The organism is Spectribacter acetivorans, from assembly GCF_031846305.1.
Classification (GTDB): domain Bacteria; phylum Pseudomonadota; class Gammaproteobacteria; order Nevskiales; family Salinisphaeraceae; genus Spectribacter; species Spectribacter acetivorans.
Genome location: NZ_JAVRHY010000014.1, coordinates 1 through 56,581, shown reverse-complemented (window position 1 = coordinate 56,581; position 56,581 = coordinate 1). Strand labels below are relative to the sequence as shown.

56 protein-coding genes and 2 tRNA genes (1 of these 58 cut by a window edge) are annotated in these 56,581 nt (G+C 67.0%); 26 read left to right on the top strand and 32 right to left on the bottom strand.

What is annotated here, in order from left to right:
* Positions 1-1,110 carry the 3' portion of an aldehyde dehydrogenase family protein gene (locus RM531_RS13230; RefSeq protein ID WP_311659866.1) on the top strand. 402 nt of this gene lie to the left of the window's left edge, so only the last 1,110 of its 1,512 coding nucleotides appear in the window; its start codon lies beyond the left edge, outside the window; the stop codon is at positions 1,108-1,110.
* A gap of 109 nt (positions 1,111-1,219) precedes the next feature.
* Here RM531_RS13230 and RM531_RS13225 read toward each other — a convergent pair whose 3' ends face one another.
* The 15 genes from RM531_RS13225 to RM531_RS13155 form a co-directional block, all read right to left on the bottom strand.
* Positions 1,220-1,453 carry a DUF2970 domain-containing protein gene (locus RM531_RS13225; RefSeq protein ID WP_311652747.1) on the bottom strand — a complete coding sequence of 78 codons (234 nt, stop codon included), beginning with the start codon at positions 1,451-1,453 and terminating at the stop codon, positions 1,220-1,222.
* Positions 1,450-1,941, bottom strand: coding sequence for a DUF2505 domain-containing protein (locus RM531_RS13220; RefSeq protein ID WP_311652746.1), 492 nt, complete (start codon positions 1,939-1,941; stop codon positions 1,450-1,452). The genes RM531_RS13225 and RM531_RS13220 overlap by 4 nt, the downstream gene beginning before the upstream one ends.
* 125 nt (positions 1,942-2,066) lie before the next feature.
* On the bottom strand, positions 2,067-3,437 hold the full coding sequence (locus tag RM531_RS13215) for an ABC1 kinase family protein (RefSeq protein ID WP_311659865.1): 1,371 nt from the start codon (positions 3,435-3,437) through the stop codon (positions 2,067-2,069).
* A gap of 36 nt (positions 3,438-3,473) precedes the next feature.
* Positions 3,474-3,794: a chaperone modulator CbpM gene (locus tag RM531_RS13210; protein ID WP_311659863.1), complete on the bottom strand. Its 321-nt coding sequence runs from the start codon at positions 3,792-3,794 to the stop codon at positions 3,474-3,476.
* Between the two features lies 1 nt (position 3,795).
* Complete coding sequence (locus RM531_RS13205) at positions 3,796-4,725, bottom strand: DnaJ C-terminal domain-containing protein (protein ID WP_311659862.1); 930 nt, start codon at positions 4,723-4,725, stop codon at positions 3,796-3,798.
* 38 nt (positions 4,726-4,763) lie between these two features.
* Complete coding sequence (locus RM531_RS13200; protein WP_311659860.1) at positions 4,764-5,507, bottom strand: glycerophosphodiester phosphodiesterase; 744 nt, start codon at positions 5,505-5,507, stop codon at positions 4,764-4,766.
* Positions 5,507-8,056, bottom strand: coding sequence for a DUF1329 domain-containing protein (locus tag RM531_RS13195; RefSeq protein WP_311659859.1), 2,550 nt, complete (start codon positions 8,054-8,056; stop codon positions 5,507-5,509). Before RM531_RS13195 ends, RM531_RS13200 begins: the two co-directional genes overlap by 1 nt.
* Before the next feature lie 251 nt (positions 8,057-8,307).
* Positions 8,308-9,015: a TonB family protein gene (locus RM531_RS13190; RefSeq protein WP_311659858.1), complete on the bottom strand. Its 708-nt coding sequence runs from the start codon at positions 9,013-9,015 to the stop codon at positions 8,308-8,310.
* An 8-nt stretch (positions 9,016-9,023) separates the two neighbouring features.
* On the bottom strand, positions 9,024-9,434 hold the full coding sequence (locus RM531_RS13185) for an ExbD/TolR family protein (protein WP_311659857.1): 411 nt from the start codon (positions 9,432-9,434) through the stop codon (positions 9,024-9,026).
* Positions 9,421-9,969, bottom strand: a complete 549-nt coding sequence (locus RM531_RS13180; RefSeq protein WP_432280514.1) for a MotA/TolQ/ExbB proton channel family protein — start codon at positions 9,967-9,969, stop codon at positions 9,421-9,423. Before RM531_RS13180 ends, RM531_RS13185 begins: the two co-directional genes overlap by 14 nt.
* 7 nt (positions 9,970-9,976) lie before the next feature.
* A complete protein-coding gene (locus RM531_RS13175; protein ID WP_311659854.1) occupies positions 9,977-11,326 on the bottom strand; it encodes a DUF3450 family protein in 1,350 nt (449 codons plus the stop codon).
* On the bottom strand, positions 11,323-12,234 hold the full coding sequence (locus RM531_RS13170) for a DUF3450 domain-containing protein (protein ID WP_311659852.1): 912 nt from the start codon (positions 12,232-12,234) through the stop codon (positions 11,323-11,325). The genes RM531_RS13175 and RM531_RS13170 overlap by 4 nt, the downstream gene beginning before the upstream one ends.
* 123 nt (positions 12,235-12,357) lie before the next feature.
* Entirely contained in the window at positions 12,358-15,054 is a 2,697-nt protein-coding gene (locus RM531_RS13165) for an MMPL family transporter (RefSeq protein ID WP_311659850.1), read from the bottom strand.
* 18 nt (positions 15,055-15,072) lie between these two features.
* Positions 15,073-15,891, bottom strand: a complete 819-nt coding sequence (locus tag RM531_RS13160) for an outer membrane lipoprotein-sorting protein (protein ID WP_311659849.1) — start codon at positions 15,889-15,891, stop codon at positions 15,073-15,075.
* 4 nt (positions 15,892-15,895) lie between these two features.
* On the bottom strand, positions 15,896-19,138 hold the full coding sequence (locus tag RM531_RS13155) for an adenylate/guanylate cyclase domain-containing protein (protein WP_311659848.1): 3,243 nt from the start codon (positions 19,136-19,138) through the stop codon (positions 15,896-15,898).
* Positions 19,139-19,230: 92 nt separating this feature from the next.
* Between RM531_RS13155 and RM531_RS13150 the strand changes: the two genes are divergently transcribed.
* Entirely contained in the window at positions 19,231-19,590 is a 360-nt protein-coding gene (locus RM531_RS13150; RefSeq protein ID WP_311659847.1) for a DUF3307 domain-containing protein, read from the top strand.
* Positions 19,587-20,870, top strand: a complete 1,284-nt coding sequence (locus RM531_RS13145) for an adenylate/guanylate cyclase domain-containing protein (RefSeq protein ID WP_311659845.1) — start codon at positions 19,587-19,589, stop codon at positions 20,868-20,870. The genes RM531_RS13150 and RM531_RS13145 overlap by 4 nt, the downstream gene beginning before the upstream one ends.
* On the opposite strand, the gene RM531_RS13140 is transcribed toward RM531_RS13145, so the two are convergent.
* The 11 genes from RM531_RS13140 to RM531_RS13090 all read right to left on the bottom strand — a co-directional run bounded on the left by RM531_RS13140 (position 20,867) and on the right by RM531_RS13090 (position 29,519).
* Entirely contained in the window at positions 20,867-21,424 is a 558-nt protein-coding gene (locus RM531_RS13140; protein ID WP_311659843.1) for a SprT family zinc-dependent metalloprotease, read from the bottom strand. The genes RM531_RS13145 and RM531_RS13140 overlap by 4 nt on opposite strands.
* Before the next feature lie 165 nt (positions 21,425-21,589).
* Positions 21,590-21,898, bottom strand: a complete 309-nt coding sequence (locus RM531_RS13135) for an addiction module antidote protein (protein ID WP_311659842.1) — start codon at positions 21,896-21,898, stop codon at positions 21,590-21,592.
* Positions 21,895-22,194 carry a type II toxin-antitoxin system RelE/ParE family toxin gene (locus RM531_RS13130; protein WP_311659840.1) on the bottom strand — a complete coding sequence of 100 codons (300 nt, stop codon included), beginning with the start codon at positions 22,192-22,194 and terminating at the stop codon, positions 21,895-21,897. Before RM531_RS13130 ends, RM531_RS13135 begins: the two co-directional genes overlap by 4 nt.
* A 795-nt stretch (positions 22,195-22,989) precedes the next feature.
* Positions 22,990-23,065 (bottom strand) — tRNA-Met (locus tag RM531_RS13125).
* A gap of 55 nt (positions 23,066-23,120) precedes the next feature.
* A complete protein-coding gene (gene ychF / locus RM531_RS13120; RefSeq protein ID WP_311659838.1) occupies positions 23,121-24,212 on the bottom strand; it encodes a redox-regulated ATPase YchF in 1,092 nt (363 codons plus the stop codon).
* 2 nt (positions 24,213-24,214) lie between these two features.
* Positions 24,215-24,799: an aminoacyl-tRNA hydrolase gene (gene pth, locus RM531_RS13115; RefSeq protein WP_311659836.1), complete on the bottom strand. Its 585-nt coding sequence runs from the start codon at positions 24,797-24,799 to the stop codon at positions 24,215-24,217.
* 21 nt (positions 24,800-24,820) lie between these two features.
* Positions 24,821-25,540, bottom strand: coding sequence for a 50S ribosomal protein L25/general stress protein Ctc (locus tag RM531_RS13110; protein ID WP_311659834.1), 720 nt, complete (start codon positions 25,538-25,540; stop codon positions 24,821-24,823).
* 175 nt (positions 25,541-25,715) lie between these two features.
* Positions 25,716-26,669: a ribose-phosphate diphosphokinase gene (locus RM531_RS13105; RefSeq protein ID WP_311659832.1), complete on the bottom strand. Its 954-nt coding sequence runs from the start codon at positions 26,667-26,669 to the stop codon at positions 25,716-25,718.
* A 52-nt stretch (positions 26,670-26,721) separates the two neighbouring features.
* Positions 26,722-26,796, bottom strand: a tRNA-Gln gene (locus RM531_RS13100).
* A gap of 375 nt (positions 26,797-27,171) precedes the next feature.
* Positions 27,172-27,819: a lipoprotein insertase outer membrane protein LolB gene (gene lolB, locus RM531_RS13095; protein ID WP_311659831.1), complete on the bottom strand. Its 648-nt coding sequence runs from the start codon at positions 27,817-27,819 to the stop codon at positions 27,172-27,174.
* Positions 27,816-29,519: a tetratricopeptide repeat protein gene (locus RM531_RS13090; RefSeq protein WP_311659829.1), complete on the bottom strand. Its 1,704-nt coding sequence runs from the start codon at positions 29,517-29,519 to the stop codon at positions 27,816-27,818. Before RM531_RS13090 ends, lolB begins: the two co-directional genes overlap by 4 nt.
* A gap of 102 nt (positions 29,520-29,621) precedes the next feature.
* Here RM531_RS13090 and hemA point away from each other — a divergent pair, with 102 nt between their 5' ends.
* The 3 genes from hemA to prmC are packed head-to-tail and all read left to right on the top strand — an operon-like array spanning position 29,622 to position 32,858.
* A complete protein-coding gene (gene hemA, locus RM531_RS13085) occupies positions 29,622-30,881 on the top strand; it encodes a glutamyl-tRNA reductase (RefSeq protein WP_311659827.1) in 1,260 nt (419 codons plus the stop codon).
* Complete coding sequence (prfA, locus tag RM531_RS13080) at positions 30,881-31,966, top strand: peptide chain release factor 1 (protein ID WP_311659826.1); 1,086 nt, start codon at positions 30,881-30,883, stop codon at positions 31,964-31,966. Before hemA ends, prfA begins: the two co-directional genes overlap by 1 nt.
* Before the next feature lie 19 nt (positions 31,967-31,985).
* Positions 31,986-32,858, top strand: a complete 873-nt coding sequence (prmC, locus tag RM531_RS13075) for a peptide chain release factor N(5)-glutamine methyltransferase (RefSeq protein WP_311659825.1) — start codon at positions 31,986-31,988, stop codon at positions 32,856-32,858.
* Here the strand turns inward: prmC and RM531_RS13070 are convergent, their stop codons facing one another.
* Positions 32,859-33,884, bottom strand: a complete 1,026-nt coding sequence (locus RM531_RS13070) for an isocitrate dehydrogenase (protein WP_311659823.1) — start codon at positions 33,882-33,884, stop codon at positions 32,859-32,861.
* 85 nt (positions 33,885-33,969) lie between these two features.
* On the opposite strand from RM531_RS13070, the gene RM531_RS13065 reads away from it, so the two are divergent.
* From RM531_RS13065 to RM531_RS13055, 3 genes are all read left to right on the top strand, one after another.
* Positions 33,970-34,245 carry a YrhK family protein gene (locus RM531_RS13065; RefSeq protein ID WP_311659821.1) on the top strand — a complete coding sequence of 92 codons (276 nt, stop codon included), beginning with the start codon at positions 33,970-33,972 and terminating at the stop codon, positions 34,243-34,245.
* Positions 34,246-34,249: 4 nt separating this feature from the next.
* Positions 34,250-34,741 (top strand): L,D-transpeptidase family protein, encoded by a 492-nt coding sequence (locus tag RM531_RS13060; RefSeq protein WP_311659818.1) that lies wholly within the window; start codon positions 34,250-34,252, stop codon positions 34,739-34,741.
* 77 nt (positions 34,742-34,818) lie between these two features.
* Positions 34,819-35,235 carry a M67 family metallopeptidase gene (locus tag RM531_RS13055; RefSeq protein ID WP_311659816.1) on the top strand — a complete coding sequence of 139 codons (417 nt, stop codon included), beginning with the start codon at positions 34,819-34,821 and terminating at the stop codon, positions 35,233-35,235.
* Between the two features lie 23 nt (positions 35,236-35,258).
* Here the strand turns inward: RM531_RS13055 and RM531_RS13050 are convergent, their stop codons facing one another.
* Complete coding sequence (locus RM531_RS13050; protein WP_311659814.1) at positions 35,259-36,146, bottom strand: alpha/beta fold hydrolase; 888 nt, start codon at positions 36,144-36,146, stop codon at positions 35,259-35,261.
* A 97-nt stretch (positions 36,147-36,243) separates the two neighbouring features.
* Between RM531_RS13050 and RM531_RS13045 the strand changes: the two genes are divergently transcribed.
* The 5 genes from RM531_RS13045 (at position 36,244) to RM531_RS13025 (ending at position 40,458) form a co-directional block, all read left to right on the top strand.
* The gene (locus RM531_RS13045) at positions 36,244-37,956 is read left to right on the top strand and encodes a proline--tRNA ligase (RefSeq protein WP_311659813.1); all 1,713 of its coding nucleotides are present in this window, start codon (positions 36,244-36,246) and stop codon (positions 37,954-37,956) included.
* Positions 37,953-38,522, top strand: coding sequence for a transglycosylase SLT domain-containing protein (locus tag RM531_RS13040; protein WP_311659812.1), 570 nt, complete (start codon positions 37,953-37,955; stop codon positions 38,520-38,522). Before RM531_RS13045 ends, RM531_RS13040 begins: the two co-directional genes overlap by 4 nt.
* Positions 38,523-39,188: 666 nt before the next feature.
* Positions 39,189-39,551, top strand: a complete 363-nt coding sequence (arsC, locus tag RM531_RS13035; protein WP_311659811.1) for an arsenate reductase (glutaredoxin) — start codon at positions 39,189-39,191, stop codon at positions 39,549-39,551.
* Entirely contained in the window at positions 39,536-40,135 is a 600-nt protein-coding gene (gene wrbA / locus RM531_RS13030) for an NAD(P)H:quinone oxidoreductase (RefSeq protein WP_311659810.1), read from the top strand. The genes arsC and wrbA overlap by 16 nt, the downstream gene beginning before the upstream one ends.
* The gene (locus tag RM531_RS13025) at positions 40,126-40,458 is read left to right on the top strand and encodes a DUF2069 domain-containing protein (RefSeq protein ID WP_311659809.1); all 333 of its coding nucleotides are present in this window, start codon (positions 40,126-40,128) and stop codon (positions 40,456-40,458) included. The genes wrbA and RM531_RS13025 overlap by 10 nt, the downstream gene beginning before the upstream one ends.
* A gap of 4 nt (positions 40,459-40,462) precedes the next feature.
* Here the strand turns inward: RM531_RS13025 and RM531_RS13020 are convergent, their stop codons facing one another.
* The 4 genes from RM531_RS13020 to RM531_RS13005 are packed head-to-tail and all read right to left on the bottom strand — an operon-like array spanning position 40,463 to position 44,220.
* The gene (locus RM531_RS13020) at positions 40,463-41,329 is read right to left on the bottom strand and encodes a TraB/GumN family protein (protein WP_311659808.1); all 867 of its coding nucleotides are present in this window, start codon (positions 41,327-41,329) and stop codon (positions 40,463-40,465) included.
* The gene (gene hda, locus RM531_RS13015) at positions 41,326-42,036 is read right to left on the bottom strand and encodes a DnaA regulatory inactivator Hda (protein ID WP_311659807.1); all 711 of its coding nucleotides are present in this window, start codon (positions 42,034-42,036) and stop codon (positions 41,326-41,328) included. The genes RM531_RS13020 and hda overlap by 4 nt, the downstream gene beginning before the upstream one ends.
* Complete coding sequence (locus tag RM531_RS13010; RefSeq protein ID WP_311659806.1) at positions 42,026-43,084, bottom strand: AI-2E family transporter; 1,059 nt, start codon at positions 43,082-43,084, stop codon at positions 42,026-42,028. Before RM531_RS13010 ends, hda begins: the two co-directional genes overlap by 11 nt.
* An 8-nt stretch (positions 43,085-43,092) precedes the next feature.
* Complete coding sequence (locus tag RM531_RS13005) at positions 43,093-44,220, bottom strand: DUF2066 domain-containing protein (protein WP_311659805.1); 1,128 nt, start codon at positions 44,218-44,220, stop codon at positions 43,093-43,095.
* A gap of 76 nt (positions 44,221-44,296) precedes the next feature.
* Between RM531_RS13005 and purM the strand changes: the two genes are divergently transcribed.
* The 12 genes from purM to RM531_RS12945 all read left to right on the top strand — a co-directional run bounded on the left by purM (position 44,297) and on the right by RM531_RS12945 (position 56,260).
* On the top strand, positions 44,297-45,337 hold the full coding sequence (purM, locus tag RM531_RS13000) for a phosphoribosylformylglycinamidine cyclo-ligase (RefSeq protein WP_311659804.1): 1,041 nt from the start codon (positions 44,297-44,299) through the stop codon (positions 45,335-45,337).
* Entirely contained in the window at positions 45,338-45,997 is a 660-nt protein-coding gene (gene purN / locus RM531_RS12995) for a phosphoribosylglycinamide formyltransferase (protein WP_311659803.1), read from the top strand.
* The gene (locus RM531_RS12990; RefSeq protein WP_311659802.1) at positions 45,975-46,706 is read left to right on the top strand and encodes a DUF3108 domain-containing protein; all 732 of its coding nucleotides are present in this window, start codon (positions 45,975-45,977) and stop codon (positions 46,704-46,706) included. The genes purN and RM531_RS12990 overlap by 23 nt, the downstream gene beginning before the upstream one ends.
* Before the next feature lie 151 nt (positions 46,707-46,857).
* Positions 46,858-48,171, top strand: a complete 1,314-nt coding sequence (locus RM531_RS12985) for an alpha/beta fold hydrolase family protein (RefSeq protein WP_311659801.1) — start codon at positions 46,858-46,860, stop codon at positions 48,169-48,171.
* A 20-nt stretch (positions 48,172-48,191) separates the two neighbouring features.
* Positions 48,192-48,932, top strand: coding sequence for an MlaA family lipoprotein (locus RM531_RS12980; protein ID WP_311659800.1), 741 nt, complete (start codon positions 48,192-48,194; stop codon positions 48,930-48,932).
* A gap of 65 nt (positions 48,933-48,997) precedes the next feature.
* Positions 48,998-51,013, top strand: a complete 2,016-nt coding sequence (gene metG / locus RM531_RS12975; protein WP_311659799.1) for a methionine--tRNA ligase — start codon at positions 48,998-49,000, stop codon at positions 51,011-51,013.
* 88 nt (positions 51,014-51,101) lie between these two features.
* A complete protein-coding gene (locus RM531_RS12970; RefSeq protein WP_311659798.1) occupies positions 51,102-51,389 on the top strand; it encodes a BrnT family toxin in 288 nt (95 codons plus the stop codon).
* Positions 51,386-51,601, top strand: coding sequence for a BrnA antitoxin family protein (locus tag RM531_RS12965; protein WP_311659796.1), 216 nt, complete (start codon positions 51,386-51,388; stop codon positions 51,599-51,601). Before RM531_RS12970 ends, RM531_RS12965 begins: the two co-directional genes overlap by 4 nt.
* A gap of 25 nt (positions 51,602-51,626) precedes the next feature.
* Positions 51,627-52,271 carry an RnfABCDGE type electron transport complex subunit B gene (locus RM531_RS12960; protein WP_311659794.1) on the top strand — a complete coding sequence of 215 codons (645 nt, stop codon included), beginning with the start codon at positions 51,627-51,629 and terminating at the stop codon, positions 52,269-52,271.
* Positions 52,272-52,470: 199 nt separating this feature from the next.
* On the top strand, positions 52,471-53,106 hold the full coding sequence (nth, locus tag RM531_RS12955) for an endonuclease III (RefSeq protein WP_311659792.1): 636 nt from the start codon (positions 52,471-52,473) through the stop codon (positions 53,104-53,106).
* Positions 53,107-53,306: 200 nt separating this feature from the next.
* Positions 53,307-53,639: a hypothetical protein gene (locus tag RM531_RS12950; RefSeq protein WP_311659791.1), complete on the top strand. Its 333-nt coding sequence runs from the start codon at positions 53,307-53,309 to the stop codon at positions 53,637-53,639.
* 38 nt (positions 53,640-53,677) lie between these two features.
* Positions 53,678-56,260 carry a choice-of-anchor D domain-containing protein gene (locus tag RM531_RS12945; protein ID WP_311659790.1) on the top strand — a complete coding sequence of 861 codons (2,583 nt, stop codon included), beginning with the start codon at positions 53,678-53,680 and terminating at the stop codon, positions 56,258-56,260.
* The last annotated feature ends 321 nt before the right edge of the window (positions 56,261-56,581 follow it).

Genomic DNA, 56,581 nt, shown 5'->3' with positions numbered 1-56,581 from the left:
GCCGGCTGGGCCACCAAGCTCAACGGCGAGACCATCTCCCCGACCATCCCCTACGCCCCGGGCGCCGAGTGGCACAGCTACCTCAAGCGCGAACCGATCGGCGTCTGCGGCCAGATCATTCCGTGGAACTTCCCGCTGCTGATGGCAGCCTGGAAGCTGGCCCCGGCGCTGGCCACCGGCAACACCATCGTGATGAAGCTGGCCGAGGAAACCCCGCTGTCGGTGCTCAAGCTGGCCGAGCTGATGCAGGAAGCCGGGGTACCGGACGGCGCCGTCAACATCCTCACCGGTTTCGGCGAGACCGCCGGCGCACCGCTGGCCGCCCACCCGGATGTCGACAAGATCGCCTTCACCGGCTCCACCGAGGTCGGCCGCCTGATCGTCGAGGCTGCCACCAACGACCTCAAGAAGGTATCGCTGGAGCTGGGCGGCAAGAGCCCCAATATCATTCTGAATGACGCCGATATCGACAAGGCGATCGAAGGGGCGGCGCATGCCATCTTCTTCAACCATGGCCAGTGCTGTGCCGCCGGCTCGCGCCTGTTCGTGCAGGAAGGCATCTACGACCAGGTGGTCGAGGGCATCTCCAACATCGCCCGCAATATCAAGCTGGGCCCGGGCATGAGCACCGAGACCCAGATGGGTCCGCTGGTGTCTCGCACCCAGCTGGAGCGCGTCACCGGTTTCCTCGATTCCGGCAAGACCCAGGGCGCCACCGCGGCGGCCGGCGGCAGCCGGGGCGAGGGCGCCGGCTACTTCGTCGAGCCCACCGTGCTCACCGATGTCAAGGACGACATGAAGGTCTATCAGGAAGAGATCTTCGGCCCGGTGGTCACCGCCACCCCGTTCAAGGAAGCGGACGACGACCTCATCCGGCGGGCCAATGACACCGTCTATGGCCTGGCCTCCGGCGTGTGGACGCAGGACATCAGCAAGGCCCACAAGATGGCCTCGCGCCTGCGTGCGGGCACCGTGTGGGTGAACTGCTACAACGTGTTCGATGCGGCGCTGCCGTTCGGTGGTTACAAGCAGTCCGGCTGGGGCCGCGAGATGGGCGCCCAGGTGCTCAACAACTACCTGGAGACGAAGACGGTCACCGTCGGCCTCTGAGGCTGATACCGTCGCTTTCGCCCGGCGCGACCCGCCGGGCGGTGAGGCCGGTCACCACGTGGTGGCCGGCCTTTTTCGTATGCGGCGGTATCGTCAGTCGACGCTGGCGTCAGGCAGCCGTGGCCAGAATCAGGCGCACGATCAGTACCAGCGCCAGAATGAAGGCCACCGTAGCCACCAGGCCGATCAGGATGAAGTGGATCGGCCGGCCGCGGGTGAAATCCCGCTCCCGGTTGGCGCTGCTCTGCACCCCGAAGAAGGCGGCCAGCACACTCACCACGGTCTGGCCGAGGCTGGGCGGGCGGTCCTCCCGCGAGTCGTCCCGATGTCTGTCGTCGCTCACAACCCCTCCGCAAGCATTTTCCGCGTCTCGTCCAGATCGGTATTGGTACGCGCGATCACGTCACCGGCAAGAAACTTCTCGATGCGCCCGCCGATCAGCGGCACCGGAGCGTGGATGTCATAGGTCAGATCCAGCCGGCTGCCGTTGTCCGCTTCGGCCAGTGCCAGCGCCACGCCCACCTTGACCGGTGCGGCCTGCAACACCACGTCGAGCTGACCCTGGCGGGTGGAACGCTGCCAGCGGTCGGTCTGGGTAATACCGATGCGCGGCCCCACCAGTTTCTTGAGAAAACCGGGCAGCGGCGTGTTCTGGGGCACCTTCTGGAACACGGTGATGGTGAAGTGGTCACCATCGTCCTGACAGTCGAGAACCCGGATATCGGTGGCGCCCAGGCGTTCGTACTTCTGCACGAAGTAGTCGCGGGTGGTGAACAGGCCAAGCACCTGCTCGGCGCTGTGATCCAGATATTGGGTTTCTGACGTCTGCATGATTTCTCCCGCTCCGGATAAAGCCCCAGGTTTCAACGATCTAGCGCAACCCGGCGCTCATCGAATCGCGATTCATACCGGCCAGGCGGCGCGAAGCCTAGCAGATTACCGGTGCCGGCGGCAGGCTATTCCAGCCGCGACAGATAGTCCTCCAGCAACGGCCGGCCCTCGATATGACTGCGCAACACGGCCAGCAGCACGAACACACCGCCCAGCCGGCGGTGCAGGAACACGATCTCGCGTGGCGGGATGCGGAACCAGCGGGAAATCGCCGCCCGGGAGATGGCCGTTGAGGTCCGCCTCGGCAGATCGGAATCGCCCCAGCGGTAGGCGCCCGCCTCGGTCAGTAGTCGCGTCGGCGCATCTTCCGAGAACGGCTCGATCATCAGCATGCCGACCTCGACGAAGGCGTCGTAAACCTGCTGGGGGGAATCCGGCCGCAACAGCCCAATACCCACCGCGCCGCGCACCAGCCGTTCCGGCTGACCATCGAAGGCACCACGTACGATATCGAAATAGCTCTGCAGGAAAGTGGGCTCGAACTCCCGAACCGCGCCAAAATCCAGCAGCACGATCTGGTCATTGCCGCTGTCATCTAGGCGAATTCGGTAGTTGCCGAAATGCGGGTCGGTCTGCACCCGGCCCCACTCGAAGAACTCCCCGAAGAACAGTGCCAATGCATTGCGGCCGAGCCGGTCGCGCCGTGCCTGCGCCAGTTCCTGGACGGCTGGCGACCGCACGTGCTCGCCAACCTCGAACGAGGTCACCAGCACGGTGTCGGTGGAGTATTCGTCGAAGACTTCCGGCACCACGTAGCGGTCGTCATCGGCCAGTCGCTGGGCGTATTCCCGGGTCATGCGGGCCTCGTGCATGTAATCCACCTCGCGGTAGATCATCTCCTGCACCTCGTGCATCACGGCCGACAGCTCCACCCCCCGCGGCACCAGACGCGCCAGCCGCACGATGCGGGTAAGCGTGGCGATGTCGCTGCCGATGGCCTCGGCCAGCCCCGGATACTGGATCTTGATGCACAGCTCGCGACCATCGGAACGCCGCGTGGCGCGGTGTACCTGGCCCAGGGATGCGGCCGCCAGCGGCTCCGAATCGATGTCGAGCTCGGCCAGACGCTTCTCGCCCAGGCGCTGGACCAGCACCGGCTCCAGGTCCGACCAGGCGACCGGCGGGCTGTCGTCCTGCAGCGACTGCAGCACGTCGATGGCTTCCGGGGGCATGAAGTACTGACCGTAGACCGACAGCATCTGGCCCACCTTCATCACGCTGCCCTTGAGCCGGCCCAGTTCGTCGGCCAGAAACTCCGCCTGCTCGCGGTAGAACTCGCGGTCGGAGGCCTCGCGACCCTCCTTGTCGCGAAAGAAGTTACGCACCGTATGCCCGGCCATCTGGGTCCCGGCGATCATGCCCATGCGGGCCAGTGCCAGGTTGCGGTCGAATGCGCCGGTCTTGAGCTTCAGGGGCCGCTTGCGATCGCGGGCCATGCGCCGCTCCAGTCGATCAGGAATAACGCGACTTTATCACCCGGCGGGACCAGACCGGTCCCGGGCCTCGAGCAACGCCACCCGGCGCCGCAGGCGCTGCAGTTCGTCGATCAGCTCCATGGCCAGGCCCGCGCCGGCCCGGTTCACGCCCAGATCGCGCTGCAGACGGCGCACGATCTGCACCCGGCGCACCGCCACTGAGGTGAACAGCGGCCCGCGTCGGCCGCGGGCGACGGGCTCCAGGATGCCCTCTTCCATCAAGTCGATCACCAGTTCCGCGGAGACCCCGCACACCAGGCACAGCTCCCGCAATTCCAGCGTTTCGATCGGCTCGGCGGTCAACGATATCGATGCCATCTCAGCCCTCCTGTTCCGCGCGCGGATCGAACGGGACTTCATCGGCCAGCCGCCGGAATGCCGCGCGGGCAGCGTCGGTGTCGGCGGGCGGATTCACGATGCGCAGCGTGACGTACTGGTCGCCCGGATGTTTACCGGCCAGGCCGCGCCCCTTCAGCCGCAGCCGCTTGCCGGACTGGGCACCGGCCGGCACCTTGAGGTCGACCCTGCCTTCCAGCGTCGGTACCTGGATGGTGGCCCCGAGCGCCGCCTCCCAGGGGGCGACCGGCAGGGTAACGTGAACATCCCGGCCCTCCAGACTGAAACGCGGATCCGATTCGATTTCGACTTCCAGAATCATGTCGCCGCTGGGCCCGCCACCGGCACCGGCGCCACCCTGTCCGCGCAACCGGATGTGCTGACCGTCGGTGACCCCGGCCGGGATGCGGACATTGAGAGTCCGGGTGCGCGACTGACCGCGGGCGTCGGGCTCGGACAGGCTCAGCTTGCGTACCCCGCCGCGGTGGGCCGTATCCAGATCGATGCGAATGGCGGCGCGCTGATCCGCACCCCGCATGGAAAACCCGCCGGCGCCCCCGGCGCGACCGCCGAACAGGGTATCGAAGAAGTCGGAAAAGCCGGACGGGTCTGATGCCGTGAAGCCGCCGCCGCCGAAACCGAAGCCCTGCTCGAAACCCGGCGGCGGCTGCCAGCCGCCGTCGGTCCGGCCGCCGCCGGGTTGCCGCCGCACCTGATCGAACGCAGCCCGTTTCTCGGGGTCCTTCAGGACCTCGTAGGCCTCGCTGACATCCTTGAACCGGGTTTCGGCGTCGGCTTCCTCGCTGACGTCCGGGTGATACTTGCGGGCCAGCTTGCGGTAGGCGCGGCGGATATCATCGTCGCCGGCCTCCGGGCTCACCCCGAGAATATCGTAGTAATTTTTGAATTCCATGCCTGTAATCTTGGCATTGCCAGTCGGGATTCAAGCGCTCAGGCGGGCGCTTCGGCGTCGAACCAGCGCCGGGCGGCAGCCGGATCGTTGCTGATCACGGCCGTGGCGCCGAGAACCCGCGCCCGGCGAAACTGCGCCGGGGTATCGCAGGTGTAGACGTAGAGCGGCCGTTCCAGCGCGGCAAGCTGCGCGCGCCGCCGCTCGCCGAAGCGATCGATGGCCACGCAGATGGCCGCCAACCGTGCCCGCTGGCGCGCCGCCGATGCCAGCAAACCGGGCTGCTGGACGTTACGCACCAGGGCCAGCGTCGGCACCAGGGCATGAACCGCGTCCAGCGCGGCTCCGTGGAAGGACAGGATCGATGCGTGCCCGATCAGACCTGCGGCCCGTATCGCCTCCGCGGTGCGCTCGGCCAGTTCGCGATGGCGGTCGCGCCCCCGCCACCCCTCGGCATGCTTGATCTCCAGGTAGAGGTGCGTGCGACCACCCCAGCCGGCCAGCACGTCGGTCAGACGCAGCATCCGATGGGATGTGGCCTGCCCGGCGAACCAGCGGCCCACGTCCAGCCCCGCGAGGTCACGCCAGTCGTGATCGCGAATGCGGGCACGGCGCAGACCCAGGCGCGCGAGGGTGGCATCGTGGAAGACCACCACTTCACCATCGCGGGAGAGCTGCAGGTCCAGTTCGATCCCGTCCGCCTCGTCCGCCAGCGCGGCGTCGAACGCCGCCGCGGTATTTTCCGGTTCGGCATGGGAAGCGCCGCGGTGGGCGATGATGCGCATCAGCGCATGCGCTGGCGCAGTGCCGCCGGCCGGAAGTCGCCGGGCTGGTAGCGACCGGTGTTGTAGAACACGCCCGGCGCCTCGTTGGTTAGCCGGGTGGCAAAGTAGCGGCCATCCTTGAGATCGAAGATGAACACCGGGCCGGTATAGGTCAGCTGCAGATCGTAGTACTGCACCGCGTGGCCTTCCTGGAAGCGCCAGATATTACCGGCCTTGTCGTAGTTGTCGACCATCAGGATTGACCAGGAGTCCTCGTCGATATAGAAGACGCGGGTGCCGAACTCGTGGTTCTCGCCACCCCGCTCGGTGGCCTCCACCACCCACACGCGGTGGCGCTCGTAACGCATCTCGCCGGGGTCGGGATGGCCGGGCTGCAGCAGCGATTGATAACTCAGGTCGGGATCCTGCAGGCGATAACCGTTGTAGGGCACGATCATTTCCTTCCGGCCGACCAGCCGCCAGACATAACGGTCGAATGAGCCGTTGTACATGTCGATCTGGTCCAGATACATCAGCCCGTCGGTGGACGGGCGGGGATTGTCGTAGCCGATCGGCGGCACCCGGAACAGGCGCATGGCACCGGGCACCGACGCCCAGATGCGGCGCTCCCCGCGACGCTTGTTCATGGTCTCGTGCACCAGCACCGAGCCCTTGCGCCGGCCGCTGTCATCCAGCGACATCAGGTAGTAGGCGATGATGTTCTCGCCGATGCCGGCGGGCGCCGACAGGTTGCCGTAGCCGAACAGCACCTCTTCCACCCGGCGCTGGATATTGGCGATACCGTCGTCACGCACCACGGCCTCGTCGGAGCGCACCCAGATGTCATTGCTGCGAAACCGCAGCCGGTGGTTCCAGAGCACCTCCACGCCGGTTTCGGGCTGTCGGAACGGAAAGCCGAGCCGCGCACCTACCAATGAATCCGGGTCCTCGAGCCGGGCCCGGCGCTGGTTGGCCAGCGTGGCCCGGTAGATGGCCTCCGGATAGGCCGCCGTGCGATGCGTGGGATAAACCGGCATGCGGTAGTCCGGATAGCGCTCGAACAGGGCGCGATGTCCGGCGGACAGCAGATCCCGGTACTGGTCCAGGTTGTCGCGCGTGATGACGAATGCCGGTTCCTCGTCGGCGAACGGATCCACCACCCGGTCACCGGACTCGAAGCCGGAAGGCGCACGGTCCGGCGTCAGACCGCCACGCCAGGGCGGAATGCTGCCGTCGGCATTGCCGGCCCGCACAGCTCCGACCGGCGTCAGGTCGTCACCGGTATCCGGCACCCCCGCCGGCATGGGGACCACGCCGGTATCCGCTGGGGCCGCCGCCACCGCGTCGCTGCCGTCATCATCACCAGCGGCCGGCTCGGCCGGCGATTCGCTACCGCTGCCGGCCAGCCCCTGCATGGCCATAGGCTCCAGACCGGGCGGCCGGGCATCGAGGAATTCGACCCACTGCCCGGCCAGGTCGGCGACCGCCTGATAACCACGCGCCGACTCGAATGCCTGGCGCGCCTGCTCCGGTTGCGATTGCTGGTAGTAGGCCAGCCCCTGCGACAGCAACAGCGTGCCGGTTTCCCCACCGATGCCGCCCCGGGCCCGGGCGCGCTCGAAGGCCTCGGCCGCGGCCGACCAGTTCGCCAGATCCATCTGCAGCTGGCCCAGCTGGGCATACAACTGCGGGTCGCCGGTGGCATCCGCCGCCCGGCGCAGTGGGTCGATGGCGCGGGTGAATTCCTCGGCCCGGGTCCAGGCCGATGCCAGCAGCCGCCAGTTGCCGGCGTTGGTCGGTATCTGGCCGGATTCCATCCACGCCGACAACTGGGTAGCCGCGTCATAGGGCACGCCGCTCTGGAGGTAGGCCCGCACCAGTTGCAGACGTTCCGAGGCGGTATCCAGCATGCCACGGCGCTGGGCAATTTCCAGCGCCGATACGGCTTCGGCATCGGCCCCGCGCCGGGTATTCACCGCCGCCAGCTGCAGCCAGTAGGCCTTGTTGTCGGGGGCCAGCTTCACCAGTTCATTCAGCGCCCGGGCCGCGGCGTCGAAACGGCCGGCTTCCATGAACACCGCCAGCTGCAGCCGGTACAGGCCCTCGTCACGGCTGCCCACCTGCGAGGCACGTTCCAGCGGCGCCACCGCCTGGTCCCACTGACCCAGCTGGGCGTGGGCATTGCCCAGCGCCAGCCAGGCCTGCGCGTCCACCGCGCCGGCGGCCACGCCGCGCTCGATCATTGGCTGCATGGTTTCCACCACCTGGCGGTATTCACCAGCCGCCGCCTGCAACTGCGCCAGATTGGCACGCATCTCGTTCATCGCCGGCTCGGCCAGGGCGTTCAGCGCGATGGCTCGCTCGAGATAGCCCCGCGCCTTGGCCAGGTCACCCTCCTGCGCCGCCAGCCCCGCGAGATGCTGCAGCGTCAGCGCCCGGCCGTAGTCACTGCCGCCGCCCTGCTCGAGCTGGCGCTCCAGGTCCTCGCGAGTGGCGGTTTCGGCTTCCTCGGCCGGCACCTCCTGCACCTGCGAGCGGTACTGCTGGGCCGCTGCGGGCACGGCGGTCATCGCCATCACGGCCAGAAGAAGACCGTTAACCGCAGATTTGCGCAGATTTGCGCAGATCGATGATGTTCCGTGATGAGACCGTAAATCCGAGGGGACCGTCCTGCCATGGTGACCGCGACTCGCGTTCGCCCGAAGCGCACGGGTTGCCCAGAACACGAGCCGCAAATCGCTCGCATGGAATCTGCCGAAATCTGCGTCAGTCTGCGGTTTATTCCCGTGGATTCCGCCTTTCACTGAATGCACGGGATTCATCATCGCCAGTTCATCTTGCAGTCTTCGAGCTTGAACTCGAATTTCCAGGTCACCCGGTAGGCCTTGTCCTCGTCGCTGGCTTCGTACAGCCAGTACTGCAGGCTTTCGACCATGGGTTGTTCGAACACGCCGCGCGGTTCGGCGTCGACCACCTTTATGTTGGTGACCTTGCCGCGCGGGGTGACGTTGAATTCCGCGATCGCCCAGCCCTCGATGCCCTGACGACAGGCACTTTCGGGGATCTGGGGCCGGGCGGTGGACAACGGCACCAGATCGCGCCCGCCGCTGCCGGGCCCGGATCCGCGTCCGCTGCCGCTCCCTTCACCGCCGCCGAAACCACCGCCGCTGCCGCCGGCGGCCATCCCGCCGAAGGACTCGCCCATGCCGGTCTTGCTGGAGAGTTCGGGCTTGAAATCCATCTGCGGCAGCACGGTGTTAGCGTCGGTCTTCGGCGCCGGAATGGGAATCCCGCTGGGCCGCGATAACCCCGGCACCGGCGGCGGTTCCGGCGGCGCGCTGGAACCGCCGCCACCGGCCGCCTGCTTCGACTGCGGCTCGGGCGGCTCGGTCATGCGGGTCACGCGAACCTTGGCCTTGTCCGGGCGGGCTTCCTCGTCACCCTGCGGCGGGGCCACCAGCCACTGCATCACCCAGAACAGGCCGAGGCTGACGATGAGTGCCGACAACAGGGCCAGCGGGAAGCGCATCGTCCGGACTACTCGGGATCGGCAGCGATGGCCATATCGTCCACGCCGGCCAGCCGGACCTGATCCATGACCCGCACCAACAACCCGCTCGGCGCCTTCTCATCGGCCTGGATGATCACCGCGGAATCCGGATTCTCGGCGCGCAACCGCTCGACATTGGCCCGCACTGCCCGCACGTCCACCGACTGCTTGTCGATCCAGACCTCGCCGGCCGGGTTGATGCCGATGAGAATGTTGTTGGCGTCACGGCTCTCGGCGGTCTGCGCCGTGGGCTGATCCACGGTGATGCCGGAGGGTTTGATGAATGACGTGGTGACGATGAAGAAGATCAGCATGATGAACACGATGTCCAGCATCGGCGTCATGTTGATTTCGTTGTCGTCCTCGTCGGCAAGATTCAGCCGCCTACGCCTGGCCATGACCGCCTCCCGCCCCGTGGATGTCGAGCCGATCGGCCAGACGCCGGGTTTCGCGCGCCGCCCGCTGCGGGAACCGGGTGCCGAAATACAGGCCCGACAGGGCCACCACCATGCCGGCCATGGTGGGAATGGTTGCCTGGGACACGCCCGAGGCCATGGCCCGGGCATCGGATGTGCCCTTGAGCGCCATCACGTCGAACACCTGGATCATGCCGGTCACCGTGCCCAGCAGCCCCAGCAGCGGACACAGGGCGATCAGGTTGCGAATCGCCGGCAGTCCGGCGCGTAGCTGCGCGTTGGCCCGCGACACGATCAGCCCGCGGATGGCCCGCGCCCGCCACGAACTGTGATCGGCCCGGGCCCGCCATTCGTCCTGCCAGCGGCGCACCCGCCGCGGAAACACGAAGCGGTAGAACCAGAGGCGCTCCAGGATCAGCGTCCACAACAGTACGGTAACGAACAGGATCGCCCACAGAATGTCGCCACCGGTATCGATGAACCGGTCGAACCAGTCCGGTGCCAGCGCGACGATCATGCCCCAGTCAGGCACGGGAGCTCCCGGACGTGCGACTCTCCAGATAGCGCGCCAGCAGCCCGGCGCTCTGCTCCTCCAGAATCTGGATCAGCCCGCGGCTGCGCGAGGCCAGCAGGCTGTGGGCGAACAGCAGCGGGATCGCCACCACCAGCCCCAGTACCGTCGTCACCAGCGCCTGGGAAATGCCGCCAGCCATCAGCTTGGGATCGCCGGTACCGAACAGGGTGATCGCCTGGAAGGTGGCGATCATGCCCACCACCGTGCCGAGCAGGCCCATCAGCGGCGCCACCGCGGCCAGCAGCTTGATCAGCGGCTGCGTACGCTGCAGCCGCGGCGCTTCGCGAATCACCGCCTCGTCGAGGCTCAGTTCCAGGCCTTCGGGATCATCGGCATCCGCGTCGCGGGCCGCCTGCAGGATACGGCCGAGCGGATTGTTCGAACTCGGTTCGCCAAGATTCTTCAGTTGCCCGCGCACGCGCCGACCGGTGGCCAGCAGGCGCAGGAACTGCCAGATCGCCAGCAGCACCCCGAACACGCCCAGACCGATGATCACGTAGCCAACGCCCCCGCCCTGATGGACTCGCTCCAGCAGGTCCGGCCGCTGCCCCAGCAGCGACAGGATGTTGCCGCGCGTGGGATCGATTGCCATCGGTACCAGGCCGCTGTCCGCGCTTTCCAGGTCCGCCGCCATCGAGCGCGCGCCGCCGCCCGGCTGGCGGGCCAGACGCTTCAGGCCGGTGCCGGGCAGATACTGCAGGTAATCGCCGCCGGCCACCGCCACGAACGAACCCACCCGCGTCACCGCTTCCTCCGCCGTGCTGCCGTCCGGTGCAACCACGGGGGCGTCAAACGTGGTGACCTGACCGCTGGCGGTCATTTCCTGCTGCAGCAGGAACCAGAGTTGTTGCAACTCTTCGGCACTGGGCACGCTGTCGCTGGCGGCCAGTGCTGACAGCTGCGACTCGCGCTCGGGATACTGGGCGGTGATCAGCGAATCCGACGCCACCGCCTGCAGATCGCCGGCCGCCTGACGCACCACCGCCACCATCTGGTTGAGATCACCGGCCTTGTCTTCCAGTTCGGTCTGCAACGCCGTGATTTCCTGCTGCAGGCTGTCATAACGACCGCGCAGTTCACTGGTGCGGCTCTCGATCGGCGCCAGCTCGGCCCGTGCCTCGGCCAGTAGCCGCTGCTGTTCCTGCTTGTTCTCGAGGAAGCGCTGCTCGCGCTCGCGGTTGATGCGGTTACTGGCCTGCTGGGCCTCCTCGACCTCGCGCAGCAGGGACTCCAGGCTGGGTGCGGCCGACACGGTCCCGGCAAACAGCGCGGCAAGCAGAACGGGGACAAGACGGATCATGAGGCGCTCCCCGACGGCTGCTCCCGGGCGGGGGCGGTATTCCAGTCAGCCGAGTCGTTCGACGCACCCTCTTCCGTGTCGGCGGCGGGCTCGGCCGGGGTATCCGGTGATTCCGCCGGGCTGTCCGCCTCGGGCAGCGCCGCGGGCTCGGGGGGCGAGGGCGCCGGCACCGCCACCTCGATCAACTGCGGGGCCGCCACATCCTTGGCCACGCGAATGCCCTCGCGCACGGGATTGCGGTAGCGGTCGGCCAACGGCTGCCAGGCGCCGCTCTCACGGTCCCAGTAGCCGGCGCGGGCGTCGTCGGGTGTCAGATAGAACAGCATGGTCCGCCCCACCCGAAGGAATTCCACCAGCCGGGGGCTGTCGTCCAGCTCTATCTCGCCGCGGTAGGTGCCCATGGTGCGGCCGTACTCGGCTTCGGCCTGATAGGCCTCGAGCACGCGCCGGAAGCGCTCCGCCACGTTGAGGTCGGGATTCGCGGCGGCCTCGCGCAGCCCGGCCACGCGCTCGCGCCGTTCGGCCAGCGAAAACGGCAGATCCGCCTCGACGAACCGTTCCAGCCCGTCGATCATCCGCAGCATCAGCGGTTCCACCTGCTCGCGCAGGTCACCCACCCGGTCGATGCGGTCCTGCAACGCCTGCTTGCGGCGTTCCTGTTCGGTCACCACCTTCTCTAGCTCGCGGTTGTACACCTGCAGCTGCTGGGTCCGGGTGACCGCCTCGCGGTAGGCATCCAGCATCCGGCGGGTTTCCGCCGACAGGTTATCGATGCGGTCCTGGGAGGCGGCATCGGCCTGATTGGTCTCGGCCACCGTGCTGCGCGCCTGCTCCACCGGGTCGGCGGCGCCCGCCAGCATCGGCAGACAACAGACAACCCACAGCCAGCGCCATCGCTTGTCGATCACGGTAATTGCATCCTCCTTGCCCGCAGCTCGCATCGGCTTGGAACCGCACCCATGGCGCGGGTTCCCCGATTTACGTTCGGTTTCCTTCGATGATAACAGGACGCTTTCCGGATAATCGGCGGCTCAGGCAATCCGCCGGGTGGCTTCCGCCAGCCGCTGCGCCTGAATGCGGTTGAGATTGCGGAACACCAGCGCCGCGGTCCGCGGATAACGGCGCCGCAGCTGTTCCAGATCGTCGGAATCGAATCGCAGCAGCCGCACGTCGGTCACGGCATCGACATTCGCCGTGCGGCGACGGGCGAAGTGACCCACCTCGCCGAGTACCGCACCTCGCCGCAGTCGCTGCAGTTCCACCTGCTGATCCTCGCGCTCGACCCAGACCCGCAGTTCGCCATCGATCACCACGAAGATGTCGCCGGCCTCGTCGCCTTCCGCAATCACCCGTTCCCCGGCCGGACTCTGCTGGATTTCCGACAGCAGCGCGAAGATGCGGGCCTGACGCAGCTTGAGATCGGCGAACAGCGGAATCGAATCCTGCGGGGCGCGGCCCAGGTCCAGCCGCAGCACGTCCCAGAGGGTGACGATCTTGACGCCGGATGCCAGCGCCGGGGTAAAGGTCACGTCCGTCAGCCAGGCCACCGCAATAGTAAAGGCCGCCAGCGCCCCGAACTGCACCTGGTTCTGCAGGCCGCTGGTGGTCAGCATCAGGAAACCCGCAATCAGCGCCAGCGAGGTGTAGGTGACCGGTCGCAGCACGGCCCGCAACGCGCTGACGGTGGCCCGGGACTCGCTGGCGAAACGCCGCGCGTCGTTGTTGAAGCGCGCCAGGTAGTACAGCGTGTCGTCCACCGCGATGCCCAGCACGATGCAGGCGATCAGGCTGGTAGTGGGATTGAGCGTGACCCCGGAAAACCCCAGCGCGCCGAAGTACAGCAACACCGGCAGCAGATTGGGCAGCAGCGCCAGGGCCCCGGTGGAAAACGAGGTGAACAGCGCCGACAGCAGCAGGAATACCACCAGCAGCGCCGCGCCAATGGTCACGATCTGGCCGCTGGCGATGTCATCCACCACGTTGCCGAGCAGGACCGGGGTACCGGTCACCCGGCCCGACAGCGGCTCGGGCAGGGTCGCCAGCCGATCGCGAATGCGGTCGACCAGCGCGCCGATCGCCGCGCTGTCGCTGACGTTGGCGCGCACCTTCAACTGAGTGTGCCGCAGCCCGGTGTCGGCCAGGCTCTCCAGCGTATCGCCACCGCCGAACAGCAGGAGCTGCTTGACCGCGGTGGCGTTGTCGGGAATTGCGTAGGCGGCCGCGTCCCCCTCGTTGAGCGCGCGATTGAGCGTGCGCACGTAATCCACCAGCGAGGTCACCGAGCCGATTTCGGGTTGCTCCGCCAGCCACCGCTGCAGTTCGTCCAGGGCCGCCAGCAGGTCCGGCCGGGCGAAACTGCCCTGCGCCGGCGCGGTGAGCACCACCGACAACGGTGTGGCCCCGCCGAAATCCCCGCTGATGCGGTTGAAGTCCTGGCGTACCGGGGTGGACTCGCCGAATCCGTTGACATAGTCCGTGCCCACCCGGATACCCGAGGCCCCGACCAGCGCTACCAGCATCAGCACCCCGCCGGCCGCCAGAATCCGGCGCCGGTGGCGGACGTTGAATGCCGCCAGCCAGCTGGAGCCGAAGCGCACCAGCCGCGCCCCCGGCGGCGCCCCGATGTTGTGGCAGGCGAACAGCCGCAGCATGGCCGGCAGAAAGGTCAGCGACAGCAACACGGAGAACCCGATACCCAGGGCCGACAGCCAGGCGAATTCCCGGATCGGCGCCAGCGGCGACAGCATCAGGGCGAGAAAACCCGAGCCGGTGGTGGCCCCGGTCAACAGCAGCGGCATGCCGACATCGGCCACGGCCGCCGCCGCCGGGTCGGCCGCCCGTCGCACCCGGTAGTAGGCCGACAGCAGATGCAGGGTGTAGGCCAGCCCCACCGTGATCACCACCGGCGGCACGATGGCGGTGATCAGATTGAGGCTGCGGCCCGTCAGCGACATCACCGCCAGTACCCAGACCAGGGCAATGCCAATGGTCGCCATTGGCAGCAGCACGCCGCGGGCGCTGCGGAACGCCACCAGCAGGAACAGGGCCACCAGCACCAGAATCCCCGGTACCAGCCGCGTGAGCTCCCGCATCAGCGCCTCGACCGTGGCGGCCTTGATCGCCGGCGGACCGGTGACGCGCACGCCGGCCGTGTCAGCGAATGCCGCATCCACGGCAGCGCGGATGCCCGCCATGGCGGCCTGCCCGCCGGGATCGGTTTCGTAGTCGGCGGCCAGTGCCACCACCAGGGCGGTGGCCCGACCCTCCGCCCCCAGCAGAGTCCCGGCAATCAGCGGATTGGCCCGGGCCGCCTGCGCCAGCGCCTCGCCTTCGCCCGCGCTGGCGGCGCCCAGATCCAGGGTGTCGCCGTCGGCCCGCATCAGCGGCGCCGAGGCCAGGGAAGTTACCGATTGCACGTAGGGCAACGCCGCCAGATCACGATCCAGCGCCGCCAGCGATGTCAGGGTAGCCGCCGCGAACACGTCTTCCGGATACAGCGCCACCACCACCGATTCCGACTGACCGAAGATGCGTTCGACCCGCTTCAGATAGGCCTGCGCCTCGCCGCCGGCCGGCAGCAGCGTGCCGATGGCGGGATCGATGTCGATTGCCAGCCGCCGCTCCGGCCAGTCCACCAGGCTCGCTGCGGCCAGCGCGGTAAGGGCCACCACGCCTGCCACCACCCAGCCGGCATGGCGGGTCACCCACTCGGACAGCGTGGCAATCACCGGCGGCCGGGCCCCGGATCAGCCGGCATCGCGGCGGCGGGCCGCATCCGGATCATAAACACCCAGATAGAAGGTGCGGGAGTTGAACACCCCGTCGGATACGTCCTCGTCGTACTCCACCGAGGTGACTTCCAGCTGCGTCTCGGTGCCGTCCTGCCGATCCGTCATGGTCGACCGGGTGGCCAGCCAGCGCTCGCCCACCTGACGCAGCGAGGATGGATCCGCGGTATAGCGCTTGGTCAGTTCCGCACCGCGCTCGAAGAAGTCCACCCGCAGGGTCACGCAGGTCTCCCGGTCCACCCGGAATACCAGCCGCTCGTAGGCACTCTCATCCCCGGCCGGCGGGGTCAGGGCCACGATATCGACCGTGCGGCCGTCGATCTCCCCGGCGCCTTCACCGGCCAGCGTGCCGCCCTCGGAAATGCTGCGCAGCTGTTTCATGTCCTCGTAGCTGAAATCCGTGCCCAGCAGGCTTTCCGTGGCGGTCTTGCCGCTGACCCGCCGCACCTTCTGGAGCGATGGCAGATACAGGAACAGGCGGTCGGATTCCGGCGTGTCCACCATCAGATAGCTCACGCCCGACAGATCAATGGGCGCCCGTACCACCAGGTTGGCCCGGTTTTCTTTCTCGAAACGCTTGACGAAGAAGGTGGCCTCGATCTGGCGGCGATTGCCGGCGCGGTCGGTGCTGTCCAGCGTCAGGTCCTGGACCATGGTCTTTTCCGGCAGATTGGCCCGGCTGCAGGCCCGCACTTCCTCGGGGTCGGGGGCCGCCCGGACCGGCGCGGTCAGCACGCCGGCCACCCCGGCGGTCAGCAACAAAACAACTCGCATCATGGCGTCATGCCTCCTGAAGAAGATCATCGGCGGTTCGGCGCCGGGCGGCGGCCGCTCGCACCGGCGCGCCGCTGTCCTGCCAGCGTCGGGCTGCGGTCCGCCACCAGTCACGCGCCGCGGCGCCATCACCGGCCCGGGCGCTGTAGTCACCGCGCAGCAGCGCCAGTTCCGCCGCGAACAACCGCGCGTCGGTTTGCTCGATGCCCGCGGCTACCTGATCCAGCAATGCCGACACCGCCGTCTCGTCACCGGAGGCCAGACCGAGTTCCGCCACCACCAGCCGCGCCCGCAACGCCCAGACCGCACTGCCGGCGCGCTCGGCCACCTCGAGCGCTGTCCGGGCGTCATCCAGACCGGCTTGCGGGTCGCCGGCGCGGAAACGCGCCTGGGCCAGCAGACTCAGATGCAGGCTGAGGAACTGGTGCGCCGGCGCGCCGGCTTTCACCAAGTCCCGGCCATTATCCAGGATGCGTACCGCCGCCTGCCATTCGCCGGCCAACATGTGCGCCATGGCCAGGGCCCGTTGCGCCACTTCCCGGAAGGTGCCGCTGCCGGATTCCTCGGCCCAGGCCACCGCCCGCGCGGCCTGCTCGCGGCTGTCGCCGGCCTCGCCCCGCAGGAACGCCACTTCCACCTGATTGGCAACCAGCCAGCTGATGCGCCGCCCGTCGGCCGCCAGCCGCTGCCCGCAGGCCTCCAGATCCAGTGCCGCCCGGTCCAGCTGGCCGCGGTAGGCGCGCTGGATCGCCAGCAGCGCCCGCGAAGCGGCGTTGTCGAGCGTAATCGGGCCGTCAATCCAGTCGGCGTCCCCCGCATCGCTGAGCAGCGACTCGCCCTCGGCCAGCTCGCCGGCGGCAAAACAGGCCATCAGCACCGGAATGCGGAAGCGACCCAGCAGATCGGTATCGCCATCGGCCAGCGCCACGCCTTCCCGGGCCGCGGCCAGCGCGGTGCGCGCATCCCCGTGAACGAGCAGTCGCGAGGCATTGGAGATGGCCAGTTCCGCGCGGGCCGGCCCGTCGCCGAGCCGCAGCCCGCGCTCGTAGGCCCGGGCGGCTTCGTCCGCGGGCACCGGCAGCAGCGACGCAACCCGCAAGATGCCGCTGCTGGCCGCCACTGCCACCTCGCGAGCGGCCGGGGTGTCCGGTTCCTCGCCGACCAGGGTCAGTGCCTTGCGGAAAGCCTGCAGGGATGCATCCACATCGCGCTGGGCAGCCCAGCTCGCCACCCCCAGCTGCCAGCGCGCGGCTTCGGCCGGCACCCCGGCCAGCTCCCAGTGATGGGCGATCAGGCTGGCCCGCTCGCCGGCCTGGCGGGGGTCCGGGCAATCCACCGCCAGATGGGCCGCCAGCCGGCCGTGCCGGGATCGCCGGGTCTGCGCCAGCTGCATGCCGTGTGTCACTTCCTGCAGCAGCGGATGGCAGAACTCGTATTCGGTGCCCGCGGGATTGACGGGCGCGATGAACCCGCCCGCCTCGAGGGCGGCCACCGCGGCCGCACGTTCGTCTTCGGCCAGATCATCCAGTGCCGTCAGCCAGGCCAGCACGAAGCGCTTGCCCACCACCGCGGCGGCCTGCAGCAGCTGCTTGTCGCGCCGTGGCAGACGATCGATGCGGGCCCCGAGCAGGGCCTGGACGGAATCCGGCAGCACCAGACGCGGTTCGGCCCGCGCCGGGTGGTAGTCCCCCGCAACGCCGCGGATATCGCCGGCCTCGGCTAGCGCCGCCACCGCCTCCTCGATGAAAAAGGGATTGCCGCCCGCCCGCTCCCGGAGCGTGGTGCGAAGTGGCCGCAGCGCCGGATCGCGCCCGAGCAGATCGTCGAGCATGGCATCCAGCTCGGCGCCGGTCAGCGCCGCCAGATCCACCTGCGCGTCCGCGGCGTCGGCCAGCCAAGGCAGCGACCGTTCACGCCGGTGATTGAACACGGCCAGCACCGGACAACCCGGCAACGACGCGACGAAATGCCGGAAGAACGCCTCGCTGCCGACATCCAGCCAGTGGGCATCCTCGACCAGCACGACCGCGGGTGCCTCGGCCTCGGACAGGGTCCGGGCGCAAAGATCGTGGAGTCCCTGCATCCGCCGCGCGGGATCGATGTCGTCGGAATCGCCGCCCTCGCCGGCGCCGAGGAAATCGCTGATCCAGTCGACCTCCCGGGCGGCGCCCGGATTCTCGAGCAGCAATACCCCGGCGACCTGCCGGCGGATACGGGCCGGCGAGTCGTCTTCGGCAATGTCGAAATAGGTGCGCAGCAACTGGCGTACCGGGAAATACGGCACGGCATCGGCGTAGGGCAGCGCAAAGGTGGTCAGCGTCTTCACGCCCCGGGCCCGGCAACGGGCGACGAATTCGTGGCACAGGCGGCTCTTGCCGATACCCGCCTCGCCGCTCACGGCGAGGATGCCGTGCCGGCCATCCGTGACCAGCGCCTCCAGCGCATCGGTGAGCTGACGCAGTTCCGCGTCACGGCCCACGAACCGGCCACGGCGGCGGGTGGGAAGCCGCTGCCAGTCGGCGGCGGGTGCGGCCCGCAGCAATTCGTGCACGGCCACGGGCGCCTCCGCGCCGGCCACCGTCATGTCGCCCAGCGACCGCAGTTCGAAATGCCCCTGCACCAGGTCCGCGGTATGCCGGGTGAGACAGATGCGCCCCGGTTCGGCGATGGCTTCCATCCGGGCGGCCAGATTCACGATCAGCCCCTGGGCGGTGTAATCCAGCCGCAGATCATCGCCGATGCGCCCCACGATCACCTCACCGGAATTCAGGCCGGTGCGAATGGACAGATTCACGTCCTCCCGCAGACGGAGTTCATCGGCGAAACTGCGCACCGCCTGCCCGGCCGCCAGCGCCGCGTGGCAGGCTCTGACGGCGTGATCCTCGTGCGCCAGCGGCGCCCCGAATAGCGCCATCACGCCATCACCGGTATATTGGTTGACCGTGCCCCCGAAACGATGGACAGCGGTGGCAAGCAGGGTGAACAGGCGATCCAGAATGCCGTGCCAGGCCTCGGGCCCGATCTGGGCGGCCAGCCGCGTCGACCCCTTGACGTCGGCAAACATGACGGTGACCTGCTTGCGCTCCCCGGCCACTGCATGTGCCGATTGCAGCACCCGTTCGACCAGATGCGGCGGGGTATAATCCCGCGGCGCGGCGGCGGGTGCCATCGCCACCAGCGCGGCCCCGCACTGATTGCAGAAACGCGCCTCCTCGGGGTTGCCGTGGGCACAGGCCGGGCAGGTTGTCATGGTGCCTCCGGAATGGCTGCGCTCACGTTAGCACCGTTACTGCCATCGGGCACTGATAGACTCCCTCAGATCATGACGCTGACACCCCCGCAATGATTGACGCCGGCCTGGTCGAGGTCCTGTTCTGGCTGCTGGTCGGCCACGCCGTGGGCGACTTCGCCCTGCAGACCGAATGGATGGTTCGCAGCAAGAACCCCACCCGCCGGGCGCCCCGATCGGCCGGCGAGCACCGGGAATGGGTCTGGGTGCATGTGCTGTCCGCCCACGCCCTCATCCACGGCGGCGCGGTGGCCGCGGCCACCGGCATGGTGGGCCTGGGTATTGCCGAAGCCATCGTCCACTGGCTGATCGATTACGGTAAGTCCCGCCGGTTCTACGGCTTTCATGCCGATCAGTGTCTGCATCTGGCATGCAAACCGGTCTGGGCCGGCCTCTGGTTCTTCCTGGCATGAGCCGTCCGGGCAACCTGCGGGCCCGGTGGGAAGCCGGGGCCCACATCGGCGTGGGGCCGATGCTCGACCAGACCACCCATCGCCGGGTGGTGCTGGTCAACCAGATGGCGATTCTGGCGCTGCCGGTGACGTTGTTCTACGCCATCGTGGCCATCGGGGTGCAGCTGCTGGGGATGGCCGATCTGTGGCCGATCGCCGCCATCACCCCGCCGGTGCTGGCCGGCTACGCGGCAGTCCTGTGGAGCAACCACCGTCGGCGCTTTCTGCTGGCCCGCCTGTTTCTGGCCATGGTGCCGGCGATACAACTCAGCTTCGCCTCCTGGGTGATCGGCAATGGCGCCGGCGTACACCTTTACTTCTTCGTGCTATGGACCGCCCTGTTCCTGCTGTTCACGCGGGGGGAACGCTGGTTGTCGGTGTTGTTCGCCGGCCTCTGGATCAGCCTTTTCATCTGGATCCAGCTGGCGTTCAACCAGCCGGTCATCGCCATGCGCGACCCGGCCTGGTTCACCGATCTGGCCTTCTTCATCAACGCCGTGGGTGCCTTCGCCCTGCTGGGCGGGCTGGTGGCGCTGTTCTATCAGGAGATCAACCATACCGAGGATATGCTCCAGCGCGAGTACCAGCGTTCCGAGGAACTGCTGCGCAATATCCTGCCGGTGACCGTGGCCCGACGGCTGAAGGAAGGCTCCCAAGTCATTGCCGACAGTTTCCCCGACGCCACCCTGCTGTTCGCCGACATCGTCGGCTTCACCGAACTGGCCGGTCGCCTGCCGCCGGGCGACCTAGTGGAACTGCTCAACAAGGTTTTCTCGCGCTTCGACCGCATCGCGGAGCAGGAAGGCTTGGAGAAGATCAAGACCATCGGCGACGAATACATGCTGGCCGGTGGGCTGCCGCTGCCCCGCGCGGATCACGCCCCGGCGGTCGCCCGCGCGGCGCTGCACATGATTGCGGCCATCGATGACCTGAACCAGTCGCTCGACCACAAACTGGCCCTGCGCGTCGGCATGCACAGCGGCGAGGTGGTGGCCGGCGTAATCGGCTCGCGCAAGTTCTCGTTCGACGTCTGGGGCGACACCGTGAACATCGCCAGCCGCATGCAGAGCCAGGGGCTGCCCGGCCGTATCCAGCTAACCGAGGCCACCCACGACCTGCTCGCCGACCAGTTCCATCTGGAGCGCCGCGGCACCCTGCGAGTGCGCGGCAAGGGTCGGATGCCGGTGTGGTTTCTCGAGGGTACGGCCTCGCCGAGTGGAACGCCCGCGGTATCCGCCTAGATTCGATCCGGCGAAATCACGGAATCGCCATCCGTGGCAACCAAACGGCTTCCGCACCGCCGGCAGAGATAAGCGGCACCACGAGCAATCCGCCGATGCCGGATCGTACTGAGATAACGCGGTTCATCGCAGCGACAGCGATAGGGAAAATAGCGCATAGCGCGCGACGCCGGTGCGTCCATTCGATGGCAAACGGTCGCGGCCTTGCCCAAGCATTGCATCACTGCCCGCCATTCCGGACCGTGAGGTTTCACCCGGGAACCGTGGCGCCAGGCCGTCACCACATGCGCTACCTCGTGCGGCACAGTTTCGTTGAGCATCTCGGCGGGATAGCGCGCGCAAAGCGACGCATTGAACCGGATGAGCGCCCGTTGGCGATGCCGTCGGGCATAAACCGTGAGCCCGGCGCTGCGTCCGCGCAGGTCCATACGCACCTGCGGCACGGGCACCGCGAGATCGAAACGTGAATTGGCCCGCTCAATCCATTGCCTCACCGCTGCGACGAGGACAGATTCCGAGGCAATGTGTGCGGGTGCGACCGCTTGCTGGGTCATGGTTGGTAAGTGCGAGGCGGGCCGTAATCGATGCGACATTCTAGCGAATGCGGGATGTCGTTCATCGGTGGCCATGAAAACCCATAGCCACACGGTCCACCCGCCGACTCGTCATCCAGATACAAAGCGCGCAACCACCAACACCAGCCAAAAGAACGGCAACGGCTAGGCCGCCTCGCCCTTGCCCAGCGGCGCCACGGAAAGCCGCAGCCCCAGCGCCTTCAGCACGCCGACCACGGTGGTCAGCGTCGGGTTGCCGTCGGCGTCCAGGGCCTGGTACAGGCCGGCGCGGCTGATACCGACATCGCGCGCCAGCTGGCTCATGTTGCGGGCGCGAGCCACCACGCCCAGCGCGTGCGCCAGAAAGGCCGGATCGTCACCGCCCTCTTCCATGCACGCCAGCAGGTACGCGGCAGCGTCGGCGTCGCTGTGGATGTAATCGGCAGAATCGTATGCACTGAATTTCTCGCTCATGACGATCTCCATGCCTGGGCAATGCGCTTGGCGCGGGCGATGTCGCGCGCCTGGCCGCTCTTGTCGCCGCCGCACAACAGCACCACCCGCACTGTCCCTTGCTGCAGGAAATACACCCGGTAGCCCGGGCCATAGGTCAGGCGCATCTCGCTCACGCCATCGCCCACCGCCTTCACGTCGCCGGGGTTACCCAGCGCCAGCCGATCGATGCGGGCGTTGATCCGACGCGCTGCCGACTGATCCTTCAAGCCATTCAGCCAGGCGTCGAACGTAGCGCTCTTGATGACCTCGACCATCTGTCTACCATAGTGGACGATTGCACCAGTGTCCAATATATTGGACAGGCGGCCAGGGCTAGCCAGGGCACGCCAGAAGAACGCACCGCCCGGCGACGACATGAAGACCACCGCGAACAGCCATCTCGCATGTGTCGCGGCAACCGCCAGTGCGGCGCCGCAATGCGAGCAACGAGTCGCCGTACGGCCGATCGCAACGCGCTACTCCGCCGCGGAAATCCACCAACTGACGCAAGGCCGCCAACACCGCCTGCGATGGGGAAGTCGACCGCTAATGAAGATTGTTGGATAGCTGAGTCCCCCGAATCTCCCCGCAACGCGTTGCATGGAGAGTCCAGGGGTTAGCTACAAAACACTGAGTTAAAGACAGCCACGGGTGGATTTGATCGATCGGCAGGAGTGCCGATCGAGATAACGCGAAAGCGTCGCCCGAAGGGCGGCGGCCACGGATGGCCGCAGTCATAAACCCGGCAAGGAGAGCCCGGTTGATGGCGCGTAAGCGCCACCCGAAGGGCTGCGGCCAGGGACGGCCGCAGTCCACCTCCGACACCAGCCAAAACAACACGCGTGTCGCCCCAGATGAGGCTTGTGGGGTTATGGAGGCGCGGAAGGAAAATGGTAGCCACGGGTGGATTTGACCGATCGGCCACGGATGGCCGATCGACGCGAGCCGCTTAGCGGCGAGTCCGCAGGACGCGGGCCAGGAAGGCCCGCGCAACCGCCGACACCAGCGATAAACAACACGGGTGTCGTCGCTGACGAAACTCGTGCGCTGGCAGATACGCGAGGGAAAAATGGTAGCCACGGGTGGATTTGAACCACCGACACCAGCATTATGAATGCTGTGCTCTAACCCCTGAGCTACGTGGCCACGGCGGCGCGAATCTTACTCAAAAGGCGGGGGGAAAGTCGAGCCCGGCGGGCAATCAGACGTTGAAACGAAAGTGCATCACGTCGCCCTCGTTCACCCGATACTCCTTGCCCTCGAGCCGGAGCTTGCCGGCTTCCTTGGCGCCCTGCTCGCCGCCCAGTCCGACGTAATCGTCGTAGGCGGTGACCTCGGCGCGGATGAAACCGCGCTCGAAATCGGTGTGGATCACCCCGGCGGCCTGCGGCGCGGTGGCGCCGATGCGCACGGTCCAGGCGCGGACTTCCTTCGGCCCGGCGGTGAAGTAGGTCTGCAGACCCAGCAGCCGGTAGGCGGCCCGGATAACGCGGTTGAGGCCGGGCTCCTCGAGCCCGAGGTCGGCCAGGAATTCGGCCTTGTCGGCCTCGTCCAGCAGCGCCATCTCGCCTTCCAGCGCGGCGCAGACTGCCACGACCTGCGCGCCCTCGTCGTCGGCCCGGGCCTGCAGCTTGTCCAGCAGCGGATTGTTCTGGAACCCGTTCTCGTCGACGTTGGCCACGTACAGCACCGGCTTGGCGGTAATCAGATGCAGCTCGTACATGCGCTGACGATCGGCCTCGGACCAGTCACCGGCACGAACCGGCCTGCCTTCATCCAGGTGCGCCACCAGGGCCTCGTACAGCTTGGCTCGCGCGATTTCTTCCTTGCCCCCGGCCTTGGCGGCCTTGAGCGCGCGGTCGCGGGCCCGGATGGCGGTTTCCAGGTCCGCCAGCGCCAGTTCGGTGTCGATGATGTCCACGTCGCGCAGCGGGTCCACGGCGCCGGCCACGTGGGTCACGTCGTCGTCGACGAAGCAGCGGGCCACGTGCAGCACGGCGTCGGTTTCGCGGATGTGGGCGAGGAACTTGTTGCCCAGACCCTCACCCTGGGCCGCGCCGGCCACCAGGCCGGCGATGTCCACGAATTCCATCGCGGTGGGGACGATCTTGGCCGGGTTGACGATATCGGCCAGCGCCTGCAGGCGCGGATCGGGCACCGGCACCACACCGACATTCGGGTCGATGGTGCAGAACGGGTAGTTTTCGGCCGGAATGTCGGCAGCCGTCAGGGCGTTGAACAGGGTGGACTTGCCGACATTGGGCAAGCCGACGATGCCGGCGCGCAGTGCCACGATCAGGTCTCCGGTTGGGTATGCAGGAACTGGGCGGCGCGGTTCCAGTCGCCGTCCAGCATTCGTTCGAGCCCGGCGTAGGCCCGCTCCAGCCCGTCCAGCAGCGCATCCGTCTCGTCGGCCGGCGGCACGCCCAGCACGTGGCCGAGTACGGCTTCGCGGTGGCCGGGATGGCCGATGCCGATACGCAGGCGGGCGTAGTCAGGGCCGATCACCCGGTGAATATCACGCAGACCGTTGTGGCCGCCATGCCCGCCGCCGCGCTTGATGCGGATGGCGCCGGGCGGCAGGTCCAGATCATCGTGGACCACCAGCAGCTGTTCCGGCGTGAACTTGTGGAACGCGGCGAACGGCTGCACCGACTCGCCGCTGCGGTTCATGAACGTCGCCGGCTTGAGCATCCAGAGCGGCTCGCCGCCGACCGTCACCTGGGCCACCCAGCCCTTGAACCTGGACTGCTCGCGGAACGACGTCTGGTAGGTCATGGCCATGGCGTCGGCCAGCCAGAAACCCACGTTGTGGCGCTGCCGCTCGTGCTTGGCGCCCGGATTCCCGAGCGCCACCAGGGCACGCACCTCGGCCGTCACGACGACAATCGGGCCGCCGGCTTAGCCCTTGTCTTCGTCGTCGCCGGAAGCCTCGGCCTCGCCCTCGTCGGAGTCGCTGTCGTCGCCGCCATCCTCGTCCTCGGCAGCGGCTTCTTCCGCGGCTGCCTCGGCCTCGGCGGCTTCTTCCTCTTCCAGCTCCAGCGCGGCGCGCGGCAGCTGGATGGTGACCACGGTGCGATCGGTCTCGTGCATCAGGTCGACCAGCTCAACACCTTCCGGCAGTTTGAGGTCGGACAGATGCAGGGCGTCGTTGACTGCCAGCGCGGAGCAATCCACCTCGATGTACTCGGGCAGATTGCGCGGCAGACACTCGACTTCCACGTCGTTCATGCTGTGGGTGGCGATGCCGCCCTCTTCCTTGATGCCGGGGCAGTCGTCCTCGCCGATGAAGTGCAGCGGCACGTTCATGCGCAGGGCTTCGCCCGCGACCACACGCAGCAGATCCACGTGCTGGATGAACGGACGCGCGGGATGGCGCTGCAGATCACGCAGTACCACTTCTTCCGGCTTGCCGCCGGGCACGTTGATCTTGATCACGTGCGAGTAGAACGCCTCGTTGTCCAGGTGATGGCTCAGATCGTCATGATCGAATGACAGCATCACCGGCTCGCCGGCACCACCGTAGATGATGGCGGGCACCTTGCCCTGGCGCCGCAGGCGGCGGTTTTCGGCCCGGCCCTGGGCCGTGCGGGTTTCGGCGTTGAGCTCAAAGGGTTTCATGGCAGCGTCGGCTCCGGGTCGTCCTGGGCGCGGGCAAAAGGCCCGTCAGCCTCATTTATGAACGGATTGAAACGGGAAATGTCGCGGTGGACGGTCGGACCGCCCCGCAAAAGGCCGAGCATTATAGCGGCTATCGCAAAGAAATGTGAGGGGTCAACCCGCGATTTATCCGCACCTAGTCCACGTACAGCGTGCTGACCGATTCCTCGTTGCTGACGCGGCGGATGGTTTCGGCCAGCAGGGCCGCGATCGGCAGCTGGCGAATGCGATCGCAGGCCACCGCCTCTTCCGACAACGGAATGGTGTCGGTGACCACCAGTTCGTCCAGCACCGACTCGGAAATATTGCTCACCGCCCGCCCCGACAGCACCGGGTGGGTGATATAGGCGTGGACACTTTCCGCGCCGGCGTCCTTGAGGGCCCCGGCGGCCTGGCACAGCGTGCCCGCGGTATCGACCAGGTCATCCACGATGATGCACTGCTTGCCGGCCACGTCGCCGATGATGTTCATCACCTTGGATTCGTTGGCCCGCGGGCGCCGCTTGTCGATGATCGCCAGGTCGGCATCATCCAGCCGCTTGGCCAGGGCCCGGGCCCGCACCACGCCGCCGACGTCCGGCGATACCACGATCAGCTTGTCGTTCTTGCGCCGCCACAGGTCGCCCAGCAGGATCGGCGAGGCATAGATGTTGTCCACCGGCATGTCGAAAAAGCCCTGGATCTGGTCGGCGTGCAGATCCACGGTGAGCACGCGGTCGGTACCCACCGAACCGAGCATGCTCGCCACCACCTTGGCCGAGATCGGCACCCGCGCCGAACGCGGCCGCCGATCCTGCCGCGCGTAGCCGTAATAGGGCACCACCGCCGTGATGCGGCCCGCCGACGCCCGGTGCAGGGCGTCGATGAGCATCAGCAGCTCCATCAGGTTGTCGTTGGTGGGCTGGCAGGTCGGCTGGACCACGAACACGTCGCGACCGCGGACATTTTCCTCGATCTCGACCATCACTTCGCCGTCCGAGAACTTGCCGACCGAGGCCTTGCCCACCGGCACCTTCAGATACCCGGCCACATCCCGCGCCAGCACCGGATTCGCGTTGCCGGTAAAGACCATCAACCTGGAGTCCGCCATTCTGTTACCTGTCATTGGTTGAGGGGTCTTTGTGGTTGGGTGGTGGTTTGTTTGGTTGGGGCGGCAGGATTCGAACCTGCGCATCACGGGATCAAAACCCGTTGCCTTACCGCTTGGCTACGCCCCAGAAATCGCGTTGTCGAATTGTACCCGGTCGATCTCATCCAGCCGGCGGCAGGATTATTCCGGCCATCCTGGCGCTCACCCTTCGGGCCAGTGCCGCTTACACGGCACTGTTAGAAATTGCGTCCCTGCAATTTCTTATGCTCGGGACTTTCCTGTCCCTCGCCCTGCGGGCCAGCGGCGCCGGGCGCCGCTGTCAACAAGCGCGTCCGTGCGCTTGTTTATCGAACCTGCGCATCACGGGATCGGTTGTCTATTGAAGACGTCGTTGCCTTACCGCTTTGCTACGTCCCAGAAATCGCTGTGTCGAATTGTACCCGGTCGACCTCGTCGGTACGGCATGTTGTGCCGGAGGTCCGGGGCCGGAATGGCGCGAATTCTATGATTCTCCCGACGCCGATTCAATTTCGGCGCCGCTCAGATCGAACCATCGGTCCACCACCAGCTGAATGGTGTGTTCGTCGTCGGTGAGGGTGATGCGCTTGGGCAGGGCCAGCCCGTCATGGGCCTCATACGCCGGGAAATCCAGCCGCCAGCCGGCCTGTTCCATGCCGATCAGCAGGCCGTTGTCGTCAACCGTCAGCTTGGCGGGCTTGCCCGGCTCCGGCAGGCCCAGGGCCCAGTAGCGCAGGCCGGTCAGCGGAAAACGCCAGCCCAGGATTTCCTCCACCAACGCTTCCGGCATTTCAGTGTTAAAGGTTTCTTCCCGGGTGCGAATGCGCACGCGCTCCAGGGTGCCGTCGGCGCGAAATCCCCCGGCACCCAGCGGTCCTGCCAGACGGATGCGGAATTCCTCCGCGCGCTGGCGCCAGCTGAGATTGCCGGTCCAGCCCAGCAGCTTGCCGGTGGCCGCGCGCCCCTGCAGGGACCAGCCGTCCAGCTCGGCCAGCCGCTCCTGCCGGGTTTCCCACGCGGCCGGATCGGCCACGCCGGGATCGCGCTGGGCGGGGGTGCCGATGATGGCGCAGCCCTGCAGACCGACAAGCGCCATCATCACCAGCCAGCGGGCATGGCCGCGGCCAATCATGGCGTCAGCCGTTCGATGGTCTCGTTGAGCACGGGGTGATTCGGGGCCTCGGACAGGGCTTCCTGCCACACCTCGCGCGCCCGGTCCCGCTTGCCAAGCTGCCAGAGGACTTCGCCCAGGTGGGCGGCGACTTCCGGATCGGGGAATCGCTCATGGGCGCGCTCGAGGTAGTCCCGGGCCTTCTCCAGATTGCCGAGGCGATACTGCACCCAGCCCATGCTGTCGATGATGGCGGCGTCATCGGGCTCGGCCTCCAGCGCCCGCTCGATGTAGCCCAGGGCCTCCTGGTGCCGATCGGTGTGATTGGTGAGCAGATAACCCAGTGCATTCAGGGCCCGCGGATCATCCGGTTCCTCGGCCAGCGACTGTCGCAGATCCGCGGCGGCTTCATCGATGCGTCCGAGGCGCTCGAGCGCCAGCGAGCGTCCGTACAGCAGATCGGTGTCACCCGGATGCTGCGTCAGCGCCCGGTCATACATCGCCAGGGCGTCGTCGAAGCGTCGGGCCTCGTACAGCAGTTCGCCTTCGGCCAGGAACAGGCGCTCGGCGAGATCGGGATTGTCGCGGCGCAGCGTGCGCAATTCGGTCCGTGCCGCCGCGAGATCACCCGTCAGATAACGCATCCGGGCCGCGCGCAGCTTGGCGTCGAACGCATGGCTGCCGCCGGCCACCCGCTGGTACCAGCGCCGGGCCTCGGTGTAGTCGTCCTGTGATTCGGCGGCACTGGCGCGATAGTAGGCGGCGTCATCAGCCCGGTTGCCAGCTTCGTAGAGCTGTTCGAATGCCTGTTCGGCGCGCTGCCACTGTTCCAGCGTCAGGGCCAGCACGCCCAGGCCGAAGCGGGCATCCACGTCATCGGGATCGATCTCCAGGGCCCACTCGAAGGCATCCGCGGCCGCTGCGTTCTGGTCGCTGTCCACCAGCATGCGGGCGAATGCGATGCGGTATTCGGCGCGCTCCCCGCTGGTGCCGTCCAGGCGGTCGATTTGCGCGCGCGCGGCATCCACGTCACCCTGGCGCACCAGCACGCCGGCATGGAGCATCACCGCCTCGCTCCAGTCGGGCCGCAGGGCAAGCGCCCGCGTGGCGCTTTGCCGGGCCGCTTCGAGCCGCTCGTAGCGCAGGGCCAGCAGGGCCCTGGCGTAATGGGCCTCGGCCAGATCGTCATGCTCGGCGACCTGCTCCTCCATCGTCGACAGGGCCAGATCGGCCTGCGACGGCTCGCCGCTGAGCACCTCCACCAGGCCGCGCAGCGCCACGTCCGGCTGCTCGGCATCGGCGGCCATCAGACGTTGCACGTAGCGATCGAGCCGTGCCGCGTCGCCCTGTGTCAGGGCCAGCCGGGCGGCCGTCTTGTAGGCGTTATCGTCATCGGGTGAGCGTTGCGCCCAGGCCTGGGCGGCCCGGTACGCCAGTTCCGGCGCATCGGCGAATACGGCGATGCGGGTGGCGCGCTCGGCCAGCGCCGGATCGTCGGAATAGCGCAGTGCCTCGACATAATTCTCGGCCGCCGCCCGGCGCTCGCCGCGCTGCACCGCCCATTCGCCGGCCAGCACGTGGTACTGCAGTTCCACGCTTGCATCGGGCGCCTTCGCGGCATCGGCATCCACGCTGGGATGACTCCCCGGGGGCGCCTGCATGGCACAGGCGGCAAGCCCCGCGGCCAGACCGGCCGCGAGCAGACTGAAAAGATTGCGCAAGAGATTCGGCCGTCGCGAGTTCGACGCCCGACTATAACGCGATTGTCGAAAATCCGGCCACAACCGCATCGGTGGCTGCCGGTGGCACGATAGAATAGCGGGATGACGCTGATCACGGTCGGACTCAATCACAACACCGCGCCGCTGGCGGTGCGGGAGACCCTGGCGTTCCCGATCGACCAGTGCGGGCCCGCCCTGTCGCGCCTGGCCGAACTGCCGGGCGTGGCCGAGGGGGCGATCGTGTCCACCTGCAACCGTACCGAGTTATACGCCGCCGGCAAGACGCCCGATGACCAGCGCCTGCGCCACTGGCTGTGTGATCAGCGGGGGCTGGATGCCGCCGGCCTGGCGCCGCATTTCTATGTCTACCGCGACCGCGACAGCATCCGCCACGCCCTGCGGGTGGCCGCGGGACTGGATTCCATGATTCTGGGCGAGCCGCAGATTCTGGGGCAGATGAAGGAAGCCTTCCGCCAGGCCCAGGCCGCCACCACCGCCGGGCCGCTGCTCACCCGGCTGTTCGAGCACAGCTTTGCGGTGGCCAAGAGCGTGCGCAGCGAAACCGATATCGGCGCCAATCCGGTGTCGGTCGCCTATGCCGGGGTCAGCCTGGCCCGGCAGATATTCGCCGAGTTCAACGAGACCACCGCCATGCTGATCGGCGCCGGAGATACCATCGAACTGACCGCGCGCCATCTGGCCGACGCCGGCGTGCAGCGCATGATCTTCGCCAACCGCAGCCTCGACCGCGCCCAGGCCCTGGCCGAGCGTTTCACCGGCTACGCCATTCCGCTGAGCGACGTGGCCGCGCATCTGGCAGAAGCGGACATGGTGGTGACCTCCACCGCGGCCCCGAACCACGTGGTGTCACTGGCGAACGTGCGCGACTCCGTCCGCAAGCGCCGGCGGCAGCCGATCTTCATGCTGGATCTGGCCGTGCCCCGCGACATCGATCCCGCCGCCGGCAGCCTCGAGGACGTGTACCTGTATTCGGTGGACGACCTGCAGGGCGTGATCCGCGACAACCTGCGGTCCCGCCACAGCGCCGCGCTGGTGGCGGACGGCATGATCGACGAACGCATCGACGAGTTCGTGGCCTGGATGGATTCCCGCCGCGCCGTCGACACCATCAGCCAGTTGCGCCACCGCGCCGAACAACAGCGCGAGGCCGTGCTGGCGAGAGCCCGCCGCATGCTGGCCCAGGACCAGAGCCCGGACGAGGTCATGCAGTACCTGGCCAACACGCTCACCAACAAGCTGATGCACGAACCCACGGCCGCCCTGCGCCGGGCGCGGGGTCAGGAACAGCAACAGCTTCTGGAACAGGCACGCCGCCTGTTCGATCTGCCCGACGAGGAATGATGAAAGCCTCCCTGCAAGCCAAGCTCGAGGAACTGGCCGAACGCCACGAGGACATCGCCCATTCGCTGGCCGATCCGGCGGTGATCGGGGATCAGAACCGTTTCCGGCGGCTGTCGCAGGAGTACGCCCAGCTCGGGGAGCTGGCCGAGGACTACCGGGCCTGGCGCGAGCTGCGGGATGAAATCACCGGGCTGGAGGACATGGCCGAGTCGGACGAGGCCGACATGCGCGACATGGCCTACGACGAACTTGAAGGCTGCCGGGAACGCCTGGCAACACTGGAAGCCGCCCTGCAGCGGCATCTGGTGCCATGCGATCCGCATGATGACGCCAACATCTACCTGGAGGTTCGCGCCGGCACCGGCGGGGACGAGGCCGCGCTGTTCGCCGGCGATCTGTTCCGCATGTACGTGCAGTACGCCGAATCGCGCAACTGGCAGATGGAGATTCTGTCCGACTCGCCCGGCGAGCACGGCGGCTACAAGGAAATCATCAGCCGGGTGATCGGCAACGGCGCCTATTCGCGGCTGAAGTTCGAGTCCGGCGCCCATCGCGTGCAGCGGGTGCCGGAAACCGAATCCCAGGGCCGTATCCACACCTCGGCCTGCACGGTGGCGGTGCTGCCGGAGCTGGACGAAGTCGAGGCCGTGGACATCAACCCGTCCGACTTGCGGGTGGATACCTTCCGCGCCGCCGGTGCCGGCGGCCAGCACGTCAACAAGACCGACTCCGCCGTGCGCATGACCCATCTACCCACCGGCATCGTGGTGGAATGCCAGCAGGAGCGCTCCCAGCACAAGAACCGCGCCCGCGCCCTGGCGCTGCTCCAGACCAAGCTCCAGACCGCGGAGCAGGACCGCCAGAATGCCGCCCAGGCGGCCAGCCGCAAGCAGATGGTCGGCAGCGGTGACCGCTCGGAACGCATCCGCACCTATAACTTCCCACAGGGCCGGATCACCGACCACCGCATCAATCTCACGCTCTACAAGCTGGAACAGGCCATGAGCGGCCAGATCGACGAAATCCTCGACGCCCTGGCCAGCGAGTACCAGGCCGAGCAGCTTGCGGCCATGGGTGCCGCCTGACGGCGGCCGCCGGTCCGTGATGCCGACTGTCCTCGATCAGACCGACGCCGCGGATCGCATCCGCCAGGTGCTGACCCGCGCCACCGCCCGGCTGCATCGCGTCAGCGATACCCCGGAGCTGGACGCCGGCCTGCTGCTGGCACATGTGCTGGACAAGCCCCGCAGCTTCCTGTTTGCCCACGGCGGCAATGCGGTCGCGCCCGCCAAACGCGCCGCCTTCGAGGCGCTGGTGGAACGGCGCCGAGCCGGCGAGCCGGTGGCCTACCTCGTCGGCACCTGGGGTTTCTGGTCGCTGGACCTGGCGGTGGATGCCCGCGTGCTGGTGCCCCGCCCCGATACGGAAACACTGGTGGAAACGGCCCTGTCACTGTTGCCGACGGATCAACCGGCGACGGTGGCCGATCTGGGCACCGGCAGTGGCGCCATCGCCCTGGCCATCGCGCGGGAACGACCGAACTGCCGGGTGCTGGCGACGGACGCCAGTCGCGATGCCCTGGCCGTGGCGACCCACAATGCCGAGCGGCTGGCGCTGGATAATATCGACTTCGCCGAGGGCGACTGGTTTGCGGCCCTGGGCGACACGCGGTTCGACATGATCGTGTCCAACCCGCCCTATGTGGCCGAGGACGACCCGCATCTGACCGCGCTCACCCACGAGCCGCGCGCGGCGCTGGTGGCCGACGACAACGGCTGCAGCTGCCTGCGCCGGCTGGCCGAAGGCGCGGCGGCGTATCTCGTGCCCGGCGGCTGGCTGGTGCTCGAGCACGGGCCGGATCAGGGATTCTTCGCGCGCCATGTTCTCGGCCGCTGCGGCTTTCGCGACGTGCGCACCGACCAGGACCTGGGCGACCGGCCGCGGGTCACGCTGGGCATGACCCGACAGGTGCGGTAGCTACAGACGCTCGACCACCGCGTCGGTAAAGCTTTCGGTGGTGCCCTCGCCGCCGAGATCGGGCGTGACCCGGTCGTGCTCGCCAATCACCGCGCGGATGGCGGTGCGGATGCGCTGGGCGCGTTCGCTGTCGCCAACGTGATCCAGCATCAGCGCTGCCGCCAGGATCACCGAGGTGGGGTTGGCGATGTTCCGCCCGGCGATGTCCGGGGCGCTGCCGTGGACCGCCTCGAACATGGCGCAGCGATCACCGATGTTGGCGCCCGGCGCCACACCGAGGCCGCCCACCAGCCCGGCGCACAGGTCCGACAGGATGTCGCCGAACAGGTTGGTGGTGACGATCACGTCGAAATCTTCCGGGTTCATCACCAGGCGCATGGCGCAGGCGTCGACGATGCGCTCGTCGTGCTCCAGGTCCGGATATTCGCGCGCGATGTCACGCCCCACCTCCAGGAACAGCCCGGAGGTTGACTTCATGATGTTGGCCTTGTGCGCCAGCGTGACCTTGCGCCGGCCGCGCTCGCGGGCCAGGTCGAAGGCGAACCGCAGAATGCGTTCGGACTCGTCCCGGGTGATTACCGACAGGGCTTCGGCGCGGCTGCCGTCCTCGCTCACCGTCTGGCCTTCGCCGGAATACATGCCCTCGGTGTTCTCGCGCACGGTGATGATGTCGAGATTCTCGTAGCGGCTGACCACGCCGGGCAGCGACACCACCGGCCGGACGTTGGCATAGAGATCGAAGCGCTTGCGCAGCGCCACGTTGACCGAGGTGTAGCCCTTGCCCGAGGGCGTGGTCACCGGCCCCTTCAGCGCCAGGCCGGTTTCGGTGATGGAATCCAGCGTGGCGGCCGGAATCAGTTCGTCGCCAGCTTCAAGCGCGGCGGGGCCGACGTCGTGAAAGCGATAGTCCAGCCCGGCTTCCACCCGGTCCAGCACCCGCAGCGTGGCATCGACGATGTCCGGCCCGATGCCGTCGCCGCGGATCACCGTGACCGGCCGGCCGTCGGTGCTGTGGCTCGTTGTCATGACTGTCCGTGCTCTTGAATGCGTTTACCGGCATCGTATCATTGCGGCATCGCAGCATCCGCAACGATCCCGCGAGGTCAAACGCATGAGCAACACCGCCCCGCACTCCCGTTTCGACACCCTGGCCAGCGACGTCGAGTACCGCGTTCACCAGCGTTTCGAGTGGTCGCACATCGTCGTGCTCGGCCTCGGCAATCTGCTGTTCCTGGTGGGCTCGTGGCTGTTCTTCTATCCGCCCCGGGAAGACCTGGCGATCTGGCTGTTCGTGATCGGCAGCGGATTTCACCTGTTCGGTAGTATCCTGCGCGTTCTCAACAAACAGTACGTGCATCGCTTCAAGAAACAGGCGATCCACTGGTAACCCCATGCTCCGAACGTTGTCTGTCTTCCGGCTGCTGCCGGCCCTGCTTGTCCTGATCGCCGGGATCGCCTCGGCCGCGGACGAGCCGGTCGATCTGGTCGTGGTATTCAAGGGCGAACGCACGCTCTATCTCTACCGCGACGGCATGCCGATCCACAGCTACCCGGTGGCGCTGGGTGGCGAGCCGGAGGGCCACAAGCGGCAGGAAGGCGACGAACGCACCCCCGAGGGCGCCTATCTGATCGACTGGCGCAACCCGGAAAGCCTGTTCTACAAGTCGCTGCACATCTCGTATCCGGACAGCGGGGACATGCGCGAGGCCCTGCGTCACGACCGCGACCCCGGCGGCAACATCATGATCCACGGCCAGCCCAGCTACGACGACGAACCGCGTTCCGGCGACTGGACCGACGGCTGCATCGCCGTCTCCAACGAGGCCATGGACCGGATCTGGTCGCTGGTGCCCGATGACACCCGCATCCACATCTACCCCTGACCCACCCGTCCGGCGGGTGCCGCAGGGCGGGCGAGGCGGTATCCTTGCGCGCCGTTTTCCCCGGACCCGTTGCCGACATGACCTCGGACGAACTCCTGATGCCGCGCCCGCTGGCCACGAAACTCCTGTTCGAGGCCCAGAAGGTGCCCGATGCCGAGGTCTGCGGTCTGGTCGGTGGCGTCGACGGGCATCCGGTCAGCGTCAACCCCGTCCCCAACGTGTCGGACGACCCGAGCCGGCGCTTCGTGATGGACAGCCAGGCGCAGATCGACGCCATGCGAAACATCCGGGAGCGCGGCGAATCGCTGCTGGCCGTCTATCACTCGCATCCGGCCACGCCCCCCGAGCCGTCCGCCCGCGACCTGGATGAACTGGGCTACCCGGACGCCCTGCTGCTGATCATCTCGCTCAACATCAAGGGGGTGCTGGAGATGCGCGGCTGGCGGGCCGAAGCCGGCGGTGTCCGCGAGGTCGTGCTCAAGGTGATGGACTGACCGTCGGTCGGATGAATCCGACCCTACGCCGGCCTGTCCCCGGCGGCAGCCCGGAAAGCCAGATAAGCCTCCAGCACCGCCTCGGGCTGCTCGATCTGCGGGTAATGGCCGCAGTCCAGCGCCACCACGTCGGCAGCGGCAATCAGCTCGCGGTAGCGCGTGACCATGTGGCGGCCCGACACCGGATCCTGCAACCCGTTGATCAACCGCATGGGCACATCCGCCGACTGCAACGCGCCCACCCAGCGGGCCCGGTGTTCGCGCCGTTCCGGCATGTAGCGGATCAGACGATGGGCTATGCGGGTACCGTGGTTGTGGCGCACCAGGGCCCACAGGGCCGCCAGCGTCGCTGGTGAGGGCGGCGTCTGCTCGCCGAAGATCGCCCGCATGTTGTGGGCGAATGCCCGCTCGCTCATCAGCCGGGCGATCAGCCACCCGGCGCGGCCGAGCAGCAGCGTCTGCACCACCCGCGGGTGATGGGTCTCGGGAAAAAGCCCGCCGTTGAGCAGCCCCACGCTGGCGATGCGGGTCGCCTGCCCCGCCGCGCGACGGTCGACATCCCTGGCCAGCAGTTCCTGGGCCACCGTATCGCCGTAGTCATGCGCCAGCACGTGCACGCGGCCGACCCCGAGTGAATCCAGCAGGCCCTCGTGCAGGTCGGCCTGCTCGGCAATCCGGTACTCATGGCGCCGGGGCTTGGCGGAAAACCCGAAGCCCAGCATGTCCGGTGCGATGCAACGGTAATGCTCGGTCAGTGCCGGCCACAGGGCGTGCCAGTCCCAGGAGGCCGTGGGAAAGCCGTGAATCAGCAGCAGCGGCTCGCCGCCGCCTTCATCCAGATAGAAAATCGGGTGCCGCCCGTGCCGATAGGTCTGTCCGCGGGCGTGCCAAGTGTCCAGATCGATGCTCATTGCCCGAGGGTGGCGGCATCGACCACGACCTGCAAGCACTCGGGGCCCGGCCCGGTTAGAATCCACGCATCCACTCCCACACAAGCGATTGCCGCGCATGCGCCTGTCCCGTTTTTCGCTGCATACCACCAAGGAAACCCCGGCGGACGCCGAGATCGTCAGCCATCAGCTGATGCTGCGCGCCGGCATGATCCGCCGGCTGGCCGCCGGGCTCTACACCTGGACGCCGCTGGGCCTGCGGGTGCTGCGCCGGGTGGAAGCCATCGTGCGCGAGGAAATGGACGCCGCCGGGGCGCTGGAACTGCTGATGCCGGCGGTACAGCCGGCTGAACTGTGGCAGGAATCCGGCCGCTGGGATGCCATGGGCCCGCTGATGCTGCGCATGTTCGACCGCCACGAGCGCGAGTACTGCTTCGGCCCGACGCACGAGGAAGTCATCACCGACCTGGTGCGGCGGGATGTGCGCAGCTATCGCCAGCTGCCGGTCAACCTGTATCAGATCCAGACCAAGTTCCGCGACGAAATCCGTCCACGTTTCGGGGTGATGCGGGCGCGCGAGTTCCTGATGAAGGATGCCTACTCCTTCCACATGGACGCGGACGATCTCCAGCGCGAGTACGACAACATGCGCGCTGCCTACTGCCGCATCTTCGATCGGCTGGGCCTGGAATACCGGGTGGTGGCCGCCGACCCGGGTGATATCGGCGGCTCCAAGAGCGAGGAATTCCACGTCCTGGCCAGCAGCGGCGAGGATGAACTGGCGGTCTCCGACAGCGGCCCCTTCGCCGCCAACGTGGAGGCCGCCGCCCTGCCGGCGCCCGGCGCCGAACGGCCGGCACCGCAGGCCGAGCGATCCACGGTGGACACACCCGGCATCAACACCATCGACGGTCTGTGCCAGGCGCTGTCCGTCCCCGCCGATCGGACCATGAAATCGGTGGTGGTCGATGGCGCCGACGGCGATCCGGTACTCCTGCTGCTGCGCGGCGACCATCAGCTCAACCCGATCAAGGCCGAGCGGCTCGACGCCGTGGCCGCGCCGCTGACCTTTGCCGACGAAGCCGTCATCCGCCGTCACTTCGGTGCCGGCCCGGGGTCACTGGGCCCGGTGGGCGTAAAGGTACGGATCATCGCCGATCACGGCGTGGCCGCGCTGGCCGATTTCGTCACCGGGGCGAACGAGGACGGCAAGCACTTCAACGGCGTCAACTGGGGCCGGGATCTACCCGAACCCGAGTTCGCCGACCTGCGCAATGCCATGGCCGGCGACCCGTCGCCGGACGGCCAGGGCACGCTGACCCTGGTACGCGGCATCGAGGTGGGTCATATCTTCCAGCTGGGCCGCAAGTACAGCGAGTCGATGCAACTCACCGTACTCGACGAGGACGGCCGCGATATCACGCCGGAGATGGGCTGCTACGGCATCGGCGTCTCCCGCATCGTCGGCGGTGCCATCGAGCAGTGCCACGACGACAACGGCATCATCTGGCCCGACGCCATTGCCCCGTTCACGCTGCTGATCTGTCCGATCAAGGCGGACAAGTCGCAGCGGGTGCGCGAGGCCGCCGAGGCGCTTTACGACGCCTGCCGCCACGCCGGCGTGAATGTCGCCCTGGACGATCGTGGCCTGCGCCCTGGCCCGATGTTCGCCGATGCCGACCTGATCGGCGTGCCGCACCGCATCGTGGTCGGTGAACGGGGCCTGGATGCCGGCGCGCTGGAATACAAGGCCCGGTCGGCCGATAACGCTACCGAGATCACCCACGACATCGACGCCGTGCTCGACGCTATCGGCCACGCCCGCTCTTGACCCGACGACTGCTGCTCTTGCTGGCGCTGGGTGCCGCCCTGCCCGCCGCCGCCCAGCCGGACGGCGAGGTCGTCGACCCGGCGCTGCGGAAGGCCCTGATCGAGGCGGTCAGCAGCGCCGACAGCTTCGACAACCGCTTTGACGCCGAGGTGTGGCTGCTGGACATGTCCACCCGGCTGGCACCGATCCTGCCGAACGCCGACAAGCGTCTGCCGATGCTTCGCGCGGTGCACCGAGAGGCCCACCGCGCCGACCTGCAACCCGAACTGGTGCTGGCCCTGATCCAGGTGGAAAGCCGCTTCCAGCGCTTCGCCATCTCCTCGGCGGGCGCCCGCGGCCTGATGCAGATCATGCCCTTCTGGGTAGACGAAATCGGCCGTCCCGACGACAACCTGTTCGACGTCGACACCAACCTGCGCTACGGCTGCACCATCCTGCGTTATTACCTCGACATGGCGGACGGCAACCTCACCGAGGCCCTGGCTCGCTACAACGGCAGTTACGGGCAGTACTGGTATCCGGCGCGGGTGCATACGGCGTTGTCGAAGCGGTGGTATCGGCGTTGAGGGGCTGGCGCATCGCTCCAATTGAGGGAGAATTTTCAAGAATTTCGCCCTGAAGGGCGAGTCTCTTTTCTTTGCGTCGCCAAAGAAAACAGACGAAAAGAAAGGCGACCCGGACCGCTTGCCCCTCGGTCAGCGAAGGCTGACCGAGGGATTCCCGCCCGACCACCGGGGCATGAATCGGGCCGTGCCGACAGGACGTCGTGTCCTGAACGGCACTAAACGGGCCATCCGTGGCCCGTTTACCCGATGCCCCGGCGATCGGGCGGCAAGCGCTAACGGGAGGGAAGAGGCGACCGCATCCGGCTGTGGCACCTTTTTCATTCCCGTCGGGACGAGCTGAGCACTGCAGGGCGGCGAGATTCCCGGCCCGAAGGGGCACGCCCAGGACGGGCGCGCGGTTTTCGCCGGCACACCGAGGTGCCGTCGAAACACCCCCTCGCCGACCGAAACGCACAGGGTATCCTGCCTCGAACCCTGTTCGAGGCAGGACTCGCCCGCCGGAAGCGCTTCTTTGGTGACTTTCTTGTCGCACAAGAAAGACACCCGGCCCGCGTCAGCGGGGCGGAATTCTTCAGTCGAATACGTCGGGCACAGCCGGCCATGACCCGAACCGGGGCTCGATCCCGATCGGTTACCCTTAGCCGCCCAGCTCGATACAAACACGCCGTGTACCGCCTCTACCACAACCCCCGCTGCTCCAAATCCCGCACCGCACTGCGCCTGCTCGAGGACACCGGCACGCCATTCACCGTGGTTCGATATCTCGACGATCCACCTTCGGAATCCGTGCTCCGCGGGCTGCTGGCCAGGCTGGATGTGCCCGCTGCCGAGGTACTCCGCCACAACGAACCGGCGTTTCGTGCCCTGGGGCTGGACCAGCTCGCGGCAATCGATACCGATACCGCGATCCGGGCTCTGCTCGAGGAGCCGTCGCTGCTGCAGCGGCCCATTCTCGAGACCGACGACCGCGCGGTGATCGGCCGGCCGCCCGAACAGATCCGGACCCTGCTGTCATGCCCGACATCCTGATCCTCTACTACAGCCGGGACGGCGCCACCGCCGCCCTGGCCGACGAAATCGCCCGCGGCGTAAGCAGCGTGGCGGAGATGCAGCCCCGTGTGCGCACGGTGCCGCCGGTATCCGCCGACTGCGAGGCGGTCAGCGACAGTCTGCCGGACAGTGGACCGCCCTACGCCGAGCATTCAGATCTGGCCGAATGCGCCGGGCTTCTGCTGGGCTCGCCCACCCGCTTCGGCAACATGGCGGCCCCACTGAAATACTTTCTCGACACCACTGCGGGGCCATGGCTGTCCGGCGACCTCGCCGGCAAGCCGGCCGGCGTATTCACCTCGACGGCCAGCCTGCACGGCGGGCAGGAAACCACGTTGCTGTCGATGATGCTGCCGCTACTGCACCACGGCATGCTGCTGGTGGGCCTGCCCTACAGCGAAAGCGCGCTCAACGAGACCACCAACGGCGGCACCCCGTACGGCGCCAGCCATGTCAGCGGCGGATCGCCCCGGCCGCTGACCGACCACGAACGCCGCCTGGCCCGCGCGCTGGGCAAACGGGTGGCGGACACGGCCCGCCGGCTGAACCAGCCATGCAACTGAGTCGGCTCGCTCGTACGGCAACGCTGGTCGCCATGGCCGGGCTGATCGGCGGCCTGGTGCTGTGGCTGGGGCCGTTCTACGGACCCCTGACCTGCCTGCCGCTGCTGCCCGCCCTGCCCGGCCTCTGGCGCGGGCGCCGCTACACCTACGGCTGGACCAGCCTGCTGTCGCTGGCGTATCTCACGGTGTTGCTGACCGAGTTCACCGCCCGCGGCGCCAGCGGCTGGATTACCGCTCCGGCGCTGCTGGCTACGGTGATCGTGTTCACCGGCTGCCTGTGTTTCGTGCGCTGGCAGGCACGCGAGCAGCCGCCGGCGGCCTAACCCGCTACTCGACGCGTTCGGGCCGGTGCCCGGCGGCCTCCAGCTGTTCGATCAGGCCGCGCTCGCCCACCAGGTGCAGCGTGCCGACCAGCACCATCGCGTCGTCGCTGCCGGCCAGCAGCGCCTCGATGTGCGCCATCCAGTCATCGTTGCGGGAAAACAGTAGCCGTTCGTAAAGGGCCGGCGTGTCGTCGATCTGTTCCTCGACATAAGCCGCCAGGCCGGCGGCGTCGCCCTCGCGCCAGAAGTCGAATACCACGGCCGGGGCATCGCTCAACGCCGCGACGTTTTCCACTGTCGCCGCGAGGTAATCCCGGGCCATGTCCGCCGGCATCTCGGTAAGCACCGCCAGGTGCCGGTCCAGGGTTTCCAGCGGCAGGATTGCCTTGTCATCCTCCACCGCCCGCTCGTGGAAATGGGTATCCAGGCCCAGGTCCTGGCGGAAGTCTTCGGCCATGAACGCCTGCACCTCGATCATCCCCGCGATGAACCAGGGACGGAAGCTGCGCATGGCGCTGATCGACTGGCCCATGTCGCCCAGCAGATTGGCCACCCGGGCATACAGCGCGTCGTCCAGATGATCGTCCAGCCCGGTCCCGTCCGGATAGCGGGCCGCCTGGAACAGCCGGGTCTGGGCCGCCGACGACTGCAGCTCGCCGATATCCGTCTCGAAAGCTACGATGGCCGCGTTCTCGTAGGCGCGCTGAAACGCCTCGGGCAGCGGATAGGCCGAGGGCGGTAGCAGATGCACCGAGCCGGCCAGATAGACCGTGTTGTCGGCATCGCTGACCTGCCAGACCATGCCGCGGGCCGAGGCGGCGCCGCTGGCCAGGGCGAGCAGTGCCGCGAGAAACACTTGCTTGCGTTTCACGACAGACAGACCTGCTTGACGAAGGGAATGGTCAGGCGCCGCTGGGCGGCCAGCGAGGCCCGGTCCAGCCGCGCGAGCAGCGGCATCAGCCGACGCAGATCCCGGCTGGTATGAGTCAACAGATAGCGAGCCACCTCGTCGGGCAGCGTCAGGCCGCGGCTGGCCGCGCGTGCCACCAGCACCCATCGCTTGTCGTCATCCGCGGGTTCCTGCAACGCATAGACAGCGCCCCAGCCCAGACGGGAACGCAGGTCCGCCAGCAGGTCGGTCAGCTGCGCCGGTGCGGCCGGCCCGGCCGCCAGCACGCTAGCCCCGGCGGCCCGCCAGCCGTCCAGTGCCCCGACCAGCGCCTCTTCCCAGGCGCGGTTGCCGGCCACGGCATCCACCTCGTCCAGACACACCAGGTCCAGCCCGGTCAGGCCGTCGAGAATGGCCGGCGGTTGCTCGCACCAGTCGGCCAGCGGCAGAAAAGTGGCCCGGCGCCCGGCCTCACCGGCGGCGCGGCAGGCTGCCTGCAGCAGATGGGTCTTGCCGGGACCACCGCAGAAGTAGCCGCGCTGGTCCGGACCGATCGCGGCCTGGCGGGCGGCGGCCAGCGCCGCGGCGTTGGGTCCGGGGGCGAAGCCGGCCAGGGTGGCGGTATCCGGCAACTGCACCCCCAGCGGCAACTGGGCGGATAGTAGAGGCGTGGCGGGCTCAGCTTTCATCCTGATACAACCGGCTCTCGCGCCAGACCCGCCCGGCGTAACGCACCAGCACCGCGATTGCGGCGGCCGCCGGCAGGGCAATCAGCACGCCGACAAAACCGAACAACTGCCCCCCGGCCAGCACCGCGAAAATCACGGTAACCGGATGCAGGCCAATGCGGTCGCCCACCAGCAGCGGCTGCAGCACCGCGCCTTCCAGCGTCTGCCCCACGGCGAACACCAGGCCCACCCACAGCAGCGGCAGCAGGTCGCCACCGGTCTGCACCAGCATGGCCACCGATGACGCCGCCAGCCCCACGATCACCCCCAGGTAGGGCACGAAGCTGACCAACCCGGCGGCGATGCCGATGAGGAACGCCAGGTCCAGCCCCGCCAGCCACAGGCCCACCGCGTAGGTCAGCCCGAGGAAGGCCATCACCAGCAGCTGGCCGCGGATGAACTGGCCCAGCACCTCGTCGGTCTCGCGGGCCAGTTCCGTGGCCGTGCCGAGCATGCGGCGCGGCAGCAGATCGCGAATCCAGGCCACCATGTGGTCCCAGTCGCGCAGTAGGTAGAAGGTGATCACCGGCACCAGCACCAGATTGGCTACCAGCGCGATCAGCGCGGTCCCCGAGGAGAAGGCCTGCTGCCAGATCACGTTGGCCACGCCGCCGGCCTTGCCCCAGTGTTCGGCCACCAGGTTGCGCAGGGCCTCCATGCTCAGGCCCTCGCTTTCCGGCAGGAAGGTCTGCATCAGTGGCTCGATGCGTTCCTGCAGCCACTGCAGGTAGCGCGGCATGTTCTCGATCAGGGTGCGCAGCTGATGTTCGAGCACCGGAAACAGCAGCAGCACGAGCATCAGCCCCACGATGGTCAGGGTGCCGAACACCACCAGGACCGAGGCCGTGCGCGACAGCCGGTAGGTCTGCAGCCGGTCGACCAGCGGGTCGCCCAGATAGGCGAGCCCGGCGGCGAACACGAACGGCGTGAGAATTGGCCCGAGCAGCCAGATGAACAGGATGACCGCCAGCAGCGGCAGCAGCCAGAGGGCGTAGCGGGACGCGATCATGACCGGCGTCAGCGGCTCAGCCGGTAACCCAGCGCCGCGCCGCCGCGGGTCAGGCCCTCGGCCTGGCGGGTGGCGTCACTATCACGACGCAGCCAGTCAGCCAGATCGATGTTGCGGTCCAGTACGCCGCTGCCACCCGTGACCTTGACGCGGAACAGCACCATGTCCTCGCGTACCAGCGCGGGCGACAGCCATTCCACCACCCCGATGTCGGCCAGATGGGCGGCCACACGGTTGTAGTCGCTGGCGCCAGCAACATTGCTGATCGCGACCAGGACGCCGTCGTCACCCGCATCGAACGCCCCCACCGCGCCGGTGCCACCCGATCCGCCGCCGGATGCCGTCGTCGAGCGGGCGCCAGCGCGCGCCGCGTAGGTTCGGGCGTAAATATCGGCCACCCGGTGAAGGGCCTCGGCCAGCAGCGCCGGGCGCGAATCCGCCGCGCCCTGCCAGTTGGCCAGCTCGGTGCCGTCGCTGAGCAGACGCCAGCGACCACCCCAGGAACCACCCTCGCTGCCGATGCGGCCGACCAGCAGGTTGGCGGTGCCGTAGCCGCGGGCCACCGACATCAGCCGGGCATCGTTGCCGCTGGCGATATCGGCCGGCGTCACCCGGCCGCGCTCGGCCTCGCCCGTGCGCGGCAACTGCAACGGCAGCCCGCGATTACGCGCCGCATCACGCATGGCCTCGATGCCGTCGGCAGGCGTGGCTTCGGTGAGCAGCCCGTCGGCGGCCATCGCCACCCAGGGCATGGTCGCCGGGCGTTCGCGGCCCCAGACCGCAATACCGGCATCCCGCAACGCCTCGTTGACTGCCGTGGGCTCGAAGGACACCCGCAGTGTTACCCCCGAGGCATCACTGCCCTGATAGCCGTACTGCTGCACCAGTTCGTCGGCCCGTTCGAGAATACCGGCGGCGCCGCTGCGCTCGGTCACGGCACGGTCTCCGGTCACCCGGACCAGCACCAGCCCCAGCGCCTGGCGCAGGGCGCCCTCACGCGTCTGCTCGCTCTGGTCGGCGGCTTCCACCTCCGCGCCGTAGAGGTCGGCCACCTCCACCGCGGCGGCGGGCAGGGCGAACAACAGGCAGACGACAAGGGGCAGCAGCCGGAATAAAGGCATCATCGACGAAGGCATGAATCGCTGCGCTACAATACCATGCGGCCTGCCCCGCTCCGCGCCCATTCACCCCGACTCTGCAGCGAGCCTTGCCTTGAGCGATCGCCCTTCCCTGAGCTACCGCGATGCCGGCGTTGACATTGACGCCGGCAACGCCCTGGTCGATGCCATCAAGCCCGCCGTCGCTGCCACCCAGCGCCCGGAGGTCATCGGCGGACTGGGCGGCTTTGGTGGCCTGTTCCGCGTGCCCATCGAACGCTACCGCGAGCCGGTGCTGGTTTCCGGCACCGACGGCGTGGGCACCAAGCTGCGGCTGGCAATCGAGGCCGGCCGGTTCGACGGCATCGGCATCGACCTGGTGGCCATGTGCGTGAACGACGTCCTGGTGGCCGGCGCCGAACCGCTGTTCTTCCTCGATTACTACGCCACCGCCAGGCTGGACGCCGGGATTGCCGCCGAGGTGATCCGGAGCATCGCCCGCGGCTGCGAGATGTCGGGCATGGCGCTGATCGGCGGGGAAACCGCGGAAATGCCCGGCATGTACGCGCCCGGCGATTTCGACCTGGCCGGTTTCTGCGTCGGGGTGGCCGAACGCGAGGCGATCATTGACGGCTCGGGCATTGCGCCGGGCGACGTGGTGCTGGGCCTGGCCTCCTCCGGCGCCCATTCCAACGGCTACTCGCTGATCCGCAAGGTGCTGGAAGTCAGCGGCCAGCGGCTCGACCAGCCGCTGGGGGACGCCACCCTCGCGGACGCCCTGCTCGCCCCCACCCGCATCTACGTGGCCGCCGTGCGCGAAGTGCTGACAGAGCATCCACTCAAGGGGCTGGCCCACATCACCGGCGGCGGGCTGGCGGAAAACCTCGCCCGGGTCCTGCCGGCGCACTGCGGCGCCCGGCTGCGGGCCGACAGCTGGCCGCGGCCGGCGCTGTTCGGCTGGCTGCAGGAAGCCGGCGGCATCAGCGACGCGGAAATGCAGCGCACCTTCAACGGCGGCATCGGCATGGCCGTGGTGGTGAATGCCGGCCAGGCAGCCGCCGTCCGGGCCGCCTTCGAGGCCGCCGGCGAAACGGTGTTCGAGATCGGCGAAATCGTCGCGCGCGACCAGCAGGACGACGCGGTTCATCTGATTTAAATGGATAGCCTGTCGCGGGCAGTCGTCCTGGTCTCCGGCCGTGGCCGCAACCTGCAGGCGCTGTTGGCCGCGCGCGCTGCCGGCACCCTGCCGCTGAACATCACGCGGGTCATCACCAATCGTCCCGGAATTCCCGCGCTGGATATTGCGGCGCGGGCGAGTGTGCCCGGCACCGTGCTGCAGCCGAAGGGCTTTTCCTCGCGCGCCGCCTTCGATGCCGAACTGGCCCGCCACGTGGCCGCCGAGAACCCCGACTGGGTGGTGCTGGCCGGCTATATGCGCATTCTTGATTCAGCTTTCGTTCAGCAGTTTGCCGGCAGGCTCGTCAACATCCATCCCTCGCTGCTGCCAAGGCATCGGGGGCTGGACACGCACCGCCGCGCGCTGGCCGCCGGCGATGCCCGACACGGCGCCACCGTGCATTTGGTCACGGCAGACCTGGACGCCGGCCCGGGCATCCTGCAGGGCAGCATCGCGGTGGCCGCACAGGACACGCCGACCAGCCTCGCTGATCGGGTAATGCACCAGGTGGAAACCCGCATCTACCCGCAGGCACTGGGCTGGCTGGCAAGCGGTCGGGTCGATTTTGCCGACGGTCGTGTGCGGATGGACAACCGGCCCCTGGAGGCACCGATTCATGTGGACTGCGATTCGACATAGCCTGATTGCCCTCGGCCTGCTGGCCGTGGTTCCCGCGCAGGCGGCGGTGCTGTCACCGTTCACCGCCACCTACCGCGCCTCGCACGGCATCATCGGCCTGGGCGAGGCCACCTTCGAACTCAGCCGCGACAACGGCTGCTGGCGCTGGCACGGGGTGGCCAACCCCAGCGGCCTGGCGGCGATGCTGATCGGCACCGTCACCGACGATTCCCGCTTCTGCGTAACCGATAACGGCGAGCTCTCCCCGCGCCAGTTCCGTCATCACGAATCGGACGACGCCGAGGACAGCTATCAGCTCGGCTTCAACCCGACCGACACCACCGCCAGCCTCAATGGCGGCGAGGCCTTCGACGTGCCGGCCGATGCGGTCGACCCCTTCCTGCTGCAGATCGCCGCCCGCCGCTGGCTAGCCGATGCGGAAAATCCTGCCGAGGCGGGCGCCCGCGAGTTCACGGTGGTCGACGAGGACGAGATCAAGACCTACCGCCTGGCGGTATCCGAGGGCCCGAGCGTGGAAACCGCGGCCGGCAGCTTCAAGACCATCCGGCTGGCCCGCGTGGATGACGGCGACAAGCAACTGGTGTTCTGGGCGGCCCCGGCCCTCGACTTCCTGCCGGTGCGGGTGGAACACCGCAAGAATGGCAGTACCCAGATCCGGCTGGACCTGACGTCGGTGGAGCGCACCGACGAAAGCGGGGGCAGTATCTAGGGGTCCCCGGTGAACTTGCCCGGGGAATCACGGGTCTGACGTTTCCCGCCGCGCGAACATCGCGCGGAATCGATACACTCACGCGCCGGCGCCCACCACGCCGGCGCGCTGTTTTGATACTGCCAAACCGCCAGGACAGACCGTCCCCCGCATGGTTCCGACGTTCCAGACAGTCTCGTTCCGCCGGCACGCCCGGACCGCTGCCGCCACGCTGCTGATTAGCCTGCTGGCCCACACGACCGCCAGTGCCGCGGCCGGCAACGGCGCCTATCCCATCGACGACCCGCTGGCCGCCACGGTGGTCGGCACGCCGCGGGCCTATCGCGCCAGTCTGCCCGAGAATCTGCCGCGCGAAACCCGGACCCTGGCGCCCCTGGTCGAGCGCCCGGTGCCATCGCCACTGGTCTACGCCGTGCCACTGGAATACGGCCTGATCGCCCAGGACGAACCCGCGCCGCTGGTGTTCATCCTCGCTGGCACCGGCGCCGGCGCCAAGAGCACCAAGAGCAACCTGATCGCCCGGGCCCTGTACGCCGAGGGCTATCACGTGGTCACCCTGCCCTCGCCCACCAGCGTGGGGTTCATGCTGGGTGCCGCCACGCACCCGGTGCCCGGCCGCATGAACAACGACGTAGCGGATGTATATCGCTTCATGCAGGCGGTTCGCGACGACCTGCCCGAGCGCGTCCGGATCACCGGCTTTGCCCTGACCGGCTACAGTCTCGGCGGCCTGCAGGCGGCGTTCGTCGATCAGCGGGATCGGCAGGAACAGGTTTTCGGCTTCGAGCGGGTACTGCTGATCAACCCCGCGGTGGACCTGTATGCCTCCGTCCGTCGCATGGACCGGCTGTTCGAGACCGGGCTGGAACAGGGCATCGCCGGGCTGCCGGCGTTCCTGGAACAGGCACTGGGGCGTTTCCGGCAGATCTATGCGGGGGAGGATCCGATCGAGTTCAACGAGGATTTCCTCTACCAGGCCTATCTCGCCACCGAAACCCGCGAGCAGGACATCGCCGCCATCATCGGCCTGGCCTTCCGCCTGTGGCTGGCTAACATGAACTTCGCCGCCGACCTGCTCAGTAACAGCGGCGTGATCGTGCCGGTGGCACGCGAACCCGGCACCTTCACCAGTCTCGACACCTATCTGGTGCGCTCCTTCGGCATGTCTTTCGCCGACTACATCGACGAGCTGCTGCTGCCCTACTACAACAAGGACGGACGACAGCTCACGCGCGATGCGCTGATCCGCGAAGGCCGGCTTGCGCGCATCCAGCCCTACCTGAAGCGCGCCGAGCACATGGGCGTGATCACGAGCGCGGACGAGATCATTCTCGATCCCGGGGAAGTCGACTTCCTGCGCCGGACCTTCGGCGAGCGTGCCACGATCTTTCCCCACGGCGGGCACATGGGCAATCTCGCGCATCGCGACGTGATCGGTGCCATCCGGGAGTTCTTTCGGCCATGATCTGGCATCGGCAAGGCGGGATGAATCCCGCCCTACTCGGCATTTGCCTCGCGGTGCTAATGGCCGGCTGCGCCGGCACGCCGCCGCCTCCGCCCAGCGTGGATCCGGAAACGCCAGTTGCACGCGATGCCGATCAGACCACCGCCAATCCGCTCGCCATCTACGATCCGCTGGAACCGTTCAACCAGCGTGTCTACCGTTTCAACGCCCTGGCCGACCGCTATGTGCTGCTGCCGGCGCTGGACGTCTACCGCACGGTGGCGCCGCCCCCGGCACGCCAGGGCATCTCCAACTTCTTCGACAACATCGGCGAGATCGTCACCTTTGCCAACACGCTGTTGCAGGGCAAGGGCCACGACGCGGCAGTGACAGTGGGCCGATTCCTGGTCAATTCCACGCTGGGGGTGGCGGGCCTGATGGACCCGGCCACCGACCTTGGCCTGGCGCGCCGCGACGAGGACTTCGGTCAGACGCTGGGCGCCTGGGGCATGGGGCCGGGCCCCTATCTGGTGCTGCCGCTGCTGGGGCCGTCCACCCTGCGCGACACCGGCGGGCTGGCGGCGGATTTCGGCATCGAGTTCGCCATCGATCCGTTGCTGCTATCCGGCAACCCGGCCCGGCGCGTCGCCTACTGGACGGCCTATGCACTCGATACCCGCGAGCGACAGGATTTCCGCTACTACCAGACCGGCTCGCCCTTCGAATACACCCTGGTGCGGCTGATCTACGTGAATTTCCGGGCCCTGCAGATCGAGCGCTGATTCCCGGGGCTGCAGGACCCCTGTGGCATAATCGGCGGTTGATCCGGCCCCGAAAAATGCCCTGCATGTCCCGCAAGATACTGGTCACCAGCGCCCTGCCTTATGCCAACGGCGCCATTCATCTCGGCCACCTGGTGGAGTACATCCAGACCGACATCTGGGTGCGCTTCCAGCGGCTGCGCGGTCACGACTGCGTTTACGTGTGCGCCGACGACGCCCACGGCACGCCGATCATGCTGGCGGCCCGCAAGGAGGGCATCGAGCCGGAGGCCCTGATCGAGCGCTTCGCCGCCGAACACAAGGCCGACTTCGACGCCTTTCTGGTGTCGTTCGACAACTATCACTCCACCCACTCGCCCGAAAACCGCACGCTGGCCGCGGACATCTACGAACGCCTGAACGCCGCCGGCCACATCGCCCGGCGCACTATCTCGCAGGCGTTCGACCCGGACAAGCAGATGTTCCTGCCGGACCGTTTCATCCGAGGCGAATGCCCGCGCTGCGGGGCGGCCGACCAGTATGGTGATTCCTGCGAATCCTGCGGCGCCACCTACCAGCCCACCGACCTCAAGAACCCGGTGTCGGCGCTGTCCGGGGTCACGCCGGTGGAGAAGGATTCCGAACACTACTTCTTCCAGCTCGGCGACTTCGAAACCTTCCTGCGCGAGTGGACCGCCGGCGGCCATCTGCAGGAGGCCACGCAGCGCAAGCTGGGCGAATGGTTCGAGGCCGGCCTGAAGGACTGGGACATCTCCCGCGACGCCCCCTATTTCGGTTTCCGGATTCCCGGCACCGAGGACAAGTACTTCTACGTCTGGCTGGACGCGCCGATCGGCTACATGGCCAGCCTGAAGAATCTGTGCGAGCGCACCGGCCGCGATTTCGACGGCTACTGGACGCCGGACTCCGACGCCGAGGTGTACCACTTCATCGGCAAGGACATCGTCTACTTCCACGCCCTGTTCTGGCCGGCCATGCTGCACGGGGCCGGCTTTCGCACCCCGGACGGCGTGTTTGCCCACGGCTTTCTCACCGTCAACGGCGAGAAGATGTCCAAGTCGCGCGGCACCTTCATCCGGGCCCGCACCTACATCGATCACCTGCCGGCGGAATACCTGCGCTACTACTTCGCCGCCAAGCTGGGCGCCGGAGTGGAGGACCTGGACCTCAACCTGGAGGACTTCGTCGCCCGGGTGAATTCGGACCTGGTGGGCAAGTACGTCAATATCGCCAGCCGCTGTGCCGGGTTCATCAACAAGCGCTTCGGCGGGGAACTGGGCGATTCGCTCGACCGGCCGGACCTGTGCCGGCAGTTCGCCGACGCCGCCGACGACATCGCCGAGCTCTACGAAACCCGCCAGTTCGCCCAGGCCATGCGGCGCATCATGGCCCTGGCCGACGACGCCAATGCCTACGTGAACGAGCGCCAGCCCTGGATCATCGCCAAGGAAGACGGCCGCGAGGCCGAGCTGCAGGCCATCTGCGCCAGCGCGCTGACCGCCTTCGCCCAGCTCACCGTGTTCCTCAAGCCGGTGCTACCGGCCACGGCCGCCGCCGCGGAGGCCTTCCTGGGCGTGGACGAGCTGAACTGGGACGACGCCGGCCGCGATCTCGCCGGGCGGCAGATCAACGCCTTCCGTCCGCTGCTCACCCGCGTGGACACCGACGCCGTCGATGCCATGCTCGCCGCCAGCAAGGAAGACCTGGCCGCAACCGTCCCGAACAAGGAACAACAAGCCGCCATGGACGACAACACCATCCAGATCGACGACTTCAGCAAGGTTGACCTGCGCGCCGCCCGGGTGGCCCGCGCGGAACACGTGGAAGGCGCCGACAAGCTGCTGCGCCTGACCCTGGACGTCGGCGAGCTGGGCGAACGCCAGGTGTTCGCCGGCATAAAGGCCGCCTACGCGCCCGAAACGCTGGAAGACCGCCTGGTGGTGATGGTGGCCAACCTCGCCCCGCGCAAGATGCGCTTCGGCGTATCCGAAGGCATGGTGCTGGCCGCCGGCGGGGACGATGGCGGACCCTTCCTGCTGTCGCCGGACAGCGGGGCGACGCCGGGGATGAAGATCAAGTAACGCCCGCAAATTCGGACGCCAGAGTCACCACTTCTTCGACCCGGTGCGGCGCCGTTGACCATGGCTCATACTTACTTACAATGTATGTATGATCGAGTTCGAATGGGACGCAGAGAAGGCGGATGCGAATCGACGCAAGCACCGTGTGTCATTCGAAGAAGCGCGTTCCCTCTTCTATGACGAATTTGCCGATCTTTTCGGAGACCCGGCACACAGCACCGCCGAACACCGTTTCATCATGCTCGGCGCCAGTGACCGTCTGCGAATTCTGGTCGTCTGCCACTGTGAACGACTCGATGGAAACGTCATAAGGATCATATCGGCGCGCAAGGCCACGGCCAGGGAGCGCCGTCAGTACCGAGGTCCGTTGCCATGAAGCAGGAATATGATTTCGCGAACATGCCGCGCCGGAAAAACCCGTACGCGCCGAAGTTGAAGCGGCAGGTCACGATCCGCATGCGCGAAGACGTGATCGACTACTTCAAGTCTATGGCCGAGGACACCGGCATTCCCTATCAAAGCCTGATCAATCTCTATCTAAGGGATTGTGCAGCCAGCGGCCGCAAGCCAGACCTTTCCTGGAAGTAACCTGCTGTCGCGACGAGCTGACACCATGCCATCCGCTTCGGCCAACGCAATCGACGCCCTGCTGCCCCAGACCCAGTGCACCCGCTGCGGCTACGACGGCTGTCGGCCGTACGCGGAAGCCATCGCCAGCGGGGAGGCCGACATCAACCGCTGCCCGCCCGGCGGCGAAACAACCATGCGGCAACTGGCCGCCCTAACCGGCAACCGGGAAAAGCCGATCGACCCGGAATGCGGCGAGGTGTCGCAGCCGATGGTGGCTTTCATCCGCGAGGACGAATGCATCGGTTGCACCAAGTGTATCCAGGTCTGTCCGGTGGACGCGATTGTCGGCGCCCCCAAGCTCATGCATACCGTCATTGCCGACGAATGCACCGGCTGCGAGCTTTGCGTGCCCGCCTGCCCGGTGGACTGCATCGACATGCCGACCGCCGCCGAAGGCGAGGGCCAGGTCCACTGGCCGCCCGAAACCGCGGATGACGAGGACCGAGCCGCCCGGGCACGGCAACGCTTCGACGCCCGCAGCCAGCGGCTGGCCCGCCTGAAGGCGGAACGCGCCGAACGCCGCGCCCGGCGCCGGCGCGTACGCGGTAACGACCAGGCCGCCAGCGACAACCGCCGGTCCGACATCGCCGCCGCTGTCGCCCGAGCGAAGGCCAAACGCAACCGGTAAATGGCAGAGACCGTAGGGCGGAATGAGTTCCGCCTGACGCCAGCTCCAGACAACGACGCCCACACCGTTGGCCGGATGAACGGCCCTACGACCATGGTGGCAAAACCGACCCTAGCCCGTATCCTCACCAGACCGTAGGGCGGCATTCATGCCGCCTCACGCCCGGAACAATCAATCGCACACCAGACACAGCCATTGCATGAACCAGACCAAGCGCGAGGAAATCTTCCGCCGACTGCAGGCCGCCAACCCGGCCCCCACCACCGAGCTGAACTACAACAGCCCGTTCGAACTGCTGATCGCCGTGATCCTTTCCGCCCAGGCCACGGACGTCGGCGTCAACAAGGCCACCGCCCGGCTGTTTCCGGTCGCAAACACGCCGGAAGCGATCCTTACGCTGGGCGAGGACGGCCTCAAGAGTTACATCAAGACGATCGGCCTCTACAACAGCAAGGCCAACAACATCCTCAAGACCTGCCGGGCCCTGATAGAACAGCATGACGGCGAGGTCCCGCGTGACCGCAAGGCCCTCGAAGCCCTGCCCGGGGTCGGCCGCAAGACCGCTAACGTGGTGCTCAATACGGCGTTTGGCGAACCAACGATCGCCGTGGATACCCACATCTACCGCGTGTCCAACCGCACCCGGCTGGCCCCCGGCAAGACTGTACGCGCCGTCGAAGACAAGCTGACCAGGGTGGTGCCGAAGGCCTACCAGCGCGATGCTCACCACTGGCTTATCCTTCACGGGCGCTACGTATGCCGGGCGCGGAAACCGCTCTGCGATGCATGCGTAATAGAGGACCTATGCGATTATCTATCGAAGACTTCTAGTTAATACCATGAGACCGATCGGACTTGCCGCAAGAACTCAGTAACAACTGTTGCCGTAACGCGTTTCATCATGCGATTTTTCGCTTGCATGCACAGACAGGTTGTCTGCGGATGAATCCAACCACTTTGAAAAACGATCTGAACGCCGATAACCAAGATCGCCATGTCAATCACTCATAACCTAGCCGGCACCAAGGCGAAATCATGCACAACAATACTTTCTTGCTGATTATCGGCACGGTTCTGCTGACAGCATGCGGTGGTCAACCCGATGAGTCCGCGTCATCAGAGACCCCTTCGGTCGATCGAAAGATTTATATCGATGCTGAAACCGGTGAGCGGCTCCCGGGGCCGCTGTCATCTGAGACGCCAACACCTGCCAACCAGAGCACCAGCCGCCATCGTGAGCCGAATGTCGTCGAGCGCGACGATGGCTCGAAAATAATCATCCATAAACCGGATGATTGGCCGCAACTCAAGGCGCACAAAAAGTCCGAAGGCGGTCTTTCAATTGAACATGCGACGGGGAGTGAATAGTGAATCGACTCCGGCTTTTGCGCCGTCTCATATTAGCCATGGCTCTGGTCAGCATAAATCTCGCTGCCTCGGCAGCGACGATTACTGTCATCAACGACGATCCCCCCGGGGTTGGTCTCAATGACACCACATCGCGCAATCCCGTGGGTGGAAACCCGGGGCAAACGTTGGGGGAACAACGGCTGTTCGCCTTCGAGTTTGCCGCTGGATTGCTTGGCAATAAAATTGCCAGCGACGTCGAGATACTCGTCGAGGCGAGTCTTGGCCCGCTCGCCTGCAACAGCAACAGCGCGACTCTGGGACGCGCCGGCCCGAGGATATCGGTCGCCGATTTCGGTTCGGGCCAGCCTGACACGTTTTACGCCATTGCTCTGGCCAATGCCCTCGCCGGTGAAGACCTGCAGCCCGCAGGCACAACTCCGGAAACCGATATCGGCGCAGAATTCAATGGCAATATCGATAACAACAACAACTGCCTTCAAGGTATCAGCTGGTATTACGGCGTCGATGGCAATGCGCCGTCCAATACAGTCGATTTCCCGGCAAGCGTCACGCACGAGCTGATCCACGGTCTTGGCTTTGTGTCCTTTGTTAATACAACGACCGGCAGCTTTCCCAGCGATATACCCACAGCGTTCGATCGCTTCGTTTTCGATCTCGACGTCGGCCAGTTCTGGCCCGCGCTGACCAACGCTGAACGTCTCGAATCGGTTACCAATGATGGCGACGTCGTGTTCGATGGCCCACTGACTACGACGAATGGTGCGCCCTCGCTGACGAATGGGGTCAATGACGGGAGGGTGCAGATATTCGCGCCATCCCCGGTGCAGGGCGGCTCTTCCATTGCTCACTGGGATAGTGATCTGCTTCCGAATGCGCTAATGGAGCCCGCCGACACGGGTGACATCGATATCAACGACGGTATCGGCCTGGCTGCGTGCCTGCTAAGCGATATCGGCTGGAACTTGATCGGTAATACCAACTGCCCGGATATCAGCAATTCCAACGCATTACCTGTGCTGACTGTATCTCCGTCACCCGTGGATTTCGGGATTGTCGAAACCGGCATGACCGAGCTTGCCACCGTCACTATCAGCAACGGTGGAACGGCAAGTCTGACGATCACGAACATCGTCGCCCCCGGCGATCCATTCGCCATCACAGCACAAGAATGTAGCGAAGGCGGGACCATTACACCGGGCGAGGCCTGTGACATCACAGTCGAATTCTCGCCGACCAGCACCGGCAGCTTCAGCGACAGCCTGAACATCGCCAGTGATGGCGGCAATGAAAGCATTGCGCTCACGGGTGACAGCACTCCCGAGCAAGCGCCGGTAATCGTCATAGACCCCGCGAGTGTTGAATTCGGTTCGATCACGACTGGCGATAGTGCACAACAGTCGGTCACGGTTCGAAATAGCGGCAACGCTGACCTGATCCTCGGCGCGCTCAGCACACCGAGTACGCCGTTCACGAAACTCGCCAGCGGCGATAACTGCTCTAACAATACGCTCGAACCAGCGGCACAATGCATGTTCATCCTGCGCTTCGCACCGCCGCGCGCTGGTAATTTCAGCGGCAGAATCACCGTAGCGTCGAACGACGGCGATATCGCCGTACCCCTGTCCGGTAGCGGGCAGTCGTCTGCCATGCCTGCCATCGAAGTTACGCCCGCAGCAATTGATTTCGGCAATATCGGCGTGGGAAGCAATGACAGTCGGGGCATCGATGTTCGAAACGCCGGAAGTGCGGCCCTTCAGATAAGCACCATTGATACACCGACTGCACCATTTGCAGTCACGCAGCAGAACTGCGTAGACCGTACGCTCGCACCGGGCGGTAATTGCAGGGTTACGGTGCGTTTTACGCCCACGACTACCGGGAACGCAATGCAAAGCCTCGGCATCGTTTCAGACGACGCGGTAAATCCGAATGTGGTCGTATCGCTGGCAGGAAATGGCGTAATCGATAGCGATGCCGACGGCGTCGCCGACACCATCGAAGACAACGCCCCGAACGACGGTGACGGTAACGACGACGGCATACCCGACAGCAACCAGGCCACTGTCACCTCCCTGCCTGGCGCACGTGACGATTATGTAACCCTGGAAACCGACGCAGGCGTCTTCGCCAACGTCCGCGCCGAAGAAGCCCCCAGCCGAGTCGAACTACCCGATAATATAACGTTCGACAACGGCTTCTTCGCCTTCGATATCACCGGACTGACACCGGGCGCCAGTGCGACCGTAATCCTGCTCCTGCCCCGCCCGGCGAATGCTTATTACAAATATCCGGCCGACGACATGGGCAGTACGCCGGCCGTGCGTTTCGACTTCGACGAGACCTCCAACACCGGCGCACGAGTCGATGCCAACCGTGTCTTGCTGCACCTGCGGGATGGGGGTCGGGGCGATGCCGATGTGGCCGTTAACGGCGTCATCACCGACCCCGGTGGACCAGGCTTCAATATCGAGAAAGAGGATGACGCCGCCGGAAGCGGCGGAGGCGGGGGATGCACTATGGGCCCATCGTCGCGACAGCGCTTCGACCCAACCTTTTTGGTTTTGTTACTGCTTGCAACCACACTCCTAGGAATGAGGCGAAGCCACTTGTCGGTGTAGCCCGTCTTGCTACCAAATGGTTCTTCCCGGCGCGCACCCCAAGGCGTGGAGCTCTATTTGCCCTAACCTGCCTGCTGGTTCAGTCCCGGCATGAGATGCCAAGCGTTCCAGCATATCCCGGCAACAGCGTCTTCGGAGCCCTCCACGTCGGCCGCGAAGTCGCGAAGGCCGAACATAAACCGGGAGTCCCCGCTGAGTCTCGATCAAAGTCGTTGCAAGGGCTACGTACGGCGCGCAACGTCCCGGTCCATCGAAGCCCTGTATAGCCGCCGCCCGGCACGCCTCCGGAGTGGCACGCATGACCGCCCGGAGTATCCCGGA

What these genes read in the sequence shown, in the direction of transcription:
- RM531_RS13060 (WP_311659818.1), top strand. Translation starts at nt 34,250, where the DNA reads ATGCTCCGAACGTTGTCTGTCTTCCGGCTGCTGCCGGCCCTGCTTGTC.
- RM531_RS12980 (WP_311659800.1), top strand. Translation starts at nt 48,192, where the DNA reads ATGAATCCCGCCCTACTCGGCATTTGCCTCGCGGTGCTAATGGCCGGC.
- RM531_RS12950 (WP_311659791.1), top strand. Translation starts at nt 53,307, where the DNA reads ATGCACAACAATACTTTCTTGCTGATTATCGGCACGGTTCTGCTGACA.
- RM531_RS13175 (WP_311659854.1), bottom strand. Translation starts at nt 11,326, where the DNA reads ATGATCCGTCTTGTCCCCGTTCTGCTTGCCGCGCTGTTTGCCGGGACC.
- RM531_RS13045 (WP_311659813.1), top strand. Translation starts at nt 36,244, where the DNA reads ATGCGCCTGTCCCGTTTTTCGCTGCATACCACCAAGGAAACCCCGGCG.
- RM531_RS13130 (WP_311659840.1), bottom strand. Translation starts at nt 22,194, where the DNA reads ATGGTCGAGGTCATCAAGAGCGCTACGTTCGACGCCTGGCTGAATGGC.
- RM531_RS13135 (WP_311659842.1), bottom strand. Translation starts at nt 21,898, where the DNA reads ATGAGCGAGAAATTCAGTGCATACGATTCTGCCGATTACATCCACAGC.
- RM531_RS13180 (WP_432280514.1), bottom strand. Translation starts at nt 9,969, where the DNA reads ATGATCGTCGCGCTGGCACCGGACTGGTTCGACCGGTTCATCGATACC.
- purN (WP_311659803.1), top strand. Translation starts at nt 45,338, where the DNA reads ATGGATAGCCTGTCGCGGGCAGTCGTCCTGGTCTCCGGCCGTGGCCGC.
- RM531_RS13110 (WP_311659834.1), bottom strand. Translation starts at nt 25,540, where the DNA reads ATGAAACCCTTTGAGCTCAACGCCGAAACCCGCACGGCCCAGGGCCGG.
- RM531_RS13005 (WP_311659805.1), bottom strand. Translation starts at nt 44,220, where the DNA reads ATGCCTTCGTCGATGATGCCTTTATTCCGGCTGCTGCCCCTTGTCGTC.
- RM531_RS13205 (WP_311659862.1), bottom strand. Translation starts at nt 4,725, where the DNA reads ATGGAATTCAAAAATTACTACGATATTCTCGGGGTGAGCCCGGAGGCC.
- RM531_RS13195 (WP_311659859.1), bottom strand. Translation starts at nt 8,056, where the DNA reads ATGACCGCCGTGCCCGCAGCGGCCCAGCAGTACCGCTCGCAGGTGCAG.
- RM531_RS13145 (WP_311659845.1), top strand. Translation starts at nt 19,587, where the DNA reads ATGAGCCGTCCGGGCAACCTGCGGGCCCGGTGGGAAGCCGGGGCCCAC.
- wrbA (WP_311659810.1), top strand. Translation starts at nt 39,536, where the DNA reads ATGCCCGACATCCTGATCCTCTACTACAGCCGGGACGGCGCCACCGCC.
- RM531_RS13155 (WP_311659848.1), bottom strand. Translation starts at nt 19,138, where the DNA reads ATGACAACCTGCCCGGCCTGTGCCCACGGCAACCCCGAGGAGGCGCGT.
- RM531_RS13070 (WP_311659823.1), bottom strand. Translation starts at nt 33,884, where the DNA reads ATGACAACGAGCCACAGCACCGACGGCCGGCCGGTCACGGTGATCCGC.
- RM531_RS12965 (WP_311659796.1), top strand. Translation starts at nt 51,386, where the DNA reads ATGAAGCAGGAATATGATTTCGCGAACATGCCGCGCCGGAAAAACCCG.
- RM531_RS13210 (WP_311659863.1), bottom strand. Translation starts at nt 3,794, where the DNA reads ATGGCATCGATATCGTTGACCGCCGAGCCGATCGAAACGCTGGAATTG.
- RM531_RS12945 (WP_311659790.1), top strand. Translation starts at nt 53,678, where the DNA reads ATGGCTCTGGTCAGCATAAATCTCGCTGCCTCGGCAGCGACGATTACT.
- prmC (WP_311659825.1), top strand. Translation starts at nt 31,986, where the DNA reads ATGCCGACTGTCCTCGATCAGACCGACGCCGCGGATCGCATCCGCCAG.
- RM531_RS13200 (WP_311659860.1), bottom strand. Translation starts at nt 5,507, where the DNA reads ATGCGCATCATCGCCCACCGCGGCGCTTCCCATGCCGAACCGGAAAAT.
- RM531_RS13025 (WP_311659809.1), top strand. Translation starts at nt 40,126, where the DNA reads ATGCAACTGAGTCGGCTCGCTCGTACGGCAACGCTGGTCGCCATGGCC.
- RM531_RS13190 (WP_311659858.1), bottom strand. Translation starts at nt 9,015, where the DNA reads ATGCGCTTCCCGCTGGCCCTGTTGTCGGCACTCATCGTCAGCCTCGGC.
- RM531_RS13050 (WP_311659814.1), bottom strand. Translation starts at nt 36,146, where the DNA reads ATGAGCATCGATCTGGACACTTGGCACGCCCGCGGACAGACCTATCGG.
- RM531_RS13055 (WP_311659816.1), top strand. Translation starts at nt 34,819, where the DNA reads ATGACCTCGGACGAACTCCTGATGCCGCGCCCGCTGGCCACGAAACTC.
- RM531_RS12960 (WP_311659794.1), top strand. Translation starts at nt 51,627, where the DNA reads ATGCCATCCGCTTCGGCCAACGCAATCGACGCCCTGCTGCCCCAGACC.
- nth (WP_311659792.1), top strand. Translation starts at nt 52,471, where the DNA reads ATGAACCAGACCAAGCGCGAGGAAATCTTCCGCCGACTGCAGGCCGCC.
- RM531_RS12985 (WP_311659801.1), top strand. Translation starts at nt 46,858, where the DNA reads ATGGTTCCGACGTTCCAGACAGTCTCGTTCCGCCGGCACGCCCGGACC.
- hda (WP_311659807.1), bottom strand. Translation starts at nt 42,036, where the DNA reads ATGAAAGCTGAGCCCGCCACGCCTCTACTATCCGCCCAGTTGCCGCTG.
- RM531_RS13140 (WP_311659843.1), bottom strand. Translation starts at nt 21,424, where the DNA reads ATGACCCAGCAAGCGGTCGCACCCGCACACATTGCCTCGGAATCTGTC.
- prfA (WP_311659826.1), top strand. Translation starts at nt 30,881, where the DNA reads ATGAAAGCCTCCCTGCAAGCCAAGCTCGAGGAACTGGCCGAACGCCAC.
- RM531_RS13160 (WP_311659849.1), bottom strand. Translation starts at nt 15,891, where the DNA reads ATGATGCGAGTTGTTTTGTTGCTGACCGCCGGGGTGGCCGGCGTGCTG.
- RM531_RS13220 (WP_311652746.1), bottom strand. Translation starts at nt 1,941, where the DNA reads ATGCAGACGTCAGAAACCCAATATCTGGATCACAGCGCCGAGCAGGTG.
- RM531_RS12970 (WP_311659798.1), top strand. Translation starts at nt 51,102, where the DNA reads ATGATCGAGTTCGAATGGGACGCAGAGAAGGCGGATGCGAATCGACGC.
- lolB (WP_311659831.1), bottom strand. Translation starts at nt 27,819, where the DNA reads ATGATTGGCCGCGGCCATGCCCGCTGGCTGGTGATGATGGCGCTTGTC.
- RM531_RS13065 (WP_311659821.1), top strand. Translation starts at nt 33,970, where the DNA reads ATGAGCAACACCGCCCCGCACTCCCGTTTCGACACCCTGGCCAGCGAC.
- RM531_RS13150 (WP_311659847.1), top strand. Translation starts at nt 19,231, where the DNA reads ATGATTGACGCCGGCCTGGTCGAGGTCCTGTTCTGGCTGCTGGTCGGC.
- hemA (WP_311659827.1), top strand. Translation starts at nt 29,622, where the DNA reads ATGACGCTGATCACGGTCGGACTCAATCACAACACCGCGCCGCTGGCG.
- RM531_RS13215 (WP_311659865.1), bottom strand. Translation starts at nt 3,437, where the DNA reads ATGGCCCGCGATCGCAAGCGGCCCCTGAAGCTCAAGACCGGCGCATTC.
- RM531_RS13010 (WP_311659806.1), bottom strand. Translation starts at nt 43,084, where the DNA reads ATGATCGCGTCCCGCTACGCCCTCTGGCTGCTGCCGCTGCTGGCGGTC.
- RM531_RS13105 (WP_311659832.1), bottom strand. Translation starts at nt 26,669, where the DNA reads ATGGCGGACTCCAGGTTGATGGTCTTTACCGGCAACGCGAATCCGGTG.
- metG (WP_311659799.1), top strand. Translation starts at nt 48,998, where the DNA reads ATGTCCCGCAAGATACTGGTCACCAGCGCCCTGCCTTATGCCAACGGC.
- RM531_RS13185 (WP_311659857.1), bottom strand. Translation starts at nt 9,434, where the DNA reads ATGGCCAGGCGTAGGCGGCTGAATCTTGCCGACGAGGACGACAACGAA.
- RM531_RS12990 (WP_311659802.1), top strand. Translation starts at nt 45,975, where the DNA reads ATGTGGACTGCGATTCGACATAGCCTGATTGCCCTCGGCCTGCTGGCC.